General features: G+C 66.6%; 47 protein-coding genes. 19 read left to right on the plus strand and 28 right to left on the minus strand.

The window, feature by feature from the left end; all coding sequences use genetic code 11:
• Positions 1–51: 51 nt before the first annotated feature.
• From clpB to RBB46_RS20680, 6 genes are all read right to left on the minus strand, one after another.
• Complete coding sequence (gene clpB, locus RBB46_RS20655) at positions 52–2,652, minus strand: ATP-dependent chaperone ClpB (RefSeq protein ID WP_306030937.1); 2,601 nt, start codon at positions 2,650–2,652, stop codon at positions 52–54.
• A gap of 307 nt (positions 2,653–2,959) precedes the next feature.
• On the minus strand, positions 2,960–3,799 hold the full coding sequence (locus RBB46_RS20660) for a DUF4167 domain-containing protein (protein WP_306030981.1): 840 nt from the start codon (positions 3,797–3,799) through the stop codon (positions 2,960–2,962).
• A 409-nt stretch (positions 3,800–4,208) separates the two neighbouring features.
• Complete coding sequence (prmC, locus tag RBB46_RS20665; RefSeq protein ID WP_306030938.1) at positions 4,209–5,102, minus strand: peptide chain release factor N(5)-glutamine methyltransferase; 894 nt, start codon at positions 5,100–5,102, stop codon at positions 4,209–4,211.
• A complete protein-coding gene (prfA, locus tag RBB46_RS20670; protein ID WP_306030939.1) occupies positions 5,099–6,172 on the minus strand; it encodes a peptide chain release factor 1 in 1,074 nt (357 codons plus the stop codon). Before prfA ends, prmC begins: the two co-directional genes overlap by 4 nt.
• A gap of 96 nt (positions 6,173–6,268) precedes the next feature.
• Positions 6,269–8,536 (minus strand): phosphoenolpyruvate--protein phosphotransferase, encoded by a 2,268-nt coding sequence (gene ptsP / locus RBB46_RS20675; protein WP_306030940.1) that lies wholly within the window; start codon positions 8,534–8,536, stop codon positions 6,269–6,271.
• Positions 8,537–8,627: 91 nt separating this feature from the next.
• Positions 8,628–9,878, minus strand: a complete 1,251-nt coding sequence (locus tag RBB46_RS20680; protein WP_306030941.1) for an aspartate kinase — start codon at positions 9,876–9,878, stop codon at positions 8,628–8,630.
• 164 nt (positions 9,879–10,042) lie between these two features.
• Here RBB46_RS20680 and ubiG point away from each other — a divergent pair, with 164 nt between their 5' ends.
• Both ubiG and RBB46_RS20690 read left to right on the plus strand, forming a co-directional pair.
• Positions 10,043–10,810, plus strand: a complete 768-nt coding sequence (gene ubiG / locus RBB46_RS20685; protein WP_306030942.1) for a bifunctional 2-polyprenyl-6-hydroxyphenol methylase/3-demethylubiquinol 3-O-methyltransferase UbiG — start codon at positions 10,043–10,045, stop codon at positions 10,808–10,810.
• Between the two features lie 14 nt (positions 10,811–10,824).
• Positions 10,825–11,520 (plus strand): alpha/beta fold hydrolase, encoded by a 696-nt coding sequence (locus RBB46_RS20690; RefSeq protein ID WP_306030943.1) that lies wholly within the window; start codon positions 10,825–10,827, stop codon positions 11,518–11,520.
• On the opposite strand, the gene RBB46_RS20695 is transcribed toward RBB46_RS20690, so the two are convergent.
• The 3 genes from RBB46_RS20695 to RBB46_RS20705 all read right to left on the minus strand — a co-directional run bounded on the left by RBB46_RS20695 (position 11,517) and on the right by RBB46_RS20705 (position 12,895).
• Positions 11,517–11,990: a VOC family protein gene (locus tag RBB46_RS20695; protein ID WP_306030944.1), complete on the minus strand. Its 474-nt coding sequence runs from the start codon at positions 11,988–11,990 to the stop codon at positions 11,517–11,519. The genes RBB46_RS20690 and RBB46_RS20695 overlap by 4 nt on opposite strands.
• A gap of 72 nt (positions 11,991–12,062) precedes the next feature.
• Positions 12,063–12,416: a DUF1428 domain-containing protein gene (locus RBB46_RS20700; protein ID WP_306030982.1), complete on the minus strand. Its 354-nt coding sequence runs from the start codon at positions 12,414–12,416 to the stop codon at positions 12,063–12,065.
• A gap of 68 nt (positions 12,417–12,484) precedes the next feature.
• Positions 12,485–12,895, minus strand: coding sequence for a VOC family protein (locus RBB46_RS20705; RefSeq protein WP_306030945.1), 411 nt, complete (start codon positions 12,893–12,895; stop codon positions 12,485–12,487).
• Between the two features lie 103 nt (positions 12,896–12,998).
• Between RBB46_RS20705 and RBB46_RS20710 the strand changes: the two genes are divergently transcribed.
• On the plus strand, positions 12,999–13,505 hold the full coding sequence (locus RBB46_RS20710; RefSeq protein ID WP_306030946.1) for a MarR family winged helix-turn-helix transcriptional regulator: 507 nt from the start codon (positions 12,999–13,001) through the stop codon (positions 13,503–13,505).
• Here the strand turns inward: RBB46_RS20710 and RBB46_RS20715 are convergent.
• The 5 genes from RBB46_RS20715 to RBB46_RS20735 form a co-directional block, all read right to left on the minus strand.
• On the minus strand, positions 13,468–13,998 hold the full coding sequence (locus RBB46_RS20715) for a DUF1178 family protein (protein WP_306030947.1): 531 nt from the start codon (positions 13,996–13,998) through the stop codon (positions 13,468–13,470). The two genes, RBB46_RS20710 and RBB46_RS20715, sit on opposite strands and share 38 nt — an antisense overlap.
• Positions 13,995–14,849 (minus strand): carbon-nitrogen hydrolase family protein, encoded by an 855-nt coding sequence (locus tag RBB46_RS20720; protein WP_306030948.1) that lies wholly within the window; start codon positions 14,847–14,849, stop codon positions 13,995–13,997. Before RBB46_RS20720 ends, RBB46_RS20715 begins: the two co-directional genes overlap by 4 nt.
• Before the next feature lie 32 nt (positions 14,850–14,881).
• A complete protein-coding gene (gene grxC, locus RBB46_RS20725; RefSeq protein ID WP_306030949.1) occupies positions 14,882–15,148 on the minus strand; it encodes a glutaredoxin 3 in 267 nt (88 codons plus the stop codon).
• A 133-nt stretch (positions 15,149–15,281) separates the two neighbouring features.
• Complete coding sequence (locus tag RBB46_RS20730; protein WP_306030950.1) at positions 15,282–16,109, minus strand: ComF family protein; 828 nt, start codon at positions 16,107–16,109, stop codon at positions 15,282–15,284.
• Positions 16,110–16,217: 108 nt separating this feature from the next.
• Positions 16,218–16,880: a winged helix-turn-helix transcriptional regulator gene (locus tag RBB46_RS20735; RefSeq protein ID WP_306030951.1), complete on the minus strand. Its 663-nt coding sequence runs from the start codon at positions 16,878–16,880 to the stop codon at positions 16,218–16,220.
• 118 nt (positions 16,881–16,998) lie between these two features.
• Here RBB46_RS20735 and RBB46_RS20740 point away from each other — a divergent pair, with 118 nt between their 5' ends.
• The 3 genes from RBB46_RS20740 to RBB46_RS20750 all read left to right on the plus strand — a co-directional run bounded on the left by RBB46_RS20740 (position 16,999) and on the right by RBB46_RS20750 (position 20,134).
• Entirely contained in the window at positions 16,999–18,489 is a 1,491-nt protein-coding gene (locus RBB46_RS20740) for an MFS transporter (RefSeq protein WP_306030952.1), read from the plus strand.
• Positions 18,486–19,106: a glutathione S-transferase family protein gene (locus tag RBB46_RS20745; RefSeq protein ID WP_306030953.1), complete on the plus strand. Its 621-nt coding sequence runs from the start codon at positions 18,486–18,488 to the stop codon at positions 19,104–19,106. The genes RBB46_RS20740 and RBB46_RS20745 overlap by 4 nt, the downstream gene beginning before the upstream one ends.
• A gap of 98 nt (positions 19,107–19,204) precedes the next feature.
• Positions 19,205–20,134 carry a class I SAM-dependent methyltransferase gene (locus RBB46_RS20750; protein WP_306030954.1) on the plus strand — a complete coding sequence of 310 codons (930 nt, stop codon included), beginning with the start codon at positions 19,205–19,207 and terminating at the stop codon, positions 20,132–20,134.
• 21 nt (positions 20,135–20,155) lie between these two features.
• Here the strand turns inward: RBB46_RS20750 and RBB46_RS20755 are convergent, their stop codons facing one another.
• The 6 genes from RBB46_RS20755 to RBB46_RS20780 form a co-directional block, all read right to left on the minus strand.
• Positions 20,156–20,371: a Flp family type IVb pilin gene (locus RBB46_RS20755; RefSeq protein ID WP_306030955.1), complete on the minus strand. Its 216-nt coding sequence runs from the start codon at positions 20,369–20,371 to the stop codon at positions 20,156–20,158.
• Between the two features lie 54 nt (positions 20,372–20,425).
• Entirely contained in the window at positions 20,426–20,824 is a 399-nt protein-coding gene (gene mutT / locus RBB46_RS20760; protein ID WP_306030956.1) for an 8-oxo-dGTP diphosphatase MutT, read from the minus strand.
• Positions 20,825–20,896: 72 nt separating this feature from the next.
• Complete coding sequence (locus tag RBB46_RS20765) at positions 20,897–21,742, minus strand: N-acetyltransferase (RefSeq protein WP_306030957.1); 846 nt, start codon at positions 21,740–21,742, stop codon at positions 20,897–20,899.
• 56 nt (positions 21,743–21,798) lie between these two features.
• Positions 21,799–23,031 (minus strand): bifunctional glutamate N-acetyltransferase/amino-acid acetyltransferase ArgJ, encoded by a 1,233-nt coding sequence (gene argJ / locus RBB46_RS20770; RefSeq protein ID WP_306030958.1) that lies wholly within the window; start codon positions 23,029–23,031, stop codon positions 21,799–21,801.
• 74 nt (positions 23,032–23,105) lie between these two features.
• Positions 23,106–23,384 carry a hypothetical protein gene (locus RBB46_RS20775; RefSeq protein WP_306030959.1) on the minus strand — a complete coding sequence of 93 codons (279 nt, stop codon included), beginning with the start codon at positions 23,382–23,384 and terminating at the stop codon, positions 23,106–23,108.
• A gap of 167 nt (positions 23,385–23,551) precedes the next feature.
• A complete protein-coding gene (locus tag RBB46_RS20780; RefSeq protein WP_306030960.1) occupies positions 23,552–24,463 on the minus strand; it encodes a peptidylprolyl isomerase in 912 nt (303 codons plus the stop codon).
• Between the two features lie 326 nt (positions 24,464–24,789).
• Between RBB46_RS20780 and secA the strand changes: the two genes are divergently transcribed.
• The 3 genes from secA to RBB46_RS20795 are packed head-to-tail and all read left to right on the plus strand — an operon-like array spanning position 24,790 to position 29,555.
• On the plus strand, positions 24,790–27,570 hold the full coding sequence (gene secA, locus RBB46_RS20785) for a preprotein translocase subunit SecA (RefSeq protein WP_306030961.1): 2,781 nt from the start codon (positions 24,790–24,792) through the stop codon (positions 27,568–27,570).
• Positions 27,554–28,396, plus strand: coding sequence for a hypothetical protein (locus RBB46_RS20790; RefSeq protein WP_306030962.1), 843 nt, complete (start codon positions 27,554–27,556; stop codon positions 28,394–28,396). The genes secA and RBB46_RS20790 overlap by 17 nt, the downstream gene beginning before the upstream one ends.
• Entirely contained in the window at positions 28,374–29,555 is a 1,182-nt protein-coding gene (locus RBB46_RS20795; protein WP_306030963.1) for an adenylate/guanylate cyclase domain-containing protein, read from the plus strand. The genes RBB46_RS20790 and RBB46_RS20795 overlap by 23 nt, the downstream gene beginning before the upstream one ends.
• Before the next feature lie 111 nt (positions 29,556–29,666).
• Here the strand turns inward: RBB46_RS20795 and RBB46_RS20800 are convergent, their stop codons facing one another.
• Together RBB46_RS20800 and RBB46_RS20805 are read right to left on the minus strand one after the other, a co-directional pair.
• Positions 29,667–30,296: a L,D-transpeptidase gene (locus RBB46_RS20800; protein WP_306030964.1), complete on the minus strand. Its 630-nt coding sequence runs from the start codon at positions 30,294–30,296 to the stop codon at positions 29,667–29,669.
• A 57-nt stretch (positions 30,297–30,353) separates the two neighbouring features.
• Positions 30,354–31,280 carry a sugar kinase gene (locus RBB46_RS20805; RefSeq protein WP_306030965.1) on the minus strand — a complete coding sequence of 309 codons (927 nt, stop codon included), beginning with the start codon at positions 31,278–31,280 and terminating at the stop codon, positions 30,354–30,356.
• Between the two features lie 264 nt (positions 31,281–31,544).
• Between RBB46_RS20805 and RBB46_RS20810 the strand changes: the two genes are divergently transcribed.
• Complete coding sequence (locus RBB46_RS20810; protein ID WP_306030966.1) at positions 31,545–32,318, plus strand: alpha/beta fold hydrolase; 774 nt, start codon at positions 31,545–31,547, stop codon at positions 32,316–32,318.
• Positions 32,319–32,396: 78 nt separating this feature from the next.
• Here RBB46_RS20810 and ppa read toward each other — a convergent pair whose 3' ends face one another.
• The 4 genes from ppa to RBB46_RS20830 form a co-directional block, all read right to left on the minus strand.
• On the minus strand, positions 32,397–32,933 hold the full coding sequence (gene ppa, locus RBB46_RS20815) for an inorganic diphosphatase (RefSeq protein ID WP_306030967.1): 537 nt from the start codon (positions 32,931–32,933) through the stop codon (positions 32,397–32,399).
• Positions 32,934–33,091: 158 nt separating this feature from the next.
• Positions 33,092–33,685, minus strand: coding sequence for an RNA 2',3'-cyclic phosphodiesterase (thpR, locus tag RBB46_RS20820; protein WP_306030968.1), 594 nt, complete (start codon positions 33,683–33,685; stop codon positions 33,092–33,094).
• Between the two features lie 182 nt (positions 33,686–33,867).
• Positions 33,868–34,920, minus strand: a complete 1,053-nt coding sequence (locus tag RBB46_RS20825) for an aldo/keto reductase (protein WP_306030969.1) — start codon at positions 34,918–34,920, stop codon at positions 33,868–33,870.
• Between the two features lie 152 nt (positions 34,921–35,072).
• The gene (locus tag RBB46_RS20830) at positions 35,073–35,669 is read right to left on the minus strand and encodes an arylesterase (protein ID WP_306030983.1); all 597 of its coding nucleotides are present in this window, start codon (positions 35,667–35,669) and stop codon (positions 35,073–35,075) included.
• Between the two features lie 159 nt (positions 35,670–35,828).
• Between RBB46_RS20830 and RBB46_RS20835 the strand changes: the two genes are divergently transcribed.
• The 4 genes from RBB46_RS20835 (at position 35,829) to RBB46_RS20850 (ending at position 41,151) form a co-directional block, all read left to right on the plus strand.
• Positions 35,829–36,545, plus strand: coding sequence for an ABC transporter ATP-binding protein (locus RBB46_RS20835; protein WP_306030970.1), 717 nt, complete (start codon positions 35,829–35,831; stop codon positions 36,543–36,545).
• Between the two features lie 2 nt (positions 36,546–36,547).
• Positions 36,548–39,130, plus strand: coding sequence for an ABC transporter permease (locus RBB46_RS20840; RefSeq protein ID WP_306030971.1), 2,583 nt, complete (start codon positions 36,548–36,550; stop codon positions 39,128–39,130).
• A 193-nt stretch (positions 39,131–39,323) separates the two neighbouring features.
• Entirely contained in the window at positions 39,324–40,103 is a 780-nt protein-coding gene (locus RBB46_RS20845) for a hypothetical protein (RefSeq protein WP_306030972.1), read from the plus strand.
• A 262-nt stretch (positions 40,104–40,365) separates the two neighbouring features.
• The gene (locus RBB46_RS20850) at positions 40,366–41,151 is read left to right on the plus strand and encodes a Bax inhibitor-1/YccA family protein (RefSeq protein WP_306030973.1); all 786 of its coding nucleotides are present in this window, start codon (positions 40,366–40,368) and stop codon (positions 41,149–41,151) included.
• Between the two features lie 146 nt (positions 41,152–41,297).
• Here the strand turns inward: RBB46_RS20850 and RBB46_RS20855 are convergent, their stop codons facing one another.
• Complete coding sequence (locus tag RBB46_RS20855; protein WP_306030974.1) at positions 41,298–41,696, minus strand: DUF2794 domain-containing protein; 399 nt, start codon at positions 41,694–41,696, stop codon at positions 41,298–41,300.
• 580 nt (positions 41,697–42,276) lie between these two features.
• Between RBB46_RS20855 and RBB46_RS20860 the strand changes: the two genes are divergently transcribed.
• A complete protein-coding gene (locus RBB46_RS20860; protein WP_306030975.1) occupies positions 42,277–42,798 on the plus strand; it encodes a GNAT family N-acetyltransferase in 522 nt (173 codons plus the stop codon).
• Between the two features lie 3 nt (positions 42,799–42,801).
• On the opposite strand, the gene RBB46_RS20865 is transcribed toward RBB46_RS20860, so the two are convergent.
• The gene (locus RBB46_RS20865) at positions 42,802–43,380 is read right to left on the minus strand and encodes an NAD(P)H-dependent oxidoreductase (protein ID WP_306030976.1); all 579 of its coding nucleotides are present in this window, start codon (positions 43,378–43,380) and stop codon (positions 42,802–42,804) included.
• A 142-nt stretch (positions 43,381–43,522) separates the two neighbouring features.
• Here RBB46_RS20865 and RBB46_RS20870 point away from each other — a divergent pair, with 142 nt between their 5' ends.
• The 4 genes from RBB46_RS20870 to RBB46_RS20885 all read left to right on the plus strand — a co-directional run bounded on the left by RBB46_RS20870 (position 43,523) and on the right by RBB46_RS20885 (position 47,190).
• Positions 43,523–44,152: a TetR/AcrR family transcriptional regulator gene (locus RBB46_RS20870; protein WP_306030977.1), complete on the plus strand. Its 630-nt coding sequence runs from the start codon at positions 43,523–43,525 to the stop codon at positions 44,150–44,152.
• 160 nt (positions 44,153–44,312) lie between these two features.
• Positions 44,313–45,347, plus strand: a complete 1,035-nt coding sequence (locus tag RBB46_RS20875) for a TRAP transporter substrate-binding protein (protein WP_306030978.1) — start codon at positions 44,313–44,315, stop codon at positions 45,345–45,347.
• A 7-nt stretch (positions 45,348–45,354) separates the two neighbouring features.
• Positions 45,355–45,858, plus strand: a complete 504-nt coding sequence (locus tag RBB46_RS20880) for a TRAP transporter small permease (RefSeq protein WP_306030979.1) — start codon at positions 45,355–45,357, stop codon at positions 45,856–45,858.
• Positions 45,859–45,870: 12 nt separating this feature from the next.
• Entirely contained in the window at positions 45,871–47,190 is a 1,320-nt protein-coding gene (locus RBB46_RS20885) for a TRAP transporter large permease (RefSeq protein WP_306030980.1), read from the plus strand.

Genomic DNA, 47,190 nt, shown 5'->3' on the forward strand with positions numbered 1-47,190 from the left:
CCGCCGGGGGCCTTCTTCACTTTTGGTCTGAAACCGTCCCGGCCGGCGGCCTCAGGCGGCCGCCGCCTCGCGCTCCGTCACCTTGAACAGCAACCGGTCGGACCCGGCCGACACCTCGACCGACTGGCCATCGGCGATCTTGCCGGCAAGGATCAGTTCGGCGAGCGGGTCCTGCACCTCACGCTGGACAACCCGCTTCAGCGGCCTTGCGCCATAGGCGGGATCGTAGCCTTTCTCGGCCAGCCAGCCACGCGCGCCCTCGTCCAGCACCAGCCGGATCTTGCGATCGGCGAGCAGGCCGTCCAGCCGTTTCAGCTGAATGTCGACAATGGCCGCCATTTGCGAGCGCTGCAGCCGGTGGAACAGGATCTGGTCATCCAGCCGGTTGAGGAACTCGGGGCGGAAGGCCGAACGCACCACCGCCATCACCTGATCACGCACAGCCGAGGAATCCTCCCCGTCCGGCTGCCCCACGAGATACTCGGCACCGAGATTCGAGGTCAGCACGATCAGCGTGTTGCGGAAGTCGACCGTCCGGCCTTGCCCGTCGGTCAGGCGGCCGTCGTCGAGCACCTGCAGCAACACGTTGAAGACGTCCGAATGGGCCTTCTCGATCTCATCGAACAGGATGACCTGATAGGGCCGCCGTCGCACCGCCTCGGTCAAGGCGCCACCTTCCTCGTAGCCGACATAGCCGGGAGGCGCGCCGATCAGCCGGGCGACGGAATGCTTCTCCATGTATTCCGACATGTCGAGGCGCACCATCGCGGTCTCGTCGTCGAACAGGAATTCGGCCAGCGCCTTGGTCAGTTCGGTCTTGCCCACGCCCGTCGGCCCCAGGAACAGGAACGAGCCGATCGGCCGGTTCGGATCCTGCAATCCGGCGCGCGCACGCCGCACCGCCGTCGACACGGCATGCACCGCTTCCTGCTGTCCGATCACCCGCTGCGCCAGTTCGTCTTCCATCCGCAGAAGCTTCTCGCGCTCGCCCTCGAGCATCCTGTCGACCGGAATGCCGGTCCAGCGGGACACGATATGGGCGACATGGTCGGTGGTCACCGCCTCCTCGACCATCGCGCCGGCGACGTCTTCCTTGGCCTCCGCGTCGGCCAAAGCCTTTTCCAGGCCCGGGATCACGCCATAGGCAATCTCGCCGGCTTTCGCCAGGTCGCCCTGGCGCTGCGCCTTTTCCAGATCGATGCGGGCCAGCTCCAGCTGCTCCTTCAGCTTCTGCTCGGAGGAAAGCTTCTCCTTCTCGCCCTGCCAGCGGGCCGTCAATGCGGCGGATTCCTCTTCCAGGTCCGCAAGCTCGCCCTCCAGCCGGTCGAGCCGATCCATGGTCGCGTCGTCGGTCTCCTTCTTCAGCGCCTCGCGCTCGATCTTCAGCTGGATGATCCGCCGGTCGAGCTCGTCCAGTTCCTCCGGCTTGCTGTCCACCTGCATGCGCAGACGACTGGCCGCCTCGTCGATCAGGTCGATCGCCTTGTCGGGCAGGAACCGGTCGGTAATGTAGCGGTTGGACAGCGTCGCCGCCGCCACGACCGCCGAATCGGTGATCCGCACGCCATGATGCAGTTCGTATTTCTCCTTGATGCCGCGCAGGATCGAGACCGTGTCCTCGACCGTCGGCTCGGACACGAAGACAGGCTGGAAGCGCCGCGCCAGCGCCGCGTCCTTTTCCACATGCTTGCGGTACTCGTCCAGGGTCGTCGCGCCGACGCAATGCAGTTCGCCGCGCGCCAGCGCCGGCTTCAGCAGGTTGGATGCATCCATCGCGCCATCCGCCTTGCCGGCACCGACCAGCGTGTGCATCTCGTCGATGAACAGGATGATGCCGCCGGCCGCCGACTGCACTTCCGACAGCACCGCCTTCAGCCGCTCCTCGAACTCGCCGCGATATTTGGCGCCGGCGATCAGCGCACCGAGATCCAGCGCCAGGAGCGTCTTGTCCTTCAGGCTCTCCGGCACGTCGCCATTGACGATCCGGAGCGCCAGGCCTTCCGCGATCGCGGTCTTGCCGACGCCGGGGTCGCCGATCAGCACCGGATTGTTCTTCGTCCGCCGCGACAGCACCTGCATGGTGCGACGGATCTCGTCGTCACGACCGATCACGGGATCGAGCTTGCCATCGCGCGCCACCTGGGTCAGGTCGCGGGCATATTTCTTCAACGCGTCATACTGGTTTTCCGCCGAGGCGCTGTCGGCCGTGCGTCCCTTGCGCAGGTCGTTGATCGCCTCGTTGAGCCGTGCCGGCGTGACATCCGCCGCCGCCAGCGCCTTGCCCGCCTCGGTCTCCTTGGCCATGGCCAGCGCCAGCAGCAGACGCTCGACGGTAACGTAGGAATCGCCGGCCTTCTGGGCGATCTTCTCCGCCTGGTCGAACACTTGCGCAAGGGCGGGCGCCAGATAGAGCTGCCCGCCGCCGCCCGAGACCTTCGGCAGGCCGGCAAGAGCCTTCTCGGTCGCGGCAAGCGCGTCCTTGACCCGCCCGCCGGCGCGCTCGATCAGGCCCGCGGCCAGCCCTTCCGGGTCATCGAGCAGAACCTTGAGGATGTGCTCCGGCGCGAACTGCTGGTGCGACTGCCCGATCGCATGGGACTGCGCCGACTGAACGAAGCCGCGCGCTCTCTCCGTGTATTTCTCGAAATCCATGTTTACCTCCAGATCCGGCCGTCCCCCGAAGCGAGAAGGCCTTTTCGGACTGCGGGCCCGCTACGGCACCCGCGCGGCCGTCTTGCAGCCGCTCACAGGATATAGTGTTGCATTTCGACCACAAAAGAGGGGAAGCCCTTAGGCGGTTCGATTTTTCACAAGCCGCAGCGCCAGCCAAGCACCGCGGCTGCGGGAGAACCGGCAAAGAAAAAGGCCGCGGTGAAACCGCGGCCCTTTCATTTTCTTCTGCCAGACGATGTTCCCGCAGCGCCGCTTCCTGGCGAGCCGGCACCATCGGACACCGGCCTCACGCGTCGCTGGAGGCGGGTTCCGCTTCCGTCGGCTTGGCGCTGCGCGTGCGCGGCGCCCGGCGGGCTCTCGGCTTCTTTTCGGGTTCACCCCCGGCGAGTGCCGGAGCGGTCTCGGCGGCCGGCGCGTCATCACCGCTGACAGCCTCCGAACTCGCTGCGGCGTCGGATCCCGCGTCGTCGCCACCGCCCGAGCGGGCCCGGCGCATGCCGCGACCCCGTGCGCCGCGCACCCTGCGCCGGCTGCGGTCGTCGCCGTCACCGTTGTCGTCGGCCCCCTCGTCCTCGCCGCCATCGGACTGCGAGGCTTCGGCCGACTGTCCCGCACCTGCCGCCTTGCTGTTCAGCACCGGCATGTTCTCGACAAAAGGCTGCGGCGCATCGAGCGGCATCACCGGCTTGCCGGAAGCGGCCGGCGACGCATCCCGGTCACGGCGATCATCCCGGTCACGGCGGTCATTGCGCTCGCTGCGGTCATCGCGGTCGCGACGGTCATTGCGCTCGCTGCGCTCCGCGCGCTCGTTCCGCTCCTCCGCCTCGTCGCTCTCCTCATCGCCGTCATCGCCACGCGGCAACACCACGGGCTGGTGCATGCTCTGCTGCGCGGCCGCGATGATCCGGAGATAATGCTCTGCGTGCTGGAAATAGTTTTCCGACATCACCCGGTCGCCCGCGGCGGCTGCGTCACGCGCCAGCTGCTGGTACTTCTCGGCGACGTGATGCGCGGTTCCGCGGATCTTCACATCGGGGCCATTCGACTCATACGTCCGCGAAAGCGGATTCGGTCCCTTGCGGCCCCGGCCACGAATACGTTTGTTGTTCTGATTTCCTGGTCTCATTCTGCCGTTTTCTCTCACGAACGGCGACCGGTTGAATCCGGTCAACAGTCCGACCCCAACAGGGTCGGCTCCATGAATCGCAACGACACGAAGTCGGTGTTGCGTGATCCGAACAAGAGACCTTCGTATGGACGACCTCCGGCAAACGCCGAATGTCCCCGCAAGACTTTAAGGGTTCATCTTGAACAGGCCGTTGCCGAGTGCCCCCGACCTCAGGGTCGCCGGAGCAGTCTTGCCGACGGTGTACTCCGCCATGCGATACGAGTTGTGGCCGGAACGAAAAGCCTCGAAACTTCCGATCTGCCTACCCGTGGCTTTCTACGCCACCCCCGTCGGGCCTCGGCGAGGTGAAACTAGCCGGTTCCGCCCGCTTTTCCAAGCGTCTTTTTCACAAGCGCCGATTCTGCCGCTATTTTGCAACACATCGCGTCCGCACGACCCGATCACGCCCGCCAAGATCTTGAAATACCTCGATATCCTCGAATCCAACATCACGCGCCAGCCGACTGACCGCAGCGGCTTGAGCAGCCCCTATCTCCATGAAAAACGGAGCGAAACGGCCAAGGACGCGACGTCCCTCAGGCAGCATTGCCGCGTAGGCATCAAGCCCGTCCGGTCCGGCGAAAAGCGCCAGGGCGGGATCGTGACGTGCCACTTCGGTGCTGAGGCCGGCGGCCTCTCGGGTCGATATATAGGGCGGGTTCGAGACAAGGAAATCGCATCCCGGCGCAATCGCCGCCGCAAGATCCGCCCGCACCGCCAGGAAGCGCTCCCCGACCCCGCAGCGCAGGGCGTTGCCGCGTGCCGTCGCCAGCGCACCCGGTGCGATATCGACGGCAAGCGCGAGCGCTTGCGGCAACTCGCTGAGCAGCGCGATGGCAATGGCCCCGCTGCCCGTTCCGATATCGGCGAAGCGCAAGGCCCGCTGGCGCCCGCCCGTGCGGTCGCACCAGTCCAGCACGGCCTCGACCAGCCGTTCGGTGTCGGCGCGCGGCTCCAGCGTTTCCCGCGACAGCGCCAGCTCCAGTCCCCAGAACTCGCGCCGGCCAAGGATGCGGCCGACGGGCTCCCCGCCAAGCCGGCGCTCGATGAACCCGGTCGCGTTGGCGACGACCCCCGCCTCCATCAGCAGATCCGGCTCCAGCACCGCCCGTGAGGGGTCGAGCCCGGCCGCCCCGGTCACCAGCAGCCGGGCATCGAGCGCGGCCGTGTCGATGCCCCCGGCTGCCAGCCTGTCCCGGGCCTGGCGGACAAGCCGGCCGAGCGGAACCGCCTGGTCCCTGTCCTCCGGCCGTCCCGTCACAGGCCTTCCGCTGCAAGCAGCGTCGCCTGGTGATCCATGGCCAGCGCGTCGATCACCTCGTCCAGCGCCTCGCCCGAGATGATTTCCGGCAGCTTGTAGAGCGTCAGGCCGATCCGGTGGTCGGTGACCCGCCCTTGCGGGAAATTATAGGTGCGGATGCGCTCGGAACGGTCGCCGGAACCGACCTGCAGGCGGCGCGCCTCGGTGCGCTCGCTGGCAAGCCTTGCCCGCTCCTCGTCGAAGATGCGGGCGCGCAGGAGTTGCAGCGCCTTGGCCTTGTTCTTGTGCTGCGATCGCTCGTCCTGGACGGCGACGACGATGCCGGTCGGGATATGGGTGATGCGCACGGCGGAATCGGTGGTGTTGACGTGCTGCCCGCCGGCGCCCGAGGCGCGGAACGTGTCGATGCGCAGGTCGCCGTCATTGATGTCGACATCGACATCCTCGGCCTGCGGCAGCACTGCGACGGTCGCCGCCGATGTGTGGATACGCCCGCCCGATTCCGTTTCCGGCACCCGCTGGACGCGGTGGACGCCGGACTCGAATTTCAATCGCGCGAAGATCTGGTCTCCGGAAACGGACGCGATCACTTCCTTGAAACCGCCGACCTCACCCTCGCTCGCCGACAGGACCTCCACCTTCCAGCCCTTAAGCTGCGCGTGACGCTGGTACATGCGGAAGAGGTCGCCCGCGAACAGCGCCGCCTCGTCGCCGCCGGTGCCGGCGCGCACCTCCAGGATGGCGTTGCGGTCATCGGCGGTATCGCGCGGCAGGAAGCCGATGCGCACCTCTTGCCGCAATGCCTCGACGCTCTCCTCAAGCTCCCCCTGTTCGAGTTCGGCAAGCGCCCGCATCTCGGTATCGGCGGCAGGATCGGCCAGCATCGCCTCGACACCGGCAAGCTCCTCCTCCGCCCTGCGCAACGACATCACCCGCGCGACGAGCGGCTCCAGTTCGGCATAGTCGCGCGACAGCTTCACATAGGTGGTCGGGTCCGGGTTCTGTGTCATCCGGTGTTCGATTTCAGCGAACCGGGACAGGAGACCGTCGAGTTTTTCCGCCGAGATCATGGCGTGTGAGCATCCTTGATTGAAAGCGGGTCGGAACGAGGGCGAAAACAGGGCCCGGAAAATCCAACAGGGCCGGACCGGCGGGACAGTGTCTCGCTACAACGCCGTATCGTTGTCCTGAGCGAATCCGCGCAGGAACTCGCGCAGCTGGCCAGTGCCGCCCGGCTGGTCGAGACGCGGCAGGAAGCGGGCCGACAGGCGGGCGAGATCGAGAGAACGCACCATCGCCTTGACCGGTCCCAGCGCTGAGGCGGACATGGACAGGCTCCGGTAGCCGAGCGCGGCCAGCGCCATCGCCTCGAGAGGGCGGCCGGCGATCTCGCCGCACAACGTCACCGGTGTGCGATAGCTGTCGGCCTTGTCGACAATGTGCTTCAGCGCCCTCAGGAAGGCCGGGCTCATCGTGTCGAACCGGCCGGCAACCCGGGTGTTGCCGCGATCGACCGCGGAGAAAAACTGGAACAGGTCGTTCGAGCCGACCGAGGCGAAATCGACCGCCTGGAACAGCTCGTCGAGCTGGTAGAGCAGCGAGGGCACTTCGATCATCACGCCGAGCTGCATCCGTTCCGGCACTTGGTGCCCGTGCCGGCGCAGGTGCTTGATCTCGCGCTCCAGGACGGCCTTCGCCTGGTGGAACTCGGATACATCCGTGACCATCGGGAACATGATCTTCAGGTCGCGGCCGGCGGCGGCGTGCAGCAGGGCCCGGATCTGGGTGCGCAGGATGCCCGGCCGGTCGAGGCCGAAGCGGATGGCCCGCCAGCCCATCGCCGGGTTTTCCTCCTGGATGGCGCGCAGGTAAGGCAGCACCTTGTCGCCGCCGATATCGAGCGTGCGGAAAGTGACCGGCCGGCCTCCGGCCGCGTCCAGCACCTGCCGGTAATAGTCCTTCTGCTCGCTCATCCGCGGAAAGGCGGACGCGACCATGAACTGGAGTTCGGTGCGGAACAGGCCGACACCGCTCGCCCCGGACTCCGAGACCGCCGGAAGATCGACCAGCAGGCCGGCATTGAGCTGCAGTGAGACCTCGACACCGTCGCGGGTGATCGACGGCTTGTTGCGCAACCGGCGGTACTGGGCCTGGCGGCGGGCGCGAAACCGCACCTTTTCCGCGTAGGCATTCTCGATGTCGGAAGCCGGACGCAGGTGAATCTGGCCGCTTTCGCCATCGACGATCACTGCATCGCCGGACTCCGCCAGGCTGACGAGGTTTTCCGCAAGGCCGACCGCGGCAATGCCGAGCGCACGGGCAACGATGGTGACATGGCTGGTCGGCCCGCCCTCCTCCAGCGCGATCGCGCGGATGCGGTCGCGGCCATAGTCGAGCAGCTCCGCCGCGCCCATGTTGCGGGCGACGATCACCGCGTCCTGCGGCAGGCTTTCGGAGACCGGCCCGTGCTGGCGCCCCATCAGCTCGCGGATCAGCCGGTGCGCCAGATCGTCCAGATCGTGCAACCGCTCACGCAGGTAGGGATCGGTCTGGCGCATCATCCGCGCGCGGGTATCCGACTGGACCTTCTCCACCGCGGCTTCCGCCGTCAGGCCGTTGTTGATCGCCTCCTCGATCTTCCGGATCCAGCCGCGATCGTGGGCGAACATGCGATAGGCTTCGAGCACCTCCCGGTGCTCGCCATGCTGGGCGAAATCGCCGGAATTGAGCAGGTCGTCGAGCGAGATCCTGAGCCGGTTGATCGAACGCTCGAGCCGCTCCAGTTCGGCCGCCGCATCCTCCGCGATCAGATTGGTGACGACGACGCGCGGCTCGTGCAGCACCACGTGGCCGAGCCCGACGCCGTCCGACAGCGCCACACCCTGGAAATGCATCGGCCGCGAGAGGTCGAGCTTGGTGCCCTGCTGGACGATCGCCTCCAGCTCGCCGGCGGCGACCATCTCGGCGATGACCATCGCCGTGGTCTGCAGCGCCTCGACCTCGTCCTCGAAATAGGTCCGGTGCGACTGGTTCTGGACGACGAGCACGCCAAGCGTGCGCCCGGCCCGCAGAATCGGCACGCCGAGGAAGGAATTATAGGCTTCCTCGCCCGTTTCCGGACGATAGGCGAAGGCGGGATGGGCCTGGGCGTTGGGAAGATTGAGCGGGCGCGCATCCGCCGCGATCAGGCCGACAAGGCCCTCGCCAACCTTCAGGCTGGTCTTGTGGACCGCATCGCGATTGAGGCCCTCGGTGGCATAGAGCTCCAGCACGCCGTCGGCGCGCAGGATATAGACCGAGCACACCTCGGCCACCACATTGGCCGCGATCAGGACAACGATCTTGTCGAGCCGCTCCTGCGCGTTGATCGGCTCCGCCATGACCTCGCGGAGGCGCCGCAACAACACGCGCGGCCCGGCGAGAGTGCTCCGCATCACCCGTCAAGCCCCTTCCGCACTGCCTGCACGGGTCCAGGACGCGGCACGCCGCATCCGATACGAAGCGTTGCCGGCGGTTGCCGGACGCTCACCCGTCCAGATCGTATAGCGAATGGAGAGTCCGCACCGCAAGCTCGGTATAGGCGGAATCGATCAGAACGGAGATCTTGATCTCCGACGTGGTGATCGCGCGGATGTTGATGCCCTTGTCCGCCAGCCCCTGGAAACAGCGCGCCGCGATGCCCGCGTGGGAGCGCATGCCGATCCCGATCACCGACACCTTGACCACGTCGCGCGCGCCCTCGATCGCCTGGTAGCCGATCAGGTCCTTCTTCTCGCGCAGGACTGCGAAGGCACGATCGTAGTCGCTTTCGGGCACGGTGAAGGTGATATCGGTGGTGCGCCCGTCCGGCGATATGTTCTGGACGATCATGTCGACATTGATGTTCGCGTCCGCCAGCGAACCGAACACGGCGCTGGCGACGCCCGGCTTGTCGGCCACGTTGCGGATGGAGACCTGCGCCTCGTCCTTGGCGAAGGCAATGCCGGTGACAACTTGCTGTTCCACGATCTCGTCCTCGTCGCAGATGAGTGTACCCGGCGGCAGGCCGCCAGCGCCGACCTGCGGCGCATCCGGGTCGTCGAAACTGGAGCGCACGAAGGTGCGCACCCCGTGAACCATGGCCATCTCGACCGAGCGCACCTGCAGCACCTTGGCGCCCAGCGAGGCCATTTCCAGCATCTCCTCGAAGGCGATGCGCTCCAGCCTGCGGGCGCGCGGCACGATCCGCGGGTCGGTCGTGTAGACGCCGTCGACATCCGTGTAGATGTCGCAACGGTCGGCGCGGATCGCGGCGGCGAGCGCCACCGCGCTGGTGTCCGAGCCGCCGCGCCCGAGCGTCGCGATACGGTTGTCCGGCGCCACCCCTTGGAAGCCGGCGACCACGGCCACCTGGCCTTTTTCCAGCCGCTCGATCAGCCGGCTGCCGTCGATCTCGGTGATCCGCGCGGCGCCATGCTGGGAATCGGTCTTCAGCGCGATCTGCCAGCCCTGCCAGGAGCGCGCCTCGACGCCCATGTCCTGCAGCACGATGGCGAGCAGGCCGCTCGTCACCTGCTCGCCCGAGGAGACGATTGCGTCATACTCACGTGCGTCATGCAGCAGCGATGCCTCGCGGCACAGGCCGACCAGCTTGTTGGTCTCGCCGGCCATGGCGGAGACGACGACGGCGACCTGATGGCCGGCATCGACTTCCCGTTTCACATGCCGCGCCACGTTGCGGATGCGTTCGAGATTGGCGACGGACGTGCCGCCGAACTTGAGAACCAGACGGGCCATGGGATGCGTAGAATGTCTCGAAACGGTGTTGGGGCGAACGGCCCGCGAGGGCCGTCCGGATCGGCGCACATCCATACAGACTGCGACGGACGACCGCAACCGCCGCGCTTGACAAAGCCGCCCGGACCGCCGACCAAACCGTCAGCCAACAGGGGGACGCAGCCATGAGCGCGGCAGACGATTTCGGGCACGCTTCGAAAGGGACGGTCGACGACGCCGAGGTGGCGCGCTTTTCGGCGATGGCCGCCGAGTGGTGGGATCCGGCCGGCAAGTTCCGGCCGCTGCACAAGTTCAACCCCGTACGCCTCGCCTATATCAAGGAGCAGGTCTCGGCCCGTTTCGACCGTGACGCCAAGGCCCCCGACGCTTTCGCCGGCCTGCGCATCCTCGACATCGGCTGCGGCGGCGGCCTGCTGTGCGAGCCCATGGCGCGCCTAGGCGCGGCGGTGACCGGTGCCGATGCGTCGGCGACCAATATCGAGGTGGCCCGGATCCATGCCGAAACCTCGGGCCTTGCGGTCGACTACCGGGCGACCACGGCGGAGGCTCTGGCGGAGGCCGGCGAGCGTTTCGATGTCGTGCTCAACATGGAAGTGGTCGAGCATGTTGCCGACGTGCCGCTTTATCTGGAGGCCTGCGCGCGGCTGGTCAAACCCGGCGGGCTGATGTTCATGGCCACCATCAACCGCACGCTGAAGGCCTATGCGCTGGCCATCGTCGGTGCGGAATACGTGCTGCGCTGGCTGCCGGTCGGCACCCACAATTTCGACAAGCTGGTGCGTCCGGACGAGCTGGAAGGCCCGCTTTCCGCCGCCGGGCTGGAAGTGATCGACCGCAGCGGCGTCAGCTACAACCCGCTCGCCGACAGCTGGCGGCGCTCGTCCGACATGGACGTCAACTACATGATGCTGTTTTCGCGCCCGGCCCGATGAAAGGCAACAGCTCCATGGATCCGCTCGTTCTCGTCCCGGGCCTGCTTTGCACCGAGGCCCTCTACACGCCGCAGATCGCGGCCCTTGCGGCCGACGGCATCTCGGTCGCCGTCGCCGACCACCGAAGCGACGATACCGTTGCGGCCATCGCTACGCGCCTGCTTGCCGAGGCCCCCGCGCGTTTCGCCCTGGCAGGCCTGTCGATGGGTGGTTATGTCGCGATGGAGGTGATGCGCCGCGCTCCCGAGCGCGTCTCGCGGCTGATGCTGCTCGACACCACCGCACGCGCCGACCTGCCGGAGCAGACCGAGAACCGTCGCCGCCAGATAAGCCTCGCCGAGGCCGGAAAGTTCGACCAGGTGGCCCCTGCCCTCTACCCGCTGTTTGTCCATGAAAACCGACTGGAGGACGCGGCATTGCGCAACATCGTCCTGCAGATGGCCGAGGCAACCGGCGCGCAAGCCTTCATCCGCCAGCAGCAGGCGATCCTGGCACGGCCGGATTCACGACCCGACCTGCCGTCCTTTTCCTGTCCCACGACGGTCGTCGTCGGTGCCGGCGACCGGTTGACGCCGCCCGACAGGGCCCGGGAAATGAACGAACTGATCCCCGGGGCCCGGCTCGAGACCGTCGTCGGCGCCGGCCACCTGCCGACGCTGGAAGCCCCGGATGCGGTGACCAAGCTGATGCGCGACTGGCTGGCGCCCTAGCCGGCCGCCGCCGCTTCCAGGGCGGCGATGTCCAGCTTCACCATGGTGAGCATGGCTTCGGCGACGCGCTTGGCCACCGCCGGATCCGGATCGCCCATCAGTTCCGTGAGGCGATGCGGCGTGATCTGCCAATAGAGACCCCAACGATCGCGCAGCCAGCCGCATTGCTGGATCTCGCCGCCATCCGAGAGCCCGTCCCACAGGCGGTCGACCTCCTCCTGATCCTCGCATTCCATCATCACCGAGAACGTGTGATTGAAGCTCCAGGGTGCCTCGGTCTCAATGGCGCGATAGCGCTGGTCGCCGAGCCGGAAGGCGGCGATCTTGACGCTGCCGGCCGGTCCCGAGGGAGACTCCGCCGGCAGCGCCGACGTCCACTCGACAGCTGATCCGGGGATCAATCGGACATAGGTTTCAAGCGCTTCGGCCATGTCGGCCCGAAACCACAGATGCTGGATAACGGTTGCCATCGGATCCTCCCTGTCCTGCCGTCCGGAGCATGCCTGCCCGCGAACGAATGCGGGCGGCACGCTCCAGCTTGTTTACGCGTCGAGCAACGGTGCGAAGCCGCCGAAGATCATCCGCTTGCCGTCGAAGGGCATGGCGTCGCCCATGTCCTTCATCCGCGGATCGGTCATCATCTTCTGCACGGCGGCATCCCGCACTTCCTTGGACGGGTACTCGATCCAGGAGAAAACCACGACCTCATCCTCGGTCGCCTTCACGGCACCGCGGAAGTCGGTGACCTTGCCGTCCGGCACATCGTCGCCCCAGCATTCGACCACCCTTGTCGCACCGAACTCGCGGAACAGGGGGGCAACCTTGGCAGCGAGCTCCAGATAACCTTCCTTGTTGGCCGCCGGCACCGCGACCACAAAACCATCGACATAACCCATTGCAACCATGTCCGTATCTCCCGGCATTTTCAGTCGTTGAGTGGAAATCTCGTTCTACCGTCCGCCGTCTACATCCGGGCAAGCGCCGCCTGGTCCATCCAGACCAGTTCGAAGATGTGACCGTCCGGGTCTTCGTAGCTGCGGCCGTACATGAACCCGTGATCCTGGAGCGGACACGGATCGACCTGCCCACCGGCCGCCTCGGCCCGGCCGACCATCTCGTCGACCTCCGCGCGGCTCTCCGCCGAGAAACAGAACAACCCCTGCACCCGGCTCTTGGCGTCGATGATCTCCTTGGAGGTGAAATCGGCGAACCGCGACCGGTCCAGCAGCATGACGACGACCGTGTCCGAATAGACCATCGCCGCGGTCCGATCGTCGCAGAAACGGGCATCGGCGGTCGCACCCATCGTCTCGTGGAAGCGTCTCGCCCTGGCGACATCCTCAACCGGCAGGTTCAGGAAAAACATCTTCGGCATACTTCGTCTCCGTACTCGCTCCGCGCCGAAAAAAGGTGTGAAACACGTGTTTCACACGCCTTGCGCGTATTGACTTTTAGGTTGATATCAACATAATTATGCCATGTCAAAGAATGTTCCGTTCGATACGACGATCCATGTGCGCGACACCTGCCTGTGCCTGCATGCCCAGCGTGCTGCGCGGGCGCTGGCGCGCCGGTTCGACGAGGCACTGCGCCCGGTCGGCCTCACCAACGGACAGTTTTCCCTGCTGATGTCGCTGAACCGACCGCATCCGCCGTCGGTCGCGCCGGTGGCTCGTCTTCTGGCGATGGATCGCACGACGCTGACGGCCGCCCTGAAGCCGCTCGAACGGCGCGGGCTCGTCATCACGGAGCCGGATCCGAAGGACCGGCGCAGCCGGCTCCTGCGACTGTCGGAAAAGGGGCACGAGATCCTGCTCGCCGCCCTGCCCATCTGGCGGGCGACACATGCCGCTGTCGATGCCGAGATGCAGGAGGACCTGCCGGAGATCCGTCAGGGCGATCTGCAGGCCATGCTGGTCGCGCTGGGCGGGACGGGGATGGAACGCGTCAATTCCGGTCCTCGGGCAGGACCGGAAGCGGCATGACGGCAACGCCCTCATCGAGAAGCTCGCGGACCTCTTCCCTGGAGGCCGCGCCATAGATGCCGCGCGCTTCCTTCTCGCCATAATGGATCTTGCGCGCTTCCTCGGGAAAGGCTTCCCCGACATCGACCGCGTTTGCCGTCACCTGCGCCCGCAATGCACGCAGCCTGGCAATCAGCTCCGCCTGTCCGGGCACTGTCGCCGTGGCGACAGGTTCCGTTCGGGCCTGGGGCTGCGATCCGGTGACGACGGGCCCGGCAGGACCGGAGCCCGCGACGCCCGCTTCCGCCGCCGCCGCGACCTGGTGTCCGGTCCGCGCCTCGCGGGCCCGCGAGGTCGCCACGGCCGGCGTCATCAGCTTCTTTTCGACATGGAGCGTCCCACAAGCCGGACACGCGACAAGGCCGGCGTCCCGTTGGCGCTCGAAATCCTCGAAACCGCGAAACCAGGCCTCGAATTCGTGCCCGTTGTCGCAGCCAAGCGCGTAGCGGATCACTCGGCTGCCTCCGTTTCGCGGCCCGCCTGCCGGACTGTGAAACCGCGCTGGTTGGCAATCGCCGGAATGCGGCGGCGCGCCTCGGCCGCCTGGGACAGGTCGAGCCTGGCCAGGGCAAATCCCGGTTCGGCGTGGTCGATCTCGGTCAGCACCTCGCCCCAGGGCGCGACGATCAGGCTGTGGCCATAGGTCTCTCGGCCGTCCTCGTGGCGTCCCCCCTGCGCGGCGGAGATCACGAAGGCCCCGTTCTCGATCGCTCGTGCCCGCTGCAGCACGTGCCAGTGCGCCTCGCCCGTCTGCCGGGTAAAGGCGGCCGGCGCCGTCAGGATCTCCGCGCCCGCGCCCGCCTGGGCGCGAAACAGCGCGGGAAAGCGGATGTCATAGCAGATGCCCATGCCCAGCCGCGCCTGCGGCAGCCCGACGACCACCGCCGCCTCGCCAGGGCCGTAGGTAGCGGATTCGCGCCAGCTCTCGCCATTGGGCAGATCGACGTCGAACATGTGGATCTTGTCGTAGCGCGCCGTCAGGCTGCCGTCGGGCGCGAACAGGAAGCCGCGATTCGCAGCTTTCGCCTCGCCCGTGCGGATCGCCATCGACCCGACGTGAAGGAAGATGCCCAGTTCCTTGGCAAGCTCCGAAAAGGCGGCGACGCCTGCATCTTCGCCCTCGGGCGCGATCTTGGCGAAAAGGTCCGACCGGCTCTTCTCCAGCAGATTGGTCATTTCCGGCGTCTGCACATAGGTGGCGCCGGCAGAGGCCGCTTCCCGGATCAGGGCCGCGGCCGCTGCGATATTGGCGCCCGGGTCGCGCCCGCTGCGCATCTGGATGACCGCCGCGACAAGTTCGCTCATGTCCCTCGTCCCTGCTTGTACCGACAGTGCCCTCAGGCGCTCGCGAGCAGCGCGTCCAGCTTGCCGGCGCGCTCGAGCGCCATGAGCTCGTCGCAGCCGCCCACATGGGTCTCCCCGATGAAGATCTGCGGGAAGGTCGTGCCGCCGTGCCCGGTCGCGGCACGCTCGATCATTTCCTTGCGCAGCCCCGGATCGAAGGTCGCGTCCATTTCCCGGAACGCCACCTCCTTCTGCTGCAAGAGCTTCTTCGCCATTGCGCAATAGCCGCACATCTGACGCGTATAGATCTCGACCGACATCGCACCCCGTTCCCGCGTTGGCCACGGGGCCATTCGACCCCGTTCCTCTTTGACAAGCATATATTGAGCTTTGCCGGCTGGCCGCAAGCCCTTGCCTGCCGCCATGCCGTCGCCGGTCGCGCCCAACCGTCCGTCAGCCGAGCGGCGTCTCGGCGCCCGCATGGGCGAAAACCAGCACGTCCACCGACAGCGCCCCGGCCCGCAGCAGGGCGCGCGCCGCGGCCTGCACCGTCGCACCGGTCGTGTAGACATCGTCGACAAGCACCGCCCGCCGGCCGGAGAGCTGCATCTCCCCCTCTTCCGTCACCGCAAAAGCCCCGCGCACGTTGCGCGCGCGGGCCGCCGCATCCAGGCCCACCTGCCGTTTCGTCGCCCGTTTGCGCAAGAGAGCCTGCGCGGCGACCTGAAGACCGCTTCTGTCTCCGACCGATCGCGCCAGCAGGCCGGCCTGATTGTAGCGCCGGTTCCAGCGGCGCATGCCGTGCAATGGCACGGGAACAAGCACCGGCGCGGCCCCGTCCGGCGAAACAGCCAGCAGTTCCGCCCCGGCCCGCACCATCCAGCCGCCCATCGCCGGCGCCAGCGACGGACGATCATGATACTTGAGCCGCGCCACCAGCGCCCGGGCCGGGCCGTCATAGGCGGCAACGGACCTGAGGCGGTCGAAGACCGGCGGATGCGCGATCGCCTGCGGCGACAGGGCGCCCGGTCCCAGTTCGTAGGCGAACGGCACGCCGAGCCGCTGGCACCAGGGCGGCGACAGGAAGGGCATGCGGGCCCAGCACGCGGCGCAGATCGACCCGTCGCTGGCGACCAGCCGGTCGCAGGCAAGGCAGGTCGGCGGCAACAGCACACGCAGCAGGCCGGACATGCTCCGCGTCATCGTTTCCGCAATCGCGCCGGGCGCCGCGGACAAGGTCCGCGACAGGGTCCCGGTCGCCGGGTCCTCGGTTCTGTCCATGCCGCACCTGATCCCTGTCGAGCTGGCCGCAGATGACACGGGAGCCATTGAACCCGGGACACACGCGGAACACAACCTTGAGGCGATATTGCATGCAGCCGGAAAGGCTCAGTCCGCCGCAGCCGTCTCGGGCAGCGGGAACGCCTTCACGAAACGCTGCAGCGCGCCCGGGTCGCCGTCCACCTGCGCATCGCCGGCCGCGACCGCGTCGAGCAACGTCCTGCTTCCGAAAACGATGCCGTCGACAATGTCCGAAGACGCCGTGATCGACGCGTCATGCGCTCCCGCGACCGAGACGTCCTGGAGGATGTCCAGACCCTTATGCGTTCCCGCGACCACGGCCCCTCCCCGGGGCATGTCGAGAAGGATCCGGAAGCCACCCGCCTTCCGCGGCCGATACATGGCGCGCAGGGCAAGAAGCAGCCCGGCGCGGGTCATCGGCAGGTCCGGCCTGAGGAAGGGCGAGCGCGCCGCCCATCTGCCCAGCGACAGGATCGGTTCCTCCAGCTCGCGTCCCCATTCGGTCAACTCATAAATCCAGGAAGCGGCCGGCGGCGGCAACTTGCGGCGACGCAGGATGGCCGAGGCCTCGAGGCCCTCGAGCCGCTGGGTGAGCACGTTGGGGCTGATCGAGCGCAACTCCTCGCGCAGGTCCGTGAACCGCTTCGGCCCGAACATGAGTTCCCGCGCGATCAGAAGCGCCCAGCGCTCCCCGATCAGGTCAAGGGCATGCGCCATGGCGCAGCCGTCATCATAGCTTCGACCCTTCATGATCCTCTTTCAGAACTTATTAGTTGTCTTTTAGGACTAAATAGTCCTTTATATTGATACCACGCCCGATGGCGGCGACCAAGCGGGCGCCCGAACGAGATCAACAGCGGAGGAGACAATGGACGACGGACACCTGCAACCAAGGGCAGGCAGGCGCCAATGGCTGGCGATGGCCATTCTCGCCTTGCCCTGTTTGCTCTACTCGATGGATCTCACCGTTCTGAACCTGGCCATGCCGGAGCTTTCGGCCGCGCTCGAGCCAGGCCCGGCCGAGCTTTTGTGGATCGTCGACATCTACGGTTTCGTCCTCGCCGCCGCCCTCATTCCGATGGGCGTGTTCGGCGACCGGATCGGCCGTCGCCGCCTGCTGCTCTGCGGCGCCTTCGCCTTCGGTGCGGCCTCCGCCTTCGCCGCTTTCTCCACCTCGGCCCCGATGATGATCCTGGCGCGCGCACTTATGGGTCTTGCCGCCGCGACTCTCGCGCCCTCGACCCTGTCCATGGTCAGCACCCTGTTTCCCCATCCCCTCGACCGGCAGAAGGCCATCGGCGTGTGGATCGCCAGTTTCTCCTGTGGCGGCGCGCTCGGCCCGCTGATCGGCGGCCTGCTCCTGGAATATTTCTGGTGGAGTTCCGTGTTCCTGGTCAACCTGCCGATCATGGCGTTGTTGCTGGTGCTCGGCCCCCTGCTCCTGCCCGAGGCGCGCGACCCCGAGGCGCCCAGGCCAGACCTTTGGAGCGCACTGGCGCTGCTGCTCAGCGTCCTTGGCCTCGTCTATGCGATCAAGCAGTTGGCGGCGCATGGCTGGAGCGCACAGGCAGGTATCGCGCTGATCCTGTTCGTCCTCGCCTACACGCTTTTCCACCGCCGTCAGCGAAAACTGACGGTTCCCTTCCTGGATCTCTCGTTGTTCTCCTCGCCACGCTTCTCCGCGGCCCTTGGTATCAACGTGCTCGGCTTTTTCATCGCCTTCGGCAGCTTCCTGCTGATCGCCCTCTATCTCCAGCTGGCACTTGGCCTCTCGCAGCTGCACGCCGGCATCGCCGCCGCCCCGTCCGGCGTCGCCTTCGTCGCTGGCGCCCTGCTTGCCCCCATGCTGGCACAGCGAATCGGCACTCCTGCCCTCATGGCCGCCGGCTTTCTCGTCGCCGCCTCGGGCTTCGGCCTTCTCGCCATCGCAGCGGGCGAGGCCGAGCTGTCGTTGCTTGTGATCGGCTATTGCGTTTTCTCGCTCGGGCTAGCTCCGGTCTTCACACTCACCACGGACGTCATTGTCGGCTCGGTGCCGCCGGCCCAGGCAGGCGCTGCCGCCGGTCTCTCGGAAGCCAGCACCGAGCTTGGCGGCGCTTTCGGGATCGCTGTCCTGGGGAGCCTGATGACAGCCCTCTACCGGATCGGGCTTGCCGAGCTTCCCGAACTCGCCGCCATGCCCATAGGCCAGGGCCTGGAGGGTGCCGACGGCCTGCCGCTTCCAGCCCGCGCGGCCTTTGGACAGGCACTCCAGATGTCCGCCCTCCTGTGCGGCACCCTCGCGCTCGCCGGCACCGCACTCACCCTGTTCATTCGCAACCGCGCGCCCGCTCGCCAGACAAGGGAAGACACACCGTGAAGCTCTATTTCGCCGAAACCACCGCCTCGTGGAAGACCTGCGCCGTGGCGCGTCATCTGCAGCTCGACATCGAATTCCATCGCCTCGACCTCATGAAGGGGGAGCAGCGCACGCCGGAATTTCTTGCCATCAACCCCAATGGCAAGGCGCCCGCACTGGTCGACGGCGAGCTTCGGTTGTGGGAATCGAACGCCATCATGTGTCACATGGCGCTCAAGCAAGGTTCGCCCCTTTGGCCGCGCGACCACGCCCAGGTCGAGGTGATCCGCTGGTTCGACTGGAGTTCCAGCCATTTCTCCCGCTTCGCCGGCGAGCTCTTTTTCGAGCATGTCATCCGCAAAAGGTTCGGCCTCGGCGAGCCGGACGGGAAAGCTGTCGAAGAGGCGCTCGGCTATGTCCGCCGTTATGGCGCCATTCTTGATGCTCACCTCTCGGACCGCTGCTTCCTCCTCGGTGACACGCTGACGCTCGCGGATTTCGCCGTCGCCACGACGCTTCCCTACGCCGACGAGGCGGGAATACCGCTCGACGCGTTTCCCTCCGTCAGACGCTGGCACGACCGTCTGATGGAGCTGCCAGCGTGGCGATCGCCCTTCGCCGACCCGGCCGGTGACTGATCGGCGATTGATCGACGGCTGATCGGCGGCTGATCGGCGCGGGCGCTACCTACGGCAGTCCGGCAGGAGGCCGGTGAAGGACCGGGAGCCGCCGCGCCATGTCAGCATCCGACACCAGCCGTCCGGAACTTTTCGACCGGGCGCTGCTTGCCCGCCGGCGGGCCCGGGCGCTTGCCCGCGCCAATGGAGCCCCCGGCATCGACTTCCTGCTCGCCCACGCGGCCGCCGATCTCGGCGAGCGCCTGGCGGCGGTCAGCCGGCAGTTTGCCGTCGCCGTCGATCTCGGCGGACACCGGGGCCATCTGGCGCATGCCATCGCCGCCTCGGGGCGTGCCGACCACGTGCTGCGCGCCGATCTTTTCCTCGCCGACGCGGCGACGCCCGGCTGCGATCTCGTCATCGACGATGAACTGCCTCCCTTCGCCGGCGCCTCGCTCGATCTCGTCTGCTCCGCCCTGTCCCTGCATCTGGTCAACGACCTTCCCGGCGCCCTCGCGCAGATCCGCCGGGCCCTGAAGCCGGACGGCCTGTTCCTTGCCGCTCTTCTGGGCGGCGACACGCTGTTCGAATTGAAGGACGCCTTGATGCGCGCCGAGATGGAGGTCTCGGGCGGCGCCGCGCCGCGTGTCGCTCCCTTTGCCGACACCCGCGCCCTCGGGGCGCTGCTGCAGCGCGCCGGATTCGCCTTGCCCGTTGCCGATGTCGACCGGCTGACGGTGCGCTACGACACGATGGGCGGCCTGGTCGACGACCTGCGCGCCATGGGCGCGGCCAACATGCTCTTGGAGCGGGCCCGCACGCCGCTGTCGCGCGCCGTTCTCGCCCGCGCGTCCAGGATCTATGCCGAACGCCACGCCGATCCGGACGGGCGCATCCGCGCCACGTTCGACATCGTCTCGCTGTCCGGATGGGCTCCGCACGAAAGCCAGCAGAAGCCGCTCAAGCCCGGCAGCGCGCGCGCCAGCCTCGCCGACGCGCTGGCCGATATCGAGCACAAAAAAAAGGACCCTGGCGAGAGGTCCTCCTGAACGTTCTTTCAAGGCACGGGGTCAGATATTCGACAGGGCGCTCGCAACGACGGAGAAGACGTCGTTCCCGACCATGCTCTGGATGCTGAGCAGCGCCGCGATGATGGCGATGGAGACAAGGCCCATGATGATCCCGTACTCGATCATCGTGGCCCCGGCTTCGTCCCGGCGCAGGGTGCCAGCGAGATCGACGAACTGGTCGCCACGGTCGCGCATTCTCTCGAGATGTGACTGCATCTGCCGTGCCCCTGTCTGTCTCTTGACGCCGGGACGGAGGGATCGCTCCCCTTCTCAGGCGAGATCGATCAGATGCGGGATCAGGGGCTCGTCGGCGGGCGGCATCGGGTAGTCCCTGAGCCGCACCGGTCTCACCCACTTGATCGCCTGGCCTTCGCGGCCCGCAACCGTGCCCGACCATCGTCGGCACACGAAAAGTGGCATGAGTAAGTGAAATTCCTCGTAAGCGTGGCTCGCGAAAGTCAGCGGGGCGAGGCACTCTTTCTTAACCGTGATGCCGAGCTCTTCTGCCAATTCGCGAATGAGCGCATCCTCCGGCCGCTCACCGGGCTCGAACTTGCCGCCGGGAAACTCCCACAAGCCCGCCATTGCCTTGCCGTCCGGGCGCTGTGCGATCAGCACGCGGTTGTCGGCATCGAGCAGGGCGCAGGCGGCGACCAGCAGCAACTTCATCGGCAGCTCCGTTCCGTTTCGGGACGCACCGGCAAGGTTTCGCTCACCATGCCGGTGAAATACGCTGAAAGATCAAGACCCATGCGGGTGCTCGGACGGCAGGCGGTAGTGATAGGCATAACCGTCGCCAAACCCCAGGCGCCTATACAGAGCGCGGGCAGGCCCGTTCTCCGCCGTCACCTGCAGCCATGCAAGACGGCAACCGGAGGCAGCCCCGCGCGCCATCGCCGCCTTCACCAGCCGCGCGCCAAGACCGGCCCGCCGCGCCATTGGCGCCACGGCAAGGTCGTAGATGCCGAACATGTCGCGGTCGGCAACGCCAAGCACCACGCCGAGCGGGCGACCGTCGTCACCCTCGGCCAGCAGCGTCACCCGGCGGACCGCGATCCGCTGAAGCGCGTCGCCAAGCCGCGTCACGGCCAACGGCGTCACAGCCTCGGGGCGGGTGCCACCAATGGCAGCGAAGGCCGACAGGAATTCCTCAAGCGTGCAGGAGCGCAGGCGCGCAGCCCCCGCCGTGGCGACCTCCCGCGCTTCCGTCTCGTCCACCCCGATCGGCCGGATCCAGACATCCGTCTCGCCCGTGCGGCCCCAGCCCCCGGCATCGGCGATCGCCACCAGCGCCGGCGGCGTCAGTGGCGTGTGGCGCAGGTGGAAGACAACGTCATTGTCGGCGAAGACGGCAAGCATCGCGTCGAGCCGCGCGCGCGCATCGGCATCGTCGAGCGGATCCATCACGTTCAGCGAGTTGACCCGCCGCGCCGGATTGCCCGGCGATATCCGGGCAAGCCAGCTCCCGTCCATGACAAGCCGTTCGCTCGGGAATCCGTTGAGATTGGCGTCCTCGATGGCCCTGATCAGGGCCAGGTCTGCACCGGCGGCCGGGTCGGCCGTCGGATCCCCGTCAATCCGGTTCATGTCGTGCTTTCCCCGCCGGCCGGATGTCGCGGCCAGCCTTGTCTCCGGCCGGATCGTCAGGACCGGTAATCGCCATTGATGGCCACATATTCCTTGGTCAGGTCGCAGGTCCACACGGTCGAGCGGCCCTGCCCCAGGCCGAGATCGACGCGAACAGCGATTTCCTCCCGACGCATCACCGCCGAGGCGGCCTCTTCCGAATAATCGGGATCGCGCTCGCCATCGACCGCCACCCGCACGTCGCCAAACCAGATCGCCAGCCGGTCGCGGTCGGCCGGCTCGCCAGCCTTGCCAACGGCCATGACGATGCGGCCCCAATTGGCGTCCTCGCCGGCGATCGCCGTCTTCACCAGCGGCGAGTTGGCGATCGAGAACGCGATCCGCCGCGCCGAGGCGTCGGTTTCCGCTCCCGTGACGGTGATCCCGACGAACTTGCGCGCGCCCTCCCCGTCCTTGACGATCCAGTGAGCAAGATCCCGCATCACCTCCGCAAGGGCCGCGCGGAACGGCCCCAGCCGCGGGTCGTCGGCATGTTCGATTCGCGCCCCGCCGGCCTTGCCGGTGGCAAACAGCAGCACCGTGTCGGAGGTCGACGTGTCGCCGTCGATGGTGATCGCGTTGAACGTGTCGCCGACCGTGGCCGACAGGAGCTCCTGCAGCACGGAGGCCGCGATCGGCGCGTCGGTGAACAGGAAGGACAGCATCGTCGCCATGTCGGGCGCGATCATCCCCGCGCCCTTGGCGATGCCGTTCAGAACCACCGGCGTGCCGCCGAGGTCGACGCTCCGCGACACCGCCTTGGGGAAGGTGTCGGTGGTCATGATCGCCTTCGCCGCCGCCTGCCAGTCGCCGGCCACCGCGTCCCGCGCCAGATCGTCGACCACGCCGGCGAATTTTTCCGCCTTGAGCGGCTCGCCGATCACCCCTGTCGAGGCGAGAAATACCTCGCCCGGCGCGCAGCCGAGCGCGTCTGACACGTAGCGCGCCGAAAGTTCGGTCGCCTCCCGCCCCTTGCGGCCGGTGAAGGCATTGGCATTTCCGGAGTTGACGAGCAGCGCCCGCGCAGTGCCGCCGGCCAGGTTGGCCCGGCACCAGTCGACGGCCGCCGAGGGGCAGCGCGAACGGGTGAAGACGCCGGCGACCTCCGCGCCCCCGTCCATGAGCGCCAGAAACACGTCCGTGCGCCCCTTGTACTTGATGCCGGCCGAGGCGGTGGCAAAGCGGACGCCGCCAACCTGCGGTAACTCGGGATAGGACTTCGGGGCGAGCGGCGAGACGGCCGTGGACATCGGGCACTCCCTTGAAATGCGGGCATAAAGAGACTGTCGCGAGCCTTGCCCGATCGATGCCCGAGGCGCAAGCCCTATCGTCCGGCGCGGTCTCGCGCCGGATGCAGGAAGCCGGCGAACCGGCGATGCAGGAAGGGAATAAGCCCCCACACCATCGCAACGACGATGATCGGAACGAGAACCAGCGTCTGCTGCCAGAGCGCCCAGCCCGCAGTCAGCGGCACGATGGCATAGAGCAACAGGGTCACGAGGGGGTAGACGCCGGCAAAGACCAGCAAGGCAAAGCGCGGGCGTGACAGCACCGGCCGCGCATCGGGCGCGGCTGCCGGGGACGAGGCTGTTGCAGCGGACATGGCAAGGCTCCTGAAAGGATTGGACAAGGCCGGCGAACGCAAATGAAACGGACAATGGACCGGACAGTGAAACGGCCGCCCTGGGGGCGGCCGTCCGATTGTTCGTCGATGGCTGGCGACAGCTCCCTGCCGGGCCGGCAGCGCCTGCCTGAGCGCCGAAAGCCGGATCAGTCGGCCTTCTTCGGCGCCTCGCCGGATGCCTCGTCACCGGTGGCCGGCGTTTCGCCCTCGGCCGCCGGCGCCTCGGTTGCCGTCACCTCGATCGTCGTCTTGGCCTTCAGCTCCTCCAGCACCTCGGAATAACGGGCGCGCAGCAGCTGCTGGCGCAGCCGGTCGCGCACGTCGGCAAGGTCCGGGGCGGGCTGCTTGCGGGCGTCCTCGATCTTGATCACGTGCCAGCCGAACTGGGTCTCGACCGGCTCGGAGGAGTGCTTGCCGACCTCGAGCTCGAAGGCCGCCTTCTCGAATTCCGGAACCATGCGCCCACGGGTGAAATAGCCGAGGTCCCCGCCATTAGGGCCGGAAGGCCCGGTCGACTTCTCCTTGGCCAGCTCGGCGAAATCGCGGCCGCCGTCGAGTTCGGCGATCACGGCCTCCGCCTCTTCCTTGCTCTTCAGCAGGATATGGCTCGCCTTGCGCTCCTCCTCGCCGGCATAGTCGGCGAACTCCTTGTCATAGGCGGCCTGCACGGCTTCTTCGCTCACCTTGCCTTCGATTTCCCGGGCAAGATAGGCATTGCGCAGCGCCCGCATGGTGAGGAACTCGACCTGGCGCTTGAACCCGTCCTCATCGGCGATGCCGGCGGCCTCGGCAGCATTGGCCAGCACTTTCATGTCGACGACGACGTCGGTGAGCACCTTGCGCCACTGCGTCGGCGGTACCTGCGACAGCTGCTCGGAAAAATCCTGCGAGGCAAAGGCGATGTCCGCCTCCGTCACCGTGTCCTCGCCGACCTTGGCGACGACGCCGGCCGGATCCGTTGCCTGCTCCTGGGCAAGCGCGGCCGTCCCGACAAAGCTGCCGGCGATCGTCGCGGCAAGCGCTGCGCGACGCACCGTCGCGGCAAAATTGCGTGTCATGCTCTTTCCTTGTGATCTTGTGTTTGCTCCGGCCGGGCGTCTCTCCCGCGCCCGCGGCTCCGTCCTCACTTGCGGCAACAGGCCCGATTACGGGGCGGCAGCCGGGATGTGTGCCAGTCGCGCGGCGTTGACAACCTCCGGACCCCCTCTTATCTGTCGAACGTCCTCCTTGAAAGGCCGGACAACCCCAGTCGAGCGTGCGTTCGTCTCGCCCCCCAATGCGGCGGTTCTGAGGCTCGCGCATGTCTGTACCGTCAATCCGATCCCCGGGTTGCAGCCGGCAACCAAGCGCCGACGCGACCTGTATCAAGAATAAGGACCGCCACATGGCCGGCCTCGGCGCACTCGCCAAGAAGCTCTTCGGTTCCGCCAATGACCGCCTCATCAAGCAGTTGCGGGGCCGCGTCGTGGCCATCAACGCGCTTGAGGACGAGCTTCGCGCCCTGAGCGATGCGGACCTTCGCGCCCGCACCGACGTGTTCCGCAAGCAGCTCGCCGACGGCGCCAAGCTCGACAGCCTGCTGGAACCGGCCTTCGCCACCGTCCGCGAGGCGGCCCGCCGCGTCCTCGGCCAGCGTCACTACGACGTCCAGCTGATCGGCGGCATGGTGCTCAATGCCGGGCAGATTTCGGAGATGCGCACCGGTGAGGGCAAGACGCTGGTCGCCACCCTGCCGGTCTATCTCAACGCGCTCGCCGGCAAGGGCGTCCATGTCGTTACGGTCAACGACTACCTGGCCTCGCGCGATGCCGAATGGATGGGCCGCATCTACCGTTTCCTCGGCCTTACGGTCGGCGTCATCGTGCACGGTCTGACCGACGAGGAGCGCAAGGCCGCCTACGCCGCCGACGTGACCTACGGCACCAACAACGAGTTCGGTTTCGACTACCTGCGCGACAACATGAAATACGAGCGCGGCTCGATGGTGCAGCGCGGGCACAATTTCGCGATCGTCGACGAGGTGGACTCCATTCTCGTCGACGAGGCGCGCACCCCGCTGATCATCTCCGGCCCGCTGGAGGACCGCAGCGAGTTCTACAACACGGTCGACGCCTTCATTCCCGCCCTTTCGGACGAGGACTTCGAGCTCGACGAGAAGCAGCGCTCGGCGACCTTCACCGAGGCCGGCAACGAGAAGCTGGAAACCCTGCTGCGCGAGGCGGAACTGCTCAAGGGCGACAATCTCTACGACGTGGAGAACGTCGCGGTCGTCCACCACCTGCAGCAGGCGCTGAAGGCGCACAAGCTGTTCCAGCGCGACAAGGACTACATCGTCCGCAACCGGGAAGTCGTGATCATCGACGAGTTCACCGGCCGCATGATGCCGGGCCGGCGCTATTCGGAAGGCCTGCATCAGGCGCTCGAGGCCAAGGAAAAGGTCGCGATCCAGCCCGAGAACCAGACGCTCGCCTCGATCACCTTCCAGAACTACTTCCGCCTCTATAACAAGCTCGCCGGCATGACCGGCACCGCCCAGACCGAGGCCGAGGAATTCGCCAATATCTACGGCCTCGACGTGGTCGAGATCCCGACCAACGTCGCCGTTCGCCGCGTCGATGACGACGACGAGGTCTACCGGACCGTCGAGGAGAAATACAACGCCATCATCGAGCTGATCGGCGACTGTTTCGAGCGCGGCCAGCCGGTCCTGGTCGGCACCACCTCGATCGAGAAGTCCGAGCTGCTCGCCGCCAGCCTGAAAAAGGCCGGCTACCGGCAGGTCGACGTCTCCGATCCCGATGCCTTCATGCCGCTGTTCACCGCCAAGGGCACGAAGAAGGAAAAGATCTTCGCGGTGCTCAACGCCCGCTACCACGAGCAGGAAGCCTCGATCATCTCGCAGGCGGGCCTTCCCGGCGCCGTCACCATCGCCACCAACATGGCCGGCCGCGGCACCGATATCCAGCTCGGCGGCAATGCCGAGATGCGCATCGACCACGAACTTGCCGAGATGGCCGAGGGCGACGAGCGCAGCAGCCGCGAGGCGACGATCCGCGCCGAGGTCGAGGAGCGCAAGCAGCAGGCCCTCGCCGCCGGCGGCCTTTACGTGATCGGCACCGAGCGTCACGAGAGCCGGCGCATCGACAACCAGCTGCGTGGCCGTTCAGGCCGCCAGGGCGACCCCGGCCATTCCAAGTTCTTCCTGTCCCTGCAGGACGACCTGATGCGCATCTTCGGCTCCGACCGCATGGACGGCATGCTGCAGAAGCTCGGGCTCCAGGAAGGCGAGGCGATCGTCCACCCCTGGATCAACCGGGCCCTTGCCAAGGCGCAGCAGAAGGTCGAGGCGCGCAACTTCGACATCCGCAAGAACCTGCTCAAGTTCGACGACGTCATGAACGACCAGCGCAAGGTCGTCTTCGACCAGCGCATCGACCTGATGGATGGCGAGGCGGTGGCCGAGACCGTCACCGACATGCGCCATGACGTGATCGAGGATCTTGTCGCTCGCCACATTCCCGAGAAGGCCTATCCCGAACAGTGGGACACCGAAGGGCTCCAGACGGAGGTCCGCCGGCTTCTCAACCTTGACCTGCCCGTCGTCGAATGGGCCGCGGAGGAAGGCATCGCCGACGAGGAGGTCATCGAGCGGCTGAAGACGGCCGCCGACGAGGCGATGGCGCGCAAGGTCGGCCAGTACACGCCCGACATCATGCGCCAGGTCGAAAAGGCCGTTCTGCTGCAGACGCTCGACCACCTGTGGCGCGAGCATCTCGCCAATCTCGACCACCTGCGTTCGGTGATCGGCTTCCGCGGCTACGCCCAGCGCGACCCGCTGCAGGAATACAAGACCGAGGCCTTCACCCTGTTCGAGAGCATGCTCGCCAACCTGCGCCAGGCAACGACCGCCCAACTCATGCGCGTGGAGCTGGTCCAGGAGCAGCCGCCGAGCCTGCCGGGCGATGACGAGCTGCCGCCCATGCATGCCCAGCATCTCGATCCGATGACCGGCGAGAACGAGTTCGACACGGTGGCACAGGCGCCGGCGCCCGGCGCCCCGCGCGATCCGGCGAACCCGTCGACATGGGGCAAGGTCGGCCGCAACGAGGCCTGTCCCTGCGGCTCCGGCAAGAAGTACAAGCACTGCCATGGCAGCTTGGCTTAGGAATTTACAAAACCCAGCGAGGTCAATCGTGTTTCCGACGTATGTCCATCGCTGGGTTTTTCCTTATATTATAATTACATCTATTATTTCTGCATTTATATTTATGGTAATCGGAATTTTAGGAAGTAATTCTGATTTTCTAACAGCCTCCGCGTCATTGGGCGGCGTATCCGCAGCCCTTTCCGCTCTATTCATATATATCAAGACATCAGAACAAAAATATTCATCCGATCATGTCGAACTGGTCGAGAAAAGCTTCATCGAGGCAATAAACATAATCGACCTCGGCCAAAACAGAGGAAATTACTTGAATGCAGCTCGCATTTTGAAAAATACAAGAGAAATAATAGATCGAAACTTAAAAACTGAATATGCACCCGTATATCTAGCATTACTGCTCAGGTATTCTCTAACAATAAGAGAAAAAGTAGGTATTGACCGAAAAAACAATAATCCGTCTAGATATCTTGGTGGCAGAACAGGAGATATGTTCCGAGCCTATGCGGAGCTTTCAGCGGAGGGAAATCGATACGGTGGGCTTGGGTTTACGTCTATGGAATTAGGTGGCCTACCGATCCATGAAGGCTCTCTATATGAAATTTATCTCTCCACTAAATTTCCATCTGAAAGTTCCTTGATTAGGATCGAGAATAAATTTTCCGAATCTATTCTAAAAGAGGCAGTTCACGACTTTCCTGCACTTCTTGATTATATAAAATTCTTGCGAAGACACAATGCCGTCGATGGAATAGTATATAGAATTGAAGATGACAAGACTTTAACAGAGGTCTACTCACTCTCCGATGAAAACAAACGCTGCTCTTGAAGACATCGAGGACTGGCTGATCCGCGAGGCGCTCGGCCAGCCGGATATCGGAGAGATGTTCGCCGGCTTCTGCGAACGTCTGGCCGCGGCCGGAATGCCGGTCGAGCGCGGGATGCTCACATGGGCGACCCTGCACCCGCTGGTCGAGGCCGAATCGGCCTTCTGGCGCGCCGGCCATGCGGCCGAGATCTCCCAGTACCGGCATGACGAGGAAGAAACCGAAGACTGGCTGCAGAGTCCGATCCGCGCCGTTCTGGAGGCACGCGAACCGCGCCTGCGCCGCCGCCTGTCGGGCGGCAACGCCGTTTTCGAGTACCCGCTCCTGACAAGCCTCAAGGACGAGGGCTACACCGACTATCTGATCCTCTCCACCCCGTTCGACCTGCCGACCGTCACGGATTTCGGCCGCTCCGGCATGCTCGTCACCTGGGCGACCAGGGAGCCCGACGGCTTCTCCGACCAGACGGTGGAAGGTCTCGACTATCTGCAGCTGCGCCTGGCGCTGGCCTGCCGGGCGACGATCCAGACGCGCATCGCCCGCACCCTGGCCGAGACCTATCTGGGCGCGCGCGCCGGAGGGCAGGTGCTCGCCGGGCGCATCCGGCATGGCGACGGCGAGACCCTAGACGCGGTGATTTTCTACTCCGACCTGCGCGGCTCCACGGCGCTCGCCGACCGGCTGGAGCCGGACGCCTACATGGCGCATCTGAACGCCTATTTCGAGGCGACCGCCGGTGCCGTGATGGCGAGCGGCGGCGAGGTACTCGACTTCATCGGCGACGCGGTGCTCGCCGTCTTCCCGATCGGTGCGGACGGGGTCGCACCTGCCGCCTGCCGGGCGCTGGAAGCCGCCGACGCCGTTCTCCTGCGCCTGCGCGAGGCACAGCGGATCACCGTGCATCCGCTCAACTGCGGCATAGCGCTGTCCTCCGGCCAGGTGATGTTCGGCAATATCGGCGTGCCCGCGCGACTGACCTTTTCCGTCATCGGCCGCACGGTCAACGCCGCCGCCCGCATCGAGGCAATGACCAAGCAGCTCGGCCGGCCGCTTCTCGTCACCGCCGAGATCGCCGCCGCCGCCCCGCGCGACTTTGCCAGCATCGGTCGCTTTCATCTCGCCGGCTTCGGCGAGGAGGTGGAACTGCACGCGCCGCTTTGACGGCCGCCGGACGCGGAAAGGGCGCGTCGCGGTGCCGCGCGCGCCCTTCTCGCCAATATCATCCGTGACGGGAAACCTGCCCGGCCACGGCGGCCGGGCATCAGGCCCTTGTCAAAGCACCGTCACCTGCGCCCCGATCGTGACGCGGTTGTAGAGATCCTCGACATCCTCGTTGAGCATGCGGATGCAGCCGGAGGACACCGCCCGGCCGATCGACCAGTCCTCGTTGGTGCCGTGGATGCGGTATTCCGTGTGCCCCAGATAGAGCGCCCGCGCACCCATCGGATTCTTCGGTCCGCCCGGCATGTAGGACGGCAGGTTGCGGCCGTTCTTGCGTTCGCGGATGATCATTTCCTTCGGCGGCGTCCAGCCCGGCCACTTGGCCTTGCGCGTCACCTTCTCGGTGCCGGCCCAGGAAAAGCCCTCGCGGCCGACGCCGATGCCGTAGCGCACCGCGCGCCCGCCCGGCAGCACGTAATAGAGATAGCGGTCGCCCGTATCGACGACGATCGAGCCCGGCTTCCGGTCGGTGCGGTAGCGCACCTCGGTGCGCTTGTACTTCTCGCGCACGATCTTGCCGGCCGCCTCCGGCGTGATCCGGTAGGTCTGCCAGCTCCGGGTCACCGGGTCGTAGTAGCGCTCGGTCTGGGCCTGCGCCGCGCCGGCCATCGAGGCCACCGCCAGCATTCCCGCCAGCGCCCCCGCCAGCGCGATGCCGGCCATTCCCGCAAATATCCGCATGATGTCTCCTCGTCGCCGATCGCGACCGTAACAACCGGCGGCGAGCTTACACGCGGCTCACGCGCCGCGCCGCTCCTGTTTGGCGAGAAACGCAAGGACGTCGGCACGATGTGGCAACGGCGCAACAGCCCCGTAGCCGCACACCGCGAGCGCCGCCGCCGCGTTGGCGTGATGCGCCGCGGCCAGCCCGTCGCCGCTCCTCAGGAACTCCGCCAGGAACGCCCCGTCGAAGGCGTCGCCCGCCCCCGTCGCATCGACCGCCTCCACCTTGTGCGACGCGATCCGCTCACGGCCTTCCGGGCCCGAATAGTGCACACCCTCCGCGCCCAGCGTCAGCGCCACCCGCTTCGCGCCGAGCGCGTGATAGTGAGCTGCGATCTCCTCCGCCGTTTCCAGCCCGGTAAGCAGCCGCGCATCGTCAAGGCCCGGCAAGAGGATGTCCGCCATCGCGGCGGTCGCCTCGACCACCGCCCGGGCACGCGGCAACGGCCACAGCGCCAGCCGCAGGTTGGTGTCGTAGGAGATCAGTCCGCCTGCCTCGCGCACCTCCTCGATCGCCGCGAAGACCGTGTCGCAGGCACTTTCAGAGATCGCCTGGCTTATCGCCGAAACGTGCAGCACGCGGGTCTCGCGCAGCAACTCGAACGGCAGGTCATCGGGTCGCATGAGGCTCGCCGCCGAGCCGCTGCGGCGGTAGGAAAAGACATGCCCCTCGGGCCCGTGCGTGACGAAGTAGATCCCGGTCGGGGCCTGCGCCATGCGCAGGACACCGGCATCATCGACCCCTTCACGCGCCCACAGGTCATGAAACAGGTCGCCGAACACATCCGCGCCCGTCGCCCCGACATAGCCGGCCGCGGCTCCCTGGCGCGCGGCAGCCACCGCCGCGTTCGACGTGTCTCCACCAAAGCCCTGCAGATAGGCTCCCCCCGGCGCCGACTGGTTGAACTCGATCATCGGCTCGCCAAGGCACAGAATATCCATCTCTTTCCAAACGCTCCGTCTCTGTCTTCCTGCGGTCGTGGGATCCCGCCGATTTCAATCGATTTAAATCTCTTGCGATGCCGGCACCGCGCTTGTCAAGACAGCCCCGGGAGCGGCTGGGTCCGGCATCGGACGGGGCAGGATGGCAAGTCCTGGTGAACAATGACGGAGGAAGCGATTTTCGGCATCGCCCGGTCTCGCCTGTCGCGCCCGCCCGTGCCAGAAAGGGCGACCTCACACCGGAACCAGACCGGAGCCAGAACCATGTCCGCCTCTGCCCAGATCCTGCCCTTCACCGAAAGCGGCGCAGGCGATGCCCCGCCCTTCGTCCTGCTGCACGGTTTCGGCGGCGACGCGCGCGGCTTCGCCCGTCTCCAGGACGACCTTGCCGCGAGCCGCCGCGTCATTTCCTTCGACCTCCCCGGCCATGGCCGGGCGCTCGACTGGCCGCGCATCGGGGGCGCGGGCGTTGCCGCGCGCGCCGTCGCCGCTTCGCTGGAAGCGCTGGAACTGGAGCGCGTGCATCTGGTGGGGCATTCCATGGGCGGGGCGGCGGCCGCGATCATGGCGCTGAAACAGCCCGAGCAGCTCGCCAGTCTGACCCTGCTCGCGCCCGGCGGCTTCGGGCCGGAGATCAACCACAAGCTTCTGCGCCGCTATGCGGCGGCACGCGACGCGGAGACGCTGGAACCCCTGCTGGAGCAGTTTTTCGGCTTTTCCTTCTCGCTGCCGCGCCTCGTGATCCGGCAGTCGGCGGAAGCGCGCGCCCGGCCCGGCGTCTGCGAAACCCTGGTCGAGATCGTCGAAAGCCTGCTCGACGGCCCCCGGCAGCAGACCCTGCCGCTGGACGAGATCGCCACACTCGGCCTGCCGGTGCGCCTTGTCTGGGGGCGCCAGGACCGTGTCCTGCCGGTTTCGCAGACGCAAGCCGTGCCCGGCGCCTTCGCCCTGCATCTGCTGGAGGGGGTCGGCCACATGCCGCACCTGGAGGCCCCCGGCGCGATTGCCCGCATCCTGCGCGAGCAGGCAGGCGCCTGACGCTCCCGTCCCGGCACGAAAAAGGCCGCATCCCTCTTCAGGATGCGGCCCCCTTGACCACGTTCGCCCGTGACTGGCTCAGGCCTTTGCGCCCTTGGCCCGCTCGATCGATTCCAGGATGATGCGCTTGGCCTCGTCCGGCCCGCCAAAGCCGGTGATCTTCACCCACTTGCCCGGCTCCAGGTCCTTGTAGTGCTCGAAGAAGTGCTTGATCTGCTGGATCGTGATGTCCGGCAGGTCCTCGTAATGGGCAACGTTCTCGTAGCGGCGCGTCAGCTTCGCGGACGGCACCGCGATCAGCTTCTCGTCCATGCCCGCCTCGTCTTCCATGAACAGCACGCCGATCGGCCGGCAGTTCATGATCGCGCCCGGCACGATCGGCCGCTGGTTGGCGACGATGACGTCGACCGGGTCGCCGTCGCCGCACAGGGTATGCGGCACGAAGCCGTAGTTCCCGGGATAGCGCATCGGCGTGTAAAGGAAGCGGTCGACATACATCGCCCCCGCGTCCTTATCCATCTCGTACTTGATCGGCTCGCCGCCAACGGAGACCTCGACGATCACATTGATGTCTTCAGGCGGGTTTTTCCCGATCGGAACGGCGTCGATACGCATGAATTAGGCTCCTCGATTGGTCGTTGGCGGCTGTATCGCAAGCACCAGAGCCAAAGGCAAGCCGGAATTTGTGCAGTGCAACTTAATGCCGAGGCATCGCGCGGACTACGGATCGGCCGCGCGAGACCCCGCCGCTCGGGGTTCGGGACGTCCCGGCCTCAGCGGTAGAGCTCGGCAAGACGCGCCGTGTCGCGGGCGCTGTCCATCCCGCCGCCAAAACGGCCGAGCGGATAGGCTTCCTCGACCAGATAGGGGCCGCCACCGATGCTTGCCCTCGACGAGAACAGCACGAAGCGGGCCGCCGTGAAGGGCGGAGCCTGGAAGTCCCCGCGCTCGGCAAGCCAGCGCGCCACGTCCTGGTTGGACGAGGAGCGGCACCGCGCCAGTGTCACATGCGGCATGTATTTGCGCCGTTCCGCCGGCAGGCGCAGCCGCTGCAGGATGCGCTCCTGCTCGGCCTGCAGCTCCATCAGCGCCGGGTTGGGTTCGACCCTGGCCCAGACCGCATGCGGCTTGCCATTGCCGAAGGACCCGAGCCCGTTGAGCCGGATCTCGACCGGATCGCGGCGAATGCGGTCGAGCGCATCGGCCACCTCGTCGGCCATGCGGTCGTCGATGTCCCCGATGAAGCGCAAGGTGATGTGGTAATTCTCGGTGTCGATCCAGCGGGCGCCGCGCAGGCCGCCGCGTAGGAAGGAGAGCGTGAGACCGGTCTGGGCCGGTATCTCAAGCCCGGTGAACAGTCGAGGCATGGTTGAACCCTCCGCTGTCGCCGATATCCGGTATCAGGAAGCCTTTTCCGCTGCACTGCAAGCGAAAACGAAACGCGCTGGTTTCCCAGCGCGTTCCGCTATGTCTCCGTCATCGGCGGGCCGCGCACGGTCCGGCCGGGCGAACGTCATGTCCGCCGGCTGATTCGTTTCCCCGGGGGTCCTTACGGGCAGGGGCTGCCGTGATGCTGGAAGAGCGTGTTGATGCGCCCCTCGATCTCCTCCGTGATGGTCACCTCGAGCGCGCCCAGGTCATGCTCGAGCTGGGCGAGCGAGGTCGCCCCAAGGATCACCGAGGTCATGAACGGACGCGACAGGGCGAAGGCGATCGCCAGCTGCGACGACGACAGGCCGAGTTCGTCCGCCAGATCCAGATAGGCGTTGATCGCCGGTTCCGCGCCCGGCTTTTCGTAGCGCTGCAACCGGTCGAACAGCGTCTTGCGGGCACCGGCGGGAAGCACGCCATCGCGATACTTGCCGGTGAGATAGCCCTGCGCCAGCGCCGAATAGGCAAGCAGGCCGACCTGTTCCCGGTGGGCGATCTCGGCGAGCGCCGTCTCGAAGGTGCGGTTGACGAGGCTGTAGGCGTTCTGGATCGAGACCACGCGCGGCAGGCCCATCTTCTCGGCCACGGCAAGAAACCGCATCGTGCCCCAGGCGCTTTCGTTGGACAGGCCCACCTGTCGGATCTTGCCGGCCTTGACCAGGTCGCCGAGCGCCGCCAGCGTTTCCTCGATCGGCGTCTCGTCGTCGCAAGGGGCCGGGTCTGTCCAGATCGTCGGATTGGAGCCGAAGCCCGATACGTTCCGGTCCGGCCAGTGCAACTGATAGAGGTCGATATAGTCAGTGCCGAGCCGCTTCAGGTTCTTGTTCACCGCCTCCTCGACATGGGCGCGCGTCAGCTTCGCCGGGACGCCGCCATCGCGGAACCAGGTGTTCTCCGAGCGGCCGACGACCTTCGTCGCCAGCACGACCTTGTCGCGGTTGCCGCGCGCCTTCATCCAGGTGCCGATGATCTCCTCGGTGCGCCCCTGCGTCTCCGCCTTCGGCGGGATCGGATAGAGCTCGGCCGCGTCGAAGAGATTGATGCCCCGCTCGAGCGCGAGGTCGAGCTGGGCATGCCCCTCGGCCTCGGTGTTCTGCTCGCCGAAGGTCATGGTGCCAAGCGAAAGGCTTGAGACAAAGATGTCCGTGCGTCCGAGACGGCGCTGTTCCATGGCGGATCTTTCTTGCTGGTTCTGGACTGTCAGAAATATGGAGGTGGTGGCGAACTTGGCGGCAACCGGCGCGTCCGTCAACCACCTCGCCCGCTCCGCGTCGCAAGTGACGAAAAGACAGGCAGGTGGCGCGAAATTGGCGCGCCGCCGGTTCAGCCTTTCGCGGCGCGTGCCTGCGCGATCAGTTCCTCCACCCGGGGCAGGATGCCCTCGACGATGATGGCGACGCCCTTGGCCGTGGGGTGGATGCCGTCGGGCAGCACGGTCTCGGCCGACATCGGAATGCCTTCCAGGAAATAGGGATAGAGCAGCGCGTCATGGGTTTCGGCAATTTCGCCGAACATGGCATCGAAGGCCTCGACATAGTCGGGGCCCAGGTTGCGCGGCGCGCGCATGCCCGCCACCAGCACCGGCAGCCCGCGCTCGCGCAGGCGGGAAACAATGGCCTCCAGGTTGCTCCGCGCCGAGGCGACCGGCAGTCCGCGCAGCGCGTCATTGGCGCCCAGCTCGACGATCACCGCATCCGCATCCTCGCCGACCGACCAGTCGAGACGCGCAAGGCCCCCCGACGTGGTGTCGCCGGAAACTCCGGCATTGACGACCTCGACCTCGTGTCCGCGCTCCGTCAGCGCCGCCTCGAGCTGCACGGGAAAGGCGGCCGCCACCGGCAGCTGGTAGCCCGCGCTCAGGCTGTCGCCCAGCGCCACGATGCGCAGCGGTTCCGCCACCGCGGGAGACGCCGGCGCCAGCGATGTCGCCGCCGCAAGAGCGAGAAAAACTGTAACCAAACGTATCACCACGGCTGATCCTCTGGACGCGGTCCCTGTCACTTCCCATATCGCCTTTGGCCTGCAAGGCTGCCAGACGCCGGATTTCCATCGACATCGACCCGTTCATATAGGCACCGCATGACCGACCGAACAGCCTTGGCGCCCCTGATTTCCCTTTCGGGCGTCCATCTCAGTCTCGGCCGTGACGCGGGACGCGTGCACATCCTCAAAGGCGTCGACCTTGGAATCTCCTCCGGCCGCACCGTCGGCATCATCGGCCCGTCCGGGTCCGGCAAATCGACGCTGCTGATGGTGATGGCCGGCCTGGAACGCGCCGACAAGGGCAGCGTCACGGTCGGCGGCGCCGAACTGACCGGCATGTCGGAGGACGCGCTCGCCCGCTTTCGCGGCCGCTCCATCGGCATCGTCTTCCAGTCATTTCATCTGATCCCGAACATGACAGCGCTGGAAAATGTTGCGGTGCCGCTGGAGCTTGCCGGTATCCCCGGCGCCTTCGAGGCGGCTCGCGAGGAACTCGCCGCCGTCGGGCTTGCCGACCGCGTCGACCACTATCCCGCGCAGATGTCGGGCGGCGAGCAGCAGCGCGTCGCCATCGCCCGGGCGCTGGTGACCAAACCGCCGGTGCTGCTTGCCGACGAGCCGACCGGCAATCTCGACGAGACCACCGGCGCTCAGATCGTCGAACTGATGTTCTCCGCCACCCGCGAGCGGGGCATGACGCTCGTCATGGTCACCCATGACGCCGCTCTGGCACGGCGCTGCGACGAAACGATTCGCGTTCGCTCCGGCCGGATCGAGACGCTGGAAGCTACCCCCGCCCTCGGGGAGGCGTGAGCATGCACGGCGTCCATCCCGCGTCGGCCGCCCGCGGCCCGCGCCTTCCGCTTTCCCTTGCCCTGCGTTTCGCGCTGCGCGAGATGCGCGGCGGGCTGAAGGGCTTCTACATCTTCATCGCCTGCATCGCGCTCGGCGTCGCCGCGATCTCCGGCGTCGCCTCGGTTTCGCGGGCGCTGGTCGAGGGTATTTCCGCCGAGGGCACGACCATCCTGGGCGGCGACATGTCCTTCCGCCTCATCCACCGCACCGCCGATGACGCCGAACTGGCCTGGCTTCGCGAGACCGGCGAGGTGTCGCGCATCGCCACGCTGCGCGCCATGGCGCGGGTGGCGGAGAGCGGCGAGCAGACGCTTGTCGAACTGAAGGCCGTCGACAGCGCCTTCCCGCTCTACGGGGAGATGCGCCTTGAGGAGGGCAAAGCGCTGGAAGACGCGCTTGCCCCCAGGGACGGCTTTCACGGCGCCGTCGTCGAGCCCGAACTCCTGGTGCGTCTCGGCCTGGAAAAGGGCGACACGATCAGCCTTGGCCGCGCCACGATACGCATCGCCGACACCATCGTCGCCGAACCGGACCGGTTGAGCGACGGCATTAATTTCGGCCCGCGAATGATTGTCTCCGATGCCGGCCTGGCGGCAAGCCAGCTGGTCCAGCCGGGCAGCCTCGTGCGCTGGATCTACCGCCTGCGCCTGCCCGCCGGCACCACCGCGACGGATATCGAGGGGATCGAAAGCCAGGCCAACGAACGCTTTCCGCTGGCCGGCTGGCGGATCCAGTCCCGCGCCAACGCCGCCCCCGGCCTGCAACGCAATATCGGCCGGCTCGCCCAGTTCCTGACGCTGGTCGGCCTCACGGCGCTGGTCGTCGGCGGTGTCGGCGTCGCCAATGCCGTGCGCGCCTATCTCGACGCGAAGCGCCCGGTCATTGCCACCTTCCGCTGTCTCGGCGCCGATGGCGATTTCGTCTTCCGCGTCTATCTGTTCCAGATCCTCTTTCTCGCCGGCCTCGGCATCGCCGCCGGCCTTGTGCTCGGCATGGCGATCCCCTTCGCCGCCGCGAGCTTCCTTGCCGCAGTCATTCCCGTCAACGCGGTCGCCGCGATCTATCCGGCGGAACTGGGCCTTGGCGTCGTCTATGGCGGGCTCACCGCGCTCGCCTTCGCGCTCTGGCCGCTGGGGCGGGCCCATGACGTGGCGCCAAGCCTGCTGTTTCGCGATGATGTTTCGGCCGCAAGACGCATCCCGCGCCTGCGCTACGTGCTGGCGACCCTGGTCGCCGTCTCGGCCCTTGCCGGCCTCGCGGTGGTGCTGTCCGGCGACCTCAGGATCTCGCTGACCTATGTCGGCGCCACCATCCTCGTTTTCCTGCTCCTGATGCTGATCGCCCGTCTCATCATGTCCGTTGCCCGGCGCCTGCCGGCCCCGCGCGGTGCGGAACTGAGACTGGCGCTCGCCAACATCCATCGGCCGGGCGCACTGACCCCTTCCGTCGTGCTCTCCCTCGGCCTCGGCCTGTCGCTGCTCGTTGCCCTCGCCCTGATCGACGGCAACCTGCGCCGCGAACTTGCCACCACGATCACCGCGGAAGCGCCGAGCTTCTTCTTCCTCGACGTGCAACAGGGCGAGCGCGAGGCCTTCGATGCCCTGCTTGCCCGAGAGGCACCCGGCGCGAGGATCGACGGCGCGCCGATGCTGCGCGGCCGCATCAGTGCCGTCAACGGCGTGCCCAGCGACCAGATCGTCGCCTCGGAGGGCGGCGCCTGGGTCCTGCGCGGCGATCGCGGCATCACCTATGCGGCGACCAAGCCGGACAATGCGGTCCTGACCGAAGGCGCCTGGTGGGACGAGGACCATTCCGGCACGCCGCTCGTCTCCTTCGAGGCCGATGCCGCCAGCGACCTCGGCCTGAAGCTCGGCGACACGATCACCGTCAATGTGCTTGGCCGCGAACTGACCGCGACGATCGCCAACTTCCGCCGCGTGGAGTGGGAATCGCTCGCCATCAACTTCGTCATGGTGTTCTCGCCCAACACCTTCGCCGGCGCGCCGCACACCCATCTGCGCACCCTCGCCTATTCCGATGGCGGCAGCGACGCGCGGGAGTTCGCCCTGCTGAAGACCCTGTCGGCACAGTTCCCGACGGTGACCGCGGTGCGCGTCAAGGACGCCATCGAGCAGGTCAACAGCCTGGTCGAACAACTGGCCTGGGCGATCCGCGCCGCGGCGTCGGTGACGCTCGTTGCCTCGGTGCTGGTGCTGGGCGGCGCGCTTGCCGCCGGTCATCGCCACCGGGTCTACGACGCGGTGATCCTCAAGACGCTGGGGGCGACCCGGGCCCGGCTGATCAAGAGCTTCGCCCTGGAATACGCGATGCTCGGCCTCGTCACGGCCACCTTCGCCGTGATCGCCGGCACGCTCGCCGCCTCCTTCGTGCTGGTCGAGATCATGGACGCGAGTTTCACCTTCCTGCCGGCAACAGCGATCGGCGCGGCGCTCGCCGCCCTGGTGCTCACCGTCGGCTTCGGCCTCATCGGCACCTGGCAGGTTCTCGGCCGCAAGCCCGCGCCCGTGCTGCGCAACCTGTGATCGGCGCCGCGCGAATTTGCCTGAGCGGCCTTGCCGGCGCCGTTGCGGAACCGGCCATCGCGCCCCGGCGGTGGCATGTTTCTCCCCAGCCATGTCGCCCCGGGGGTTTCAATACGCGCATATCACGCTAGTCTCGCCGACGTTTGGCCGCCCTGCGTTCCGGGGTGGCAGTGCCATTTCGGGGGACACCAGCATGACCAGACCCGCATTCCACCGCGCGCCGAAGACACGGCTGCGCACCGCCTGTGCCGCCCTGCTCGCCGCCACGCTGGCACTTAGCGCGACCGTCGCCCGGGCGGAATCGCCCTTCCACACCGGCGTCTGGCAGGTCAACGAGCCGACCGGCGCGCGTGGCCTCGTCGTCAGCGACTGGCTGATCTTCGAGGACGGGCTGCCCAAGCGCTGGCTCTACCGCCGCGCCGGCACCAACGACCAGAACCAGTTCGACTTCCTCGTCCGCAACATGGGCGAAAGCACCTATGCCCCGGTCCAGGTCCGCGTCTATCGCACCGGCGACCACGAGATGAAGTTCACCACGTTCGAGAAGGGCAAGGAGCCGGTCGAGCACACGTCCAACCGCCTCTCGATCCCCAACTACAAGAACTCCTGCCTGTCGGTGGAGAACAAGGGCGAGCGCCTCTTCGGCTCCTGGACCGGCACGACGGCCTCCTCCTTCAAGCGCCTGCGCCTGTCGAAGACCAAGCTCACCATTGACGGCCAGTCGCGCAGCGTCGATGTGTCCCCGGTGCGGGTCGGCCGTCTCGGCATTGTCGAGAACGGCCAGCCGATCGCCTTCCTCACCGATGCCGGCGGCGACTACGCCGTCGTGCAGTGGTTCAAGCCCGGTGTCGACATCGCCACCATGGGTGATCCGAAGAAGGAGATCCTCGACTTCGCCCGCGAGGAAATCGTCCGCTGGCCGGGCGGCACCTGCGACCGGCAGATTGCCTCGCGCCTGAAGGCGATGAAGTAGGGCCTCGCCCCGGGCACCCTCAGGAGGATTAACCTCCGCGAAAAAATGACAGAACGGTAATGTGCCCGGAACCGATTGCATCTTGTTCCGGGCATGGCTTGCGCCCATATTCGGAGGGATGTGTGCGCAAGCTGGCCTGATGAGGGGCCATTTGCGCGGCACGCAAGGGTCTCGGAGACCATCGATCGCGCGTCGATCGCCTGCATCCGATGGCCGGGGACCGCCCGAAAGGGCATATGTTTCAAGCATAGAGAGGATTTCGATGTCGACCTTCGACCGCAATTCCAACACCAGGTACGCTGCGGCCGGCGCGCAAGCACAGGCCGGCGTCTATGACGAGGGCCTGCGCGCCTACATGCTGGGCGTCTACAACTACATGGCGTTCGGCCTTGCCATCACCGGCGTGCTCGCGCTGGCGACCGCCTATTTCGCCACCACGCAGGATTCTGCCCAGGCCGTGGCGACGCTCGGCAACGGCACGATGCTGACCCAGCTCGGCTACATGCTCTATGGCAGCCCGCTGAAGTGGGTGGTGATGCTCGCCCCCCTCGCCATGGTGTTCTTCCTCAGCTTCAAGGTCCAGTCGATGAGCGCCTCCACGGCGCAGATCACCTTCTGGGCATTTGCAGCCCTGATGGGCCTGTCGCTGTCCTCGATCTTCCTGGTCTACACGGGCGGCTCGATCGCGCGGGTGTTCTTCATCACCGCCGCCTCCTTCGGCGCACTGAGCCTTTACGGCTACACGACGAAGAAGGACCTGTCGGGCTGGGGTTCGTTCCTGTTCATGGGCCTGATCGGCATCATCATCGCCTCGCTGGTGAACCTGTTCCTCGCCTCCTCGGCGCTGCAGTTCGCCATCTCGGTGATCGGCGTGCTGGTCTTCGCCGGCCTGACCGCCTACGACACCCAGCAGATCAAGCAGATGTACCACGCCGGCGACAGCTCGGAGGTCTCCGCGAAGAAGTCGATCATGGGCGCCCTGCGCCTCTATCTGGACTTCATCAACCTCTTCCTGATGCTGCTGCAGCTGTTCGGCAACCGCGAGTAATCGCGGCCGCGGCTGGCGCAGGCCGGAAACGGTACGCAACAACGACAAAGGGCGCGGGGACATCACCCCGCGCCCTTTTGCATTTCCGCCCGCCGTAGCCGCGCCGAGCCTCAAACGCTCCCGCAGCCGGGTCGGACCGGGTCCGTTCACACCAGGCTCAGGTGACGCTTCTTTTCGAAAACCTTGAGCACCTGGGCAAGATCGCCGCCGCGCTTCAGGATGATGCCGCCGGTGCCGAGCACCGCATAGGCGCCCTGGCGGCGGGCGTTTTTCGGCACCTTCTCGATGCGGAACAGCGGCATTTCCGAACTGCGCCGGAAGATCGAGAAGACGGCCCTGTCCTTGAGATGGTCGATGGCGTAATCGCGCCATTCTCCTGCCGCCACCCTGTAGCCGTAGACGCGCAGGATCTGGTCGAGCTCGCGCCTGTGGAACGCGACGATCGCACTGGCGGGGGCCGGTGCGGCGGAGCTTCGCGGGGCAGGGTCGGCAACGGCCTGCGGCCCGGCCCCGAAGCGGGATCCCTCTTCGTCGAACTCGCTCATTGCGCCTCCCGCCATGGTGAGCCCGGATCGGGATTCGGGCCGTCTGGTCCCGTCGTCACGGCCTGCCGCCGTCATCCAGTCGTCATGATGGTCTCCGTGGTCCGCCTTTGGCAAGGCCCCAGTCCCGTCTCCCGCCGTCGCATGGGCCCATGCGCGCCGGGCCAGCCGGGTGCCCGCGTCCAGGGCCTGTCAAACCTGGCTGGCCGGGCTGTGTTCGCCTTCTTTTTCAGACCTCTGTCCGGTTCCTTGTCGATTTCATAGTTTTGCCCCAATGCAGCCCCGACGACGCCATCTTGGACCGCGAGATTGGCATCGTTGCATCAGGGATTGTCGGCAAGGCTTCGGTACGCAACAGCCCCCCAGCCCCCCGGGGTTTTGCCGCAAGAGTTCCCGGATCCGCCTCGCGGATCGGCACTGCAACCGGAAGGGCCGGCTATATGCCGGCCCTTTTCCCGTTTCAGGGATCCCGTTCTTTCGTCCCCCCTTCCAGGCGACACTTTTTCCCCGCCGCACGCATCTGGCGGGGACACGTCTGTCTCGCTGCCTTTTGTCCCTTGCCGATCGGCGCTATCATGGGCGCATGAGTCTCGGCCTGACTGCCCTGCGCCCCGCGCGCCACGACGATGCCGAAGCGCTCGCCATCATCCACGAGGATGCCTGGCGATCGACCTATCGGGGCGTGATCGACGGTCTCGAGCTGGAGCGGATGATCTCCCGGCGCGGACCGAAATGGTGGCGCACCGCCTTGTCGCGCGGCGTCCGCATACAGATCCTGGAAGTCGCCGGCGTGGCCGCCGGCTACGCCACCTACGGGCGCAGCCGGATGCGCGAACTGCCCTTCGAGGGCGAGATCTACGAACTCTATATCCGCCCCGACCACCAGGGCCTGGGCTTCGGCGCGGAACTGTTCGACGCCGCGCGTGCCGCGCTTGAGCGCTCCCGCCTTTCCGGCCTCGCCATCCGCGTGCTCAAGGACAATGACGCGGCCATCGGCTTCTATCTCAGGCGCGGCGGTCAGGTGCTGATGACCAGCCGCGAACGCATCGCCCAGACATCGCTGGAACTGACCGTCTTCGGCTGGTTCGCCGACGACACGGGCTGAGCCTCACACCGCCTTGCCGAGCCTGCCGACCCGCGCGATCCAGCCCTTGCGTGTTTCCTCGCTCGAGCCCTGCACCGGCGAGAAGGTACGGAAGCGGATGCCCTTGAAGCCGCAAAGCCCCAGGATCTGCGATTTCATCGCCCGGTATCCCGGCACCCGCTCGACCAGGTAGAGATACCAGCGGGGCGAATCCGCCGTCACCAGCACCTCGGCCGTGCGCCCTGCAAGCAGCTGTTCGGGCAGCGCCTGGCCCTCCTTGTACTTGAAGGCGAAGCCCGGCAGCAGCACCCGGTCGATAAGCCCCTTCAGCTTTGCCGGCATCAGGCCCCACCACATCGGGTGGACAATCACCATGTGCTCGCACCAGGCGATCTTCTCCTGCACTTCCGCAAGACACAGCTCCAGCGGCTTGTCGACACCAAAGCCCGCGCCCATGTCGGGATCGAAGCTCATTTCGCACAGGCGCAGCAGCTTCACGTCGTGGCCGGCCTGCCAGGCTCCATCGGCATAGGCGGCGGCCAGCGCTCCGCACAGGCTGTCGGGGCCGGGATGTCCGTCCAGAACCAGAATGCGTTTCGGCATTGTCTCTCTCCGGGTTCGAGTGTATCCATGCATAATTGACCGCGGTCATTTTTTGATGCCTCATTTTTTGACCATGGTCAATAATTAATTCGCGCGGCGTCTTCACGCCGTGTGCGACCCCATCGCCAGGGAAAGGACAGGGATGGTCGGACGTCCGCAGAAGCGTACCCGCGAGACCCGCGACAAGATCCTCGCCGCGGCGTGCGACCTGTTCGACGCGCGCGGCTACGAAGAGACAAGTGTCGATGCCGTGGCCGAGCGCGCCGGCGTTGCCAAGGCAACCGTCTTTGCCCACTTCACCGACAAGACGAGCCTGCTGATCGCAGCGCGGATCGGCAGCCTCGACGCGCTCGCGGAGGCGATGCGCGCGGCGATCGACAAGGGGCCATCCGGCGATCCGGCCGACTTCCTTGCCGGCCTGTTGCACCCCTGGTTGTCGCTCTACCGCGCCGACCCGGAGTTCGCCCGTCTCTATCTCGTCCAGTCGACGCTCAAGGACGCCCCTTGGACCCGCCAGTTCCTGGACATCTGCTACCGTCTGGAGGAGGCTGTCATCGAGGCGGTCACCTTGCTGCAGCGCGCCGGCCACCTCGCCGCCGGTGCCGAGCCCGTGCTTCTCGCGCAGGGAATACTGGCCTTTTTCTACCACATGATCGTCGGCTTCAGCATCGGCGCCATTGCGCAGGCCGAGGAGCAAGCCGCCATCTTCGACCGGCTCGTCTCCCGCTGGTTGTCGACCGCGCGCCCTCTTGACGCAGATGGTGTTTCCTGAAAAGTTGCAAGTGAAACTAATATGGACCGTATCGGCCGTTTGCCGTCACCTTCAGGAGGCTTTCCGGGAGAAGACGCCACCGGCCGCGTGCGAAAGACCAGAACGGATGCCGGCGCAGGAAAACGAGGCGCCAGGACGTCCGGATCAAGGGAGGACAGGAATGCACTTCAGGACCAGTTCCATCGGGCTCGGGGTTGCCGCCCTCGGCCTGCTCATCGCCGCCGGACTCACCGGGGCCCGCGCCGAGACGACGCTCGTCATGTCGTCCTGGCTGCCGCCCAAGCATCCGCTTGTCGAAAACGCCATGAAGCCCTGGGCCGACGATGTCGAGAAGGCAACCGAGGGCCGCGTCAAGGTGCGCGTGCTGGCGAAGCCCCTCGGCGCGCCGCCGGCCCATTTCGACATGGCGCGCGACGGTGTCGCCGACATCACCTACGGCCTGCATTCCTTCACCCGCGACGACCGTTTCCTGCGTTCGCGCATCGGCCAGTTCTCCTTCCTCGGCGACAATGCCGTGGCGGTGTCCAAGGCCTATTGGGACGTCTATGCCGGCTCGCTCGACGCCGCCGGCGAGCATGAGGGCGTCAAGCTGCTCTCCGTCTTCGCTCATGGCCCCGGCATGGTTCACAACAACCAGCGCAAGATCGAGACGCCGGAGGGCTTTTCCGGCCTGAAGCTGCGCACGCCCGGCGGCTACATCGCCGACCTGATGCAGGATCTCGGTGTCACCACCCAGTTCATGGGCCCGGGCGAGGTCTACGAGAAGCTGTCGCGCGGCGTCATCGACGGCGTCACCTTCCCGATGGAGGCGCTCAAGGCCTTCCGCCTTGCCGATCACCTGACCCATTCGATGACCGTTCCCGGCGGCATCTACAACACCTCCTGGTTCCTGGTCATCAACCAGGCCAAGTGGGACGCCATCTCCGACGCCGACAAGGCGGCCATCGAGGCCCTGTCGGGCGGTGCCTTTGCCGAGCGGGCCGGCGCCGTGTGGGACGCGGCCGATGCCGGCGGCGCGGCGCTCGTCGCCGAGACGAAGATCGAGGTGCACGAGGCCAATCCTGCGGTGCTCGCCGCGATCAAGGAACGGGCCGCAAAGTACGAGGCCGAATGGGCCGGGGCGGTCAAGGCGCAGGGCTTCGACGGGGCCGCCGCCCTCGCTGCCTTGCGGGCCCAGACCGGCGTTTCCTTCTGACGCCCTGATGCCCGAGCAACCGAAAGCACCGGTCCGGCCGCAGCGCCGGACCGCGTGGGGCCTGATCGAGACGGCGTTGTCGGCGGGAGCCGGCGCGCTGCTTCTCGCCCTCACATTCATCACCTGTATCGACGTCGTCGCCCGCTACTGGTTCAACGCGCCCCTGTCCGGCGCCTATGAACTGACCGAACTGTTTCTCGCCGCCCTTGTCTTCCTCGCCCTGCCGATCACCACCGGGCGCGGCGAGCATGTCGAGGTCGACCTGATCGACGCGGTCGCGGGCGGTGCCATTTCCCGCATGGCCCGTCCCGTCACCGGGCTCCTGACCGCCGGCGTGCTTGCGCTCTTCGCCTGGCGGCTGTGGGAACACGCCCTGCGGCTCGCGAGCGACGGGGCAATCAGCGATAGCCTGGCGCTGCCGATCGCGCCCGTCGCCTTCCTTGCCGCCATTGGCTGCGGCCTTGCAAGCCTGCTCGCCATTTCCCGCGCGCTGCGCCCAGCCGCCGCCTGACCGGATCCCCCCATGACGGAATCGCTTGTCGGCTTCGCCGTTCTGCTCGTCCTGATCTTCCTCAAGATGCCGGTTGCCTTCGCCATGGCGCTGGTCGGCATCGCCGGCTTCGCCCTGATGCGCGGGCTCGACGCCAGCCTTGCCATGACCGGCACGCTGGTCTTCGATGCCGGCCTTGCCTATTCGCTCTCGGTGGTGCCGCTGTTCATCTTCATGGGCAACGTGCTCGCCCGCTCCGGCGTCAGCCACGGCCTCTATGCAGTCGCCAACCACGCAACGGCACGCATGCGCGGCGGCCTTGCCATGGCCTCGGTGATCGCCTGCGGCGGCTTCTCCGCGGTCTGCGGCTCCTCCCTCGCCACCGCCGCCACCATGTCCAAGGTGGCGATGCCCTCGATGCGCCGCTACGGCTATGCCGACAGCCTCGCCGCCGGCTCGATCGCCGCCGGCGGCACGCTCGGCATCCTCATCCCGCCCTCCGTCATCCTGATCATCTACGGGCTGTTGACCGAATCCGACATCGGCAAGCTGTTCATCGCCGGCATCGTGCCGGGTCTTGTCGGCCTCGTCTTCTACCTCCTCGCCGTGCAGGTCGCCGTCTGGCGCAATCCCGGGCTCGCGCCGCCGGCGACGGACCTGGAACCGCTGACCCGGCGCGACGGGCTTGGCGTTGCCGCCCTTGCCCTGCTCTTCGCCATCATCATGGTCGGCATCTATGGCGGCTTCTTCACCCCGACCGAGGCGGCCGGCATCGGCGCCGGCACCGCGATCCCCATCTCGGCCCTGTTCGGCCGGTTGAAACTGTCGGCGCTGCTCGAGGCGATCGGCGAAAGCGCGCGGGCGACCGCGATGATCTTCGCCCTGATCATCGGCGCCGACATCTTCACGAACTTTGTCAATTTCGCCGGCCTGCCGGACGCCCTGTCCGAGGCTGTCACCGGCCTGGACGTCAGCCCCTGGCTGGTGATCCTGGCGATCGTCGCGGTCTACATCCTGCTCGGCTGCGTGCTGGAAAGCCTGTCGATGATCCTGCTCACCGTGCCGGTCTTCTATCCGCTGGTCAGCAATCTCGACTTCGGCTCAGGAATGCTCGCGGATCCGGAACTGGTGCTGATCTGGTTCGCCATCGTCGTCGTCGTGGTCACCGAGATCAGCCTGATCACCCCGCCCGTCGGCCTCAACGTCTTCGTCCTCAGGAGCGTCCTGGAAGACGTCAGCCTGACGACGATCTTCAGGGGCGTCACCCCGTTCTGGATCGCCGACATCTTCCGCCTGGCGCTGCTGATCGCCGTTCCCTGGATCTCGCTCTGGCTGGTCACGGCGATGCGCTGA

Origin of the sequence: Stappia sp. MMSF_3263, assembly GCF_030733745.1 — a bacterium.
Classification (GTDB): domain Bacteria; phylum Pseudomonadota; class Alphaproteobacteria; order Rhizobiales; family Stappiaceae; genus Stappia.

Coding starts and splice junctions, on each gene's coding strand:
- RBB46_RS20865 (WP_306030976.1), bottom strand. CDS start 43,380: ATGCCGAAACGCATTCTGGTTCTGGACGGACATCCCGGCCCCGACAGC.
- RBB46_RS20860 (WP_306030975.1), top strand. CDS start 42,277: ATGAGTCTCGGCCTGACTGCCCTGCGCCCCGCGCGCCACGACGATGCC.
- RBB46_RS20755 (WP_306030955.1), bottom strand. CDS start 20,371: ATGCAGTCACATCTCGAGAGAATGCGCGACCGTGGCGACCAGTTCGTC.
- RBB46_RS20880 (WP_306030979.1), top strand. CDS start 45,355: ATGCCCGAGCAACCGAAAGCACCGGTCCGGCCGCAGCGCCGGACCGCG.
- RBB46_RS20845 (WP_306030972.1), top strand. CDS start 39,324: ATGACCAGACCCGCATTCCACCGCGCGCCGAAGACACGGCTGCGCACC.
- RBB46_RS20825 (WP_306030969.1), bottom strand. CDS start 34,920: ATGGAACAGCGCCGTCTCGGACGCACGGACATCTTTGTCTCAAGCCTT.
- RBB46_RS20870 (WP_306030977.1), top strand. CDS start 43,523: ATGGTCGGACGTCCGCAGAAGCGTACCCGCGAGACCCGCGACAAGATC.
- ubiG (WP_306030942.1), top strand. CDS start 10,043: ATGAGCGCGGCAGACGATTTCGGGCACGCTTCGAAAGGGACGGTCGAC.
- RBB46_RS20795 (WP_306030963.1), top strand. CDS start 28,374: ATGAAAACAAACGCTGCTCTTGAAGACATCGAGGACTGGCTGATCCGC.
- RBB46_RS20885 (WP_306030980.1), top strand. CDS start 45,871: ATGACGGAATCGCTTGTCGGCTTCGCCGTTCTGCTCGTCCTGATCTTC.
- clpB (WP_306030937.1), bottom strand. CDS start 2,652: ATGGATTTCGAGAAATACACGGAGAGAGCGCGCGGCTTCGTTCAGTCG.
- RBB46_RS20765 (WP_306030957.1), bottom strand. CDS start 21,742: ATGAACCGGATTGACGGGGATCCGACGGCCGACCCGGCCGCCGGTGCA.
- RBB46_RS20690 (WP_306030943.1), top strand. CDS start 10,825: ATGGATCCGCTCGTTCTCGTCCCGGGCCTGCTTTGCACCGAGGCCCTC.
- secA (WP_306030961.1), top strand. CDS start 24,790: ATGGCCGGCCTCGGCGCACTCGCCAAGAAGCTCTTCGGTTCCGCCAAT.
- prfA (WP_306030939.1), bottom strand. CDS start 6,172: ATGATCTCGGCGGAAAAACTCGACGGTCTCCTGTCCCGGTTCGCTGAA.
- RBB46_RS20735 (WP_306030951.1), bottom strand. CDS start 16,880: ATGAAGGGTCGAAGCTATGATGACGGCTGCGCCATGGCGCATGCCCTT.
- RBB46_RS20780 (WP_306030960.1), bottom strand. CDS start 24,463: ATGACACGCAATTTTGCCGCGACGGTGCGTCGCGCAGCGCTTGCCGCG.
- RBB46_RS20790 (WP_306030962.1), top strand. CDS start 27,554: ATGGCAGCTTGGCTTAGGAATTTACAAAACCCAGCGAGGTCAATCGTG.
- thpR (WP_306030968.1), bottom strand. CDS start 33,685: ATGCCTCGACTGTTCACCGGGCTTGAGATACCGGCCCAGACCGGTCTC.
- RBB46_RS20720 (WP_306030948.1), bottom strand. CDS start 14,849: ATGAGCGAACTTGTCGCGGCGGTCATCCAGATGCGCAGCGGGCGCGAC.
- RBB46_RS20840 (WP_306030971.1), top strand. CDS start 36,548: ATGCACGGCGTCCATCCCGCGTCGGCCGCCCGCGGCCCGCGCCTTCCG.
- RBB46_RS20750 (WP_306030954.1), top strand. CDS start 19,205: ATGTCAGCATCCGACACCAGCCGTCCGGAACTTTTCGACCGGGCGCTG.
- RBB46_RS20705 (WP_306030945.1), bottom strand. CDS start 12,895: ATGCCGAAGATGTTTTTCCTGAACCTGCCGGTTGAGGATGTCGCCAGG.
- RBB46_RS20710 (WP_306030946.1), top strand. CDS start 12,999: ATGTCAAAGAATGTTCCGTTCGATACGACGATCCATGTGCGCGACACC.
- ppa (WP_306030967.1), bottom strand. CDS start 32,933: ATGCGTATCGACGCCGTTCCGATCGGGAAAAACCCGCCTGAAGACATC.
- RBB46_RS20800 (WP_306030964.1), bottom strand. CDS start 30,296: ATGCGGATATTTGCGGGAATGGCCGGCATCGCGCTGGCGGGGGCGCTG.
- RBB46_RS20730 (WP_306030950.1), bottom strand. CDS start 16,109: ATGGACAGAACCGAGGACCCGGCGACCGGGACCCTGTCGCGGACCTTG.
- grxC (WP_306030949.1), bottom strand. CDS start 15,148: ATGTCGGTCGAGATCTATACGCGTCAGATGTGCGGCTATTGCGCAATG.
- RBB46_RS20700 (WP_306030982.1), bottom strand. CDS start 12,416: ATGGGTTATGTCGATGGTTTTGTGGTCGCGGTGCCGGCGGCCAACAAG.
- RBB46_RS20680 (WP_306030941.1), bottom strand. CDS start 9,878: ATGGCCCGTCTGGTTCTCAAGTTCGGCGGCACGTCCGTCGCCAATCTC.
- RBB46_RS20875 (WP_306030978.1), top strand. CDS start 44,313: ATGCACTTCAGGACCAGTTCCATCGGGCTCGGGGTTGCCGCCCTCGGC.
- mutT (WP_306030956.1), bottom strand. CDS start 20,824: ATGAAGTTGCTGCTGGTCGCCGCCTGCGCCCTGCTCGATGCCGACAAC.
- RBB46_RS20660 (WP_306030981.1), bottom strand. CDS start 3,799: ATGAGACCAGGAAATCAGAACAACAAACGTATTCGTGGCCGGGGCCGC.
- RBB46_RS20855 (WP_306030974.1), bottom strand. CDS start 41,696: ATGAGCGAGTTCGACGAAGAGGGATCCCGCTTCGGGGCCGGGCCGCAG.
- RBB46_RS20835 (WP_306030970.1), top strand. CDS start 35,829: ATGACCGACCGAACAGCCTTGGCGCCCCTGATTTCCCTTTCGGGCGTC.
- RBB46_RS20850 (WP_306030973.1), top strand. CDS start 40,366: ATGTCGACCTTCGACCGCAATTCCAACACCAGGTACGCTGCGGCCGGC.
- argJ (WP_306030958.1), bottom strand. CDS start 23,031: ATGTCCACGGCCGTCTCGCCGCTCGCCCCGAAGTCCTATCCCGAGTTA.
- RBB46_RS20805 (WP_306030965.1), bottom strand. CDS start 31,280: ATGGATATTCTGTGCCTTGGCGAGCCGATGATCGAGTTCAACCAGTCG.
- RBB46_RS20810 (WP_306030966.1), top strand. CDS start 31,545: ATGTCCGCCTCTGCCCAGATCCTGCCCTTCACCGAAAGCGGCGCAGGC.
- RBB46_RS20740 (WP_306030952.1), top strand. CDS start 16,999: ATGGACGACGGACACCTGCAACCAAGGGCAGGCAGGCGCCAATGGCTG.
- RBB46_RS20775 (WP_306030959.1), bottom strand. CDS start 23,384: ATGTCCGCTGCAACAGCCTCGTCCCCGGCAGCCGCGCCCGATGCGCGG.
- RBB46_RS20695 (WP_306030944.1), bottom strand. CDS start 11,990: ATGGCAACCGTTATCCAGCATCTGTGGTTTCGGGCCGACATGGCCGAA.
- ptsP (WP_306030940.1), bottom strand. CDS start 8,536: ATGCGGAGCACTCTCGCCGGGCCGCGCGTGTTGTTGCGGCGCCTCCGC.